At 42.6% G+C, this 57671-nt stretch carries 45 protein-coding genes (1 of these 45 running past the window's edge); 20 read left to right on the forward strand and 25 right to left on the reverse strand.

Annotated elements, in window-relative coordinates:
* Positions 1 to 197 precede the first annotated feature (197 nt).
* The 4 genes from EGM47_RS06055 to tgt all read right to left on the reverse strand — a co-directional run bounded on the left by EGM47_RS06055 (position 198) and on the right by tgt (position 4368).
* Positions 198 to 1151: an acetyl-CoA carboxylase carboxyltransferase subunit alpha gene (locus EGM47_RS06055; RefSeq protein ID WP_124979889.1), complete on the reverse strand. Its 954-nt coding sequence runs from the start codon at positions 1149 to 1151 to the stop codon at positions 198 to 200.
* A 106-nt stretch (positions 1152 to 1257) separates the two neighbouring features.
* Positions 1258 to 2181 (reverse strand): DMT family transporter, encoded by a 924-nt coding sequence (locus EGM47_RS06060; RefSeq protein WP_124979890.1) that lies wholly within the window; start codon positions 2179 to 2181, stop codon positions 1258 to 1260.
* Positions 2168 to 3238 carry an LptF/LptG family permease gene (locus tag EGM47_RS06065; protein ID WP_124979891.1) on the reverse strand — a complete coding sequence of 357 codons (1071 nt, stop codon included), beginning with the start codon at positions 3236 to 3238 and terminating at the stop codon, positions 2168 to 2170. The genes EGM47_RS06060 and EGM47_RS06065 overlap by 14 nt, the downstream gene beginning before the upstream one ends.
* Positions 3238 to 4368, reverse strand: a complete 1131-nt coding sequence (tgt, locus tag EGM47_RS06070; RefSeq protein ID WP_124979892.1) for a tRNA guanosine(34) transglycosylase Tgt — start codon at positions 4366 to 4368, stop codon at positions 3238 to 3240. Before tgt ends, EGM47_RS06065 begins: the two co-directional genes overlap by 1 nt.
* A 244-nt stretch (positions 4369 to 4612) precedes the next feature.
* On the opposite strand from tgt, the gene EGM47_RS06075 reads away from it, so the two are divergent.
* The gene (locus EGM47_RS06075; RefSeq protein ID WP_262707060.1) at positions 4613 to 5464 is read left to right on the forward strand and encodes a transketolase; all 852 of its coding nucleotides are present in this window, start codon (positions 4613 to 4615) and stop codon (positions 5462 to 5464) included.
* A gap of 31 nt (positions 5465 to 5495) precedes the next feature.
* Positions 5496 to 6449, forward strand: coding sequence for a transketolase family protein (locus tag EGM47_RS06080; protein WP_124979894.1), 954 nt, complete (start codon positions 5496 to 5498; stop codon positions 6447 to 6449).
* A 92-nt stretch (positions 6450 to 6541) separates the two neighbouring features.
* On the opposite strand, the gene EGM47_RS06085 is transcribed toward EGM47_RS06080, so the two are convergent.
* Positions 6542 to 7207 (reverse strand): hypothetical protein, encoded by a 666-nt coding sequence (locus tag EGM47_RS06085; RefSeq protein WP_124979895.1) that lies wholly within the window; start codon positions 7205 to 7207, stop codon positions 6542 to 6544.
* Positions 7208 to 7616: 409 nt separating this feature from the next.
* On the opposite strand from EGM47_RS06085, the gene EGM47_RS06090 reads away from it, so the two are divergent.
* From EGM47_RS06090 to EGM47_RS06115, 6 genes are all read left to right on the forward strand, one after another.
* Positions 7617 to 8027, forward strand: coding sequence for an HYC_CC_PP family protein (locus EGM47_RS06090; RefSeq protein WP_124979896.1), 411 nt, complete (start codon positions 7617 to 7619; stop codon positions 8025 to 8027).
* Between the two features lie 64 nt (positions 8028 to 8091).
* On the forward strand, positions 8092 to 8856 hold the full coding sequence (locus tag EGM47_RS06095; RefSeq protein WP_124979897.1) for a hypothetical protein: 765 nt from the start codon (positions 8092 to 8094) through the stop codon (positions 8854 to 8856).
* 42 nt (positions 8857 to 8898) lie between these two features.
* Positions 8899 to 9528 (forward strand): heavy-metal-associated domain-containing protein, encoded by a 630-nt coding sequence (locus EGM47_RS06100; protein ID WP_124979898.1) that lies wholly within the window; start codon positions 8899 to 8901, stop codon positions 9526 to 9528.
* On the forward strand, positions 9528 to 10418 hold the full coding sequence (locus EGM47_RS06105; protein WP_240642303.1) for an NHL repeat-containing protein: 891 nt from the start codon (positions 9528 to 9530) through the stop codon (positions 10416 to 10418). The genes EGM47_RS06100 and EGM47_RS06105 overlap by 1 nt, the downstream gene beginning before the upstream one ends.
* Before the next feature lie 3 nt (positions 10419 to 10421).
* A complete protein-coding gene (locus EGM47_RS06110) occupies positions 10422 to 11651 on the forward strand; it encodes a permease (protein WP_124979899.1) in 1230 nt (409 codons plus the stop codon).
* Positions 11652 to 11656: 5 nt separating this feature from the next.
* Positions 11657 to 12394, forward strand: a complete 738-nt coding sequence (locus EGM47_RS06115) for a heavy-metal-associated domain-containing protein (protein WP_124979900.1) — start codon at positions 11657 to 11659, stop codon at positions 12392 to 12394.
* 19 nt (positions 12395 to 12413) lie between these two features.
* Here the strand turns inward: EGM47_RS06115 and EGM47_RS06120 are convergent, their stop codons facing one another.
* Genes EGM47_RS06120 through EGM47_RS06130 form a run of 3 tightly spaced genes read right to left on the reverse strand, consistent with a single transcriptional unit; the run spans position 12414 to position 15679 of the window.
* Positions 12414 to 13214 carry a sulfite exporter TauE/SafE family protein gene (locus EGM47_RS06120; protein ID WP_124979901.1) on the reverse strand — a complete coding sequence of 267 codons (801 nt, stop codon included), beginning with the start codon at positions 13212 to 13214 and terminating at the stop codon, positions 12414 to 12416.
* Positions 13215 to 13274: 60 nt separating this feature from the next.
* Positions 13275 to 13901 carry a Crp/Fnr family transcriptional regulator gene (locus EGM47_RS06125; RefSeq protein ID WP_124979902.1) on the reverse strand — a complete coding sequence of 209 codons (627 nt, stop codon included), beginning with the start codon at positions 13899 to 13901 and terminating at the stop codon, positions 13275 to 13277.
* Positions 13902 to 13906: 5 nt separating this feature from the next.
* Positions 13907 to 15679, reverse strand: coding sequence for a mechanosensitive ion channel family protein (locus EGM47_RS06130; protein ID WP_240642304.1), 1773 nt, complete (start codon positions 15677 to 15679; stop codon positions 13907 to 13909).
* A 148-nt stretch (positions 15680 to 15827) separates the two neighbouring features.
* On the opposite strand from EGM47_RS06130, the gene EGM47_RS06135 reads away from it, so the two are divergent.
* Entirely contained in the window at positions 15828 to 16781 is a 954-nt protein-coding gene (locus tag EGM47_RS06135; protein WP_124979903.1) for an aldo/keto reductase, read from the forward strand.
* A 32-nt stretch (positions 16782 to 16813) separates the two neighbouring features.
* On the opposite strand, the gene EGM47_RS06140 is transcribed toward EGM47_RS06135, so the two are convergent.
* The 3 genes from EGM47_RS06140 to EGM47_RS06150 form a co-directional block, all read right to left on the reverse strand.
* Positions 16814 to 20305 (reverse strand): TraB/GumN family protein, encoded by a 3492-nt coding sequence (locus EGM47_RS06140; RefSeq protein ID WP_164510829.1) that lies wholly within the window; start codon positions 20303 to 20305, stop codon positions 16814 to 16816.
* A gap of 442 nt (positions 20306 to 20747) precedes the next feature.
* A complete protein-coding gene (locus tag EGM47_RS06145) occupies positions 20748 to 21281 on the reverse strand; it encodes a CopD family protein (RefSeq protein ID WP_124979905.1) in 534 nt (177 codons plus the stop codon).
* Positions 21282 to 21426: 145 nt separating this feature from the next.
* A complete protein-coding gene (locus EGM47_RS06150) occupies positions 21427 to 23472 on the reverse strand; it encodes a glucan 1,4-alpha-maltotetraohydrolase domain-containing protein (RefSeq protein WP_124979906.1) in 2046 nt (681 codons plus the stop codon).
* A gap of 213 nt (positions 23473 to 23685) precedes the next feature.
* Between EGM47_RS06150 and EGM47_RS06155 the strand changes: the two genes are divergently transcribed.
* Together EGM47_RS06155 and EGM47_RS06160 are read left to right on the forward strand one after the other, a co-directional pair.
* The gene (locus tag EGM47_RS06155; RefSeq protein WP_124979907.1) at positions 23686 to 23952 is read left to right on the forward strand and encodes a uroporphyrinogen decarboxylase; all 267 of its coding nucleotides are present in this window, start codon (positions 23686 to 23688) and stop codon (positions 23950 to 23952) included.
* Positions 23949 to 24710, forward strand: a complete 762-nt coding sequence (locus tag EGM47_RS06160; protein WP_124979908.1) for a patatin-like phospholipase family protein — start codon at positions 23949 to 23951, stop codon at positions 24708 to 24710. Before EGM47_RS06155 ends, EGM47_RS06160 begins: the two co-directional genes overlap by 4 nt.
* A 184-nt stretch (positions 24711 to 24894) precedes the next feature.
* On the opposite strand, the gene hemL is transcribed toward EGM47_RS06160, so the two are convergent.
* Genes hemL through EGM47_RS06175 form a run of 3 tightly spaced genes read right to left on the reverse strand, consistent with a single transcriptional unit; the run spans position 24895 to position 27968 of the window.
* Complete coding sequence (hemL, locus tag EGM47_RS06165; protein ID WP_124979909.1) at positions 24895 to 26187, reverse strand: glutamate-1-semialdehyde 2,1-aminomutase; 1293 nt, start codon at positions 26185 to 26187, stop codon at positions 24895 to 24897.
* A 10-nt stretch (positions 26188 to 26197) separates the two neighbouring features.
* Complete coding sequence (locus EGM47_RS06170) at positions 26198 to 27040, reverse strand: glucosaminidase domain-containing protein (RefSeq protein ID WP_124979910.1); 843 nt, start codon at positions 27038 to 27040, stop codon at positions 26198 to 26200.
* Positions 27024 to 27968 (reverse strand): 1-aminocyclopropane-1-carboxylate deaminase/D-cysteine desulfhydrase, encoded by a 945-nt coding sequence (locus EGM47_RS06175; protein ID WP_124979911.1) that lies wholly within the window; start codon positions 27966 to 27968, stop codon positions 27024 to 27026. The genes EGM47_RS06170 and EGM47_RS06175 overlap by 17 nt, the downstream gene beginning before the upstream one ends.
* A gap of 115 nt (positions 27969 to 28083) precedes the next feature.
* Here EGM47_RS06175 and EGM47_RS06180 point away from each other — a divergent pair, with 115 nt between their 5' ends.
* Positions 28084 to 29214, forward strand: a complete 1131-nt coding sequence (locus EGM47_RS06180) for a hypothetical protein (protein WP_124979912.1) — start codon at positions 28084 to 28086, stop codon at positions 29212 to 29214.
* A gap of 83 nt (positions 29215 to 29297) precedes the next feature.
* Here EGM47_RS06180 and EGM47_RS06185 read toward each other — a convergent pair whose 3' ends face one another.
* Positions 29298 to 29615 carry a hypothetical protein gene (locus EGM47_RS06185; protein WP_124979913.1) on the reverse strand — a complete coding sequence of 106 codons (318 nt, stop codon included), beginning with the start codon at positions 29613 to 29615 and terminating at the stop codon, positions 29298 to 29300.
* Positions 29616 to 29701: 86 nt separating this feature from the next.
* Between EGM47_RS06185 and EGM47_RS16290 the strand changes: the two genes are divergently transcribed.
* The 7 genes from EGM47_RS16290 (at position 29702) to EGM47_RS06215 (ending at position 40503) form a co-directional block, all read left to right on the forward strand.
* The gene (locus tag EGM47_RS16290; protein ID WP_164510830.1) at positions 29702 to 29875 is read left to right on the forward strand and encodes a DUF5522 domain-containing protein; all 174 of its coding nucleotides are present in this window, start codon (positions 29702 to 29704) and stop codon (positions 29873 to 29875) included.
* Positions 29872 to 31878 (forward strand): urocanate hydratase, encoded by a 2007-nt coding sequence (locus tag EGM47_RS06190; protein ID WP_124979914.1) that lies wholly within the window; start codon positions 29872 to 29874, stop codon positions 31876 to 31878. Before EGM47_RS16290 ends, EGM47_RS06190 begins: the two co-directional genes overlap by 4 nt.
* Positions 31879 to 31943: 65 nt before the next feature.
* A complete protein-coding gene (locus EGM47_RS06195) occupies positions 31944 to 32477 on the forward strand; it encodes a DUF4136 domain-containing protein (protein ID WP_124979915.1) in 534 nt (177 codons plus the stop codon).
* A gap of 166 nt (positions 32478 to 32643) precedes the next feature.
* A complete protein-coding gene (locus tag EGM47_RS06200) occupies positions 32644 to 33075 on the forward strand; it encodes an META domain-containing protein (protein ID WP_164510831.1) in 432 nt (143 codons plus the stop codon).
* A gap of 1534 nt (positions 33076 to 34609) precedes the next feature.
* Positions 34610 to 36796, forward strand: a complete 2187-nt coding sequence (locus EGM47_RS06205) for a T9SS type A sorting domain-containing protein (RefSeq protein WP_124979917.1) — start codon at positions 34610 to 34612, stop codon at positions 36794 to 36796.
* Between the two features lie 64 nt (positions 36797 to 36860).
* Positions 36861 to 39767, forward strand: coding sequence for a sensor histidine kinase (locus EGM47_RS06210; protein WP_124979918.1), 2907 nt, complete (start codon positions 36861 to 36863; stop codon positions 39765 to 39767).
* Positions 39748 to 40503: a LytR/AlgR family response regulator transcription factor gene (locus EGM47_RS06215; protein ID WP_124979919.1), complete on the forward strand. Its 756-nt coding sequence runs from the start codon at positions 39748 to 39750 to the stop codon at positions 40501 to 40503. Before EGM47_RS06210 ends, EGM47_RS06215 begins: the two co-directional genes overlap by 20 nt.
* 1 nt (position 40504) lies before the next feature.
* Here the strand turns inward: EGM47_RS06215 and EGM47_RS06220 are convergent, their stop codons facing one another.
* From EGM47_RS06220 to paaZ, 8 genes are all read right to left on the reverse strand, one after another.
* Positions 40505 to 42007: a hypothetical protein gene (locus EGM47_RS06220; RefSeq protein ID WP_124979920.1), complete on the reverse strand. Its 1503-nt coding sequence runs from the start codon at positions 42005 to 42007 to the stop codon at positions 40505 to 40507.
* A gap of 54 nt (positions 42008 to 42061) precedes the next feature.
* The gene (locus tag EGM47_RS06225) at positions 42062 to 44125 is read right to left on the reverse strand and encodes an alpha-ketoacid dehydrogenase subunit alpha/beta (RefSeq protein WP_124979921.1); all 2064 of its coding nucleotides are present in this window, start codon (positions 44123 to 44125) and stop codon (positions 42062 to 42064) included.
* A gap of 150 nt (positions 44126 to 44275) precedes the next feature.
* Positions 44276 to 45625, reverse strand: coding sequence for a dihydrolipoamide acetyltransferase family protein (locus EGM47_RS06230; protein WP_124979922.1), 1350 nt, complete (start codon positions 45623 to 45625; stop codon positions 44276 to 44278).
* A 176-nt stretch (positions 45626 to 45801) separates the two neighbouring features.
* On the reverse strand, positions 45802 to 46401 hold the full coding sequence (locus EGM47_RS06235; RefSeq protein WP_124979923.1) for an acyltransferase: 600 nt from the start codon (positions 46399 to 46401) through the stop codon (positions 45802 to 45804).
* Positions 46402 to 46406: 5 nt separating this feature from the next.
* Positions 46407 to 49361 carry a T9SS type A sorting domain-containing protein gene (locus tag EGM47_RS06240; protein ID WP_124979924.1) on the reverse strand — a complete coding sequence of 985 codons (2955 nt, stop codon included), beginning with the start codon at positions 49359 to 49361 and terminating at the stop codon, positions 46407 to 46409.
* 360 nt (positions 49362 to 49721) lie between these two features.
* Positions 49722 to 50945, reverse strand: a complete 1224-nt coding sequence (locus tag EGM47_RS06245) for a S41 family peptidase (protein ID WP_124979925.1) — start codon at positions 50943 to 50945, stop codon at positions 49722 to 49724.
* A gap of 11 nt (positions 50946 to 50956) precedes the next feature.
* Positions 50957 to 51709, reverse strand: a complete 753-nt coding sequence (locus EGM47_RS06250) for an enoyl-CoA hydratase/isomerase family protein (RefSeq protein ID WP_124979926.1) — start codon at positions 51707 to 51709, stop codon at positions 50957 to 50959.
* Between the two features lie 45 nt (positions 51710 to 51754).
* Positions 51755 to 54301, reverse strand: coding sequence for a phenylacetic acid degradation bifunctional protein PaaZ (gene paaZ, locus EGM47_RS06255; protein WP_124979927.1), 2547 nt, complete (start codon positions 54299 to 54301; stop codon positions 51755 to 51757).
* Positions 54302 to 54789: 488 nt separating this feature from the next.
* Between paaZ and EGM47_RS06260 the strand changes: the two genes are divergently transcribed.
* On the forward strand, positions 54790 to 55002 hold the full coding sequence (locus EGM47_RS06260) for a hypothetical protein (protein WP_124979928.1): 213 nt from the start codon (positions 54790 to 54792) through the stop codon (positions 55000 to 55002).
* A gap of 72 nt (positions 55003 to 55074) precedes the next feature.
* Here the strand turns inward: EGM47_RS06260 and pcaF are convergent, their stop codons facing one another.
* Together pcaF and EGM47_RS06270 are read right to left on the reverse strand one after the other, a co-directional pair.
* Complete coding sequence (pcaF, locus tag EGM47_RS06265; protein ID WP_124979929.1) at positions 55075 to 56286, reverse strand: 3-oxoadipyl-CoA thiolase; 1212 nt, start codon at positions 56284 to 56286, stop codon at positions 55075 to 55077.
* Between the two features lie 28 nt (positions 56287 to 56314).
* Positions 56315 to 57671, reverse strand: partial view of a DUF389 domain-containing protein gene (locus tag EGM47_RS06270; protein ID WP_124979930.1) — the 3' portion only. It continues 98 nt past the right edge of the window; the window shows 1357 of its 1455 coding nt (coding positions 99-1455); its start codon lies beyond the right edge, outside the window; its stop codon occupies positions 56315 to 56317.

Below are 57671 nucleotides of genomic sequence, written 5' to 3' on the forward strand. Positions count from 1 at the left end.
CTATAAAAAACCTCAATTCACCTGGCTTAATCATAAACGTTGATAAATTGATTTAAGTGTGACATTCTGGCAAAGAACGAATTCGTTGCGACAAAACCTGAACCACTTTAACGCAGGCATTTGGTGGAGAAGGACAGGTCAAAAAAAATACCGCAAGACGTTGCGTCTTGCGGTATCTTATGAATATCGTTAACGAATTAGCTCTTAAAGGTTCCCATTCGAGAATACTTGTCCATGCGCTGTTCCACCAACTCGTCGGCAGAAAGTTCCTTGAGATCATCATAATGTCTCAAAATACAGTCGGAGACGTATTGAAAAGTAGCTTCACGATCTTTGTGTGCACCTCCTTCTGGCTCGCGCAGGATTTCATCAACCAATTTAAGTTTCTTCATATCGGCTGCGGTAAGTTTCAGGGCTTCGGCGGCTTGTTCTTTGTACTCCCAGCTTCTCCAAAGGATGGACGAACATGATTCTGGTGAAATAACAGAATACCAGGTATTTTCCAGCATGACCACCCGATCTCCAACACCAATTCCCAAAGCACCACCACTGGCTCCTTCACCAATGATCATGACAATGATAGGTACCTTGAGCCTGGTCATTTCTAAAATATTGCGGGCGATAGCTTCACCTTGGCCGCGCTCCTCGGCCTCTAATCCCGGGTATGCACCTGGCGTATCGATTAGAGTAACTACAGGAATACCAAACTTCTCGGCACTTTTCATCAATCTCAGCGCTTTGCGATAGCCTTCTGGATTGGCCATACCAAAATTGCGATACTGACGCGTCTTGGTGTTGTAACCTTTTTGTTGACCAATGAACATAAAGCTCTGATCACCTATTTTTCCTAAACCACCAATCATAGCCTTATCGTCTTTGACATTGCGGTCACCGTGCAACTCCAGCCAGGTATCGCCACAAATGGCTTTGATGTAGTCTAAAGTATACGGACGATTAGGATGACGGGACATCTGAACCCGCTGCCATGCTGTAAGATTTTTGTAGATATCCTTTCGGGTAGCTTTTAGCTTTTTTTCAATCTGTTTGATGGTCGCGCTTACATCAACATCACTTTCAGCGCCTATTTTTAAGGTTTGCTGGTATTTTTCCTCCAGTTCCTTGATCGGTAATTCAAAATCTAAATATTCCATAGAGGGAATCTGTTTTTGGGTGCACAAATATAAGCATATGCCTTCAACCCAAATAAGACATTTCTTTTCTATTTGCTCATGAAAATAGCAAATTGAAAATAATCACCTACTCTTTCTCCAATTCACTTTGCGATTTTTTTCGACGTCTGTTTTTTAAAATACCATTGGTAAGTATGACCGTCAGTATAACTCCGGCACCCACATAAAACTGAGGCGTCATTTGTTCGACATCTCCCAGAATCAAAAAAGCCAGAATAATTCCGTAGACCGGCTCAAGGTTGATGGTAAGCATGACAGTGTAGGCACTCAAAAATTTCATGACTTTAACACTGGCAATAAATGCATAAGCCGTGCAAACCGAGGCCAGCACGCCTAACCAAACCCAGTCCATCACCAACAATTTTGCCGGCAGCACAAACTCACCTGGTTGAAACAAAAAGTAGATACTGAGCAAGCCTACACCGCCCAATAGTTCGTAGAAAGAAATCACTGAGGGAGGGTGTGCTTTGGCCCAACTTACATTCATGATGGAAAATATTGCACTGAGCAATGCACTGACCAGTCCTAAAATCATTCCCATCAGGTAATCGCCCTCTACATGAAAAATATAGTAAAGCGCTGCAATGATTACCAACCCAAAAATCAGTTCATAACCCACGAATTTTTTAGGGGTAAATAACGGCTCGAGAACCGCCGTAAAAAAGGCTCCGGTACTCATCATGGCCAGGGTGATAGAAACATTGGACACCTTAATGGCGCCAAAAAAGGTTACCCAATGTAAGGCGATGACAAACCCTGCCAATACAAAAGAAAGTATGCGCTTTCGCGAAAGCGATACATCCCGCTTAGGTCCAATAGGAATGGCTTTCCATTTTAAATACAACAGAATCAGCACCACCGCCATGGACATGCGCCACCAAACGAGTGGAACGGATCCAATACTGATTAAGGCTCCCAACACTGCGGTAAAACCCCAAATAAATACTATAAAATGTAAGTGTAGATAATTGAGTAGTCTATCGTCTCGCATTGCGGATCAGGAAAAAGGCCACGACGGCAAAAAACATATTGGGAAACCAAACTGCAATCCATGGGTTAAAAGTGCTCTTCTCTGCTATCGTTCCAAAAACCTTGTCCAGGAAAACATAAGTCATGGCGATAACAATACCTATAGCGAGGTTGACGCCCATCCCACCGCGTTTTTTAACCGAGGACACCGCTACTGCAATGAGAGTAAAAATAAAAGCACTGACAGGAATGGAAGTACGTTTGTATTTTTCGACATAGTACAGGTTCATGTTGGAGTTTCCACGTTTTTCCTCCAGAGCGATAAATTCGTTCAGTTCTGAAAACTGCAAGGTCTCGGCAATGTAATCAGAGGGTGTGAGTTCGTCGATATCAAAATCAAATAAGGTATCCTTCTTGGCTTCTGTTTCTAATCTTTCACCACTCTCCTGGATGATTCTTTTTTTATACCCACTTAGAATATAAGTACTGTCCTGGAATTCGATACGGCGTGCATAGATCTTGAACTTCATCTCGTTGCCTTCAAAATGCTCTAGGGTAAAATCAAAACCCGTTTGCCTGCTGGGCTGATAATTACTCACATACACAAAATCATTGTCGTTAATCTGCCGGAATACATTAGTGGTTTGTTTATCTGTTCCTCGCTTAAAATACTTGTATTGGAACTCGTTAAAACCAGAAGCTGCATTCGGCACAAATACCGCACTAAACACCAGGGCCAAAGCACAAACAAGGGTCGCGCCTATCACATAAGGCCTTAAGAATCTATTGAAAGAAACCCCTGAACTCAAGAACGCGATGACTTCTGTATTCATGGCCAGTTTTGAGGTGAAAAACATGGTAGAAATAAACAGAAAGAGCGGAAACAAAAAGTTGGAAAAATACACCGTGAAATCCACCAGATACAGCAGCACTTCATTGGTCGGGACGTCTTTGCTCAGTATTTTTCCAATTTTTTCGGCAATATGAACCGTCACCATGATAGGCAGGAACAACATGAGTAATAGGAAAAACGATCCCAGATAGCGTTTTAATATGTATTTATCAAGAATGCTGAGCACTAGAGTCGATTATCCATTTGTTTGACCATTTTATCCTTCCAAGTTCGGAAGTCTCCTGCAAGTATATGTTTCCTTGCTTCTCTCATTAACCACAAATAGAAGGAAAGATTGTGTATCGTGCAAATTTGTCTTCCCAGCATTTCATTGACGGTGAACAAATGTCTAACATATGCTTTGGAATAGGCTGTATCCACCCAGGCATAAGCTGCCGGATCCAGCGGACTAAAGTCGGCTTCCCATTTTTTATTCTTGATATTGATGGAACCTTCGGCAGTAAATATCATTCCATTGCGTCCGTTTCTGGTAGGCATCACACAATCAAACATATCCACACCCAGCGCGACGTTTTCCAATAAATTGATGGGCGTGCCCACTCCCATTAAGTAACGCGGTTTTTCTTTGGGCAATACTTCCGTCACTACCTCGGTCATGGCATACATTTCTTCTGCTGGCTCACCGACCGAGAGTCCGCCGATGGCATTTGCCTTTTGGTCCGTTCCCGCAATAAATTCAGCACTCTGGCGTCTTAGGTCCTTATATGTACTTCCCTGAATAATTGGAAAAAGGGTTTGCTGATAGCCGTATTTATCTGGGGTATTATCAAAATGTTCAATGCAGCGCTTTAACCATCTATGGGTCATGTGCATGCTGCGTTTCGCATACTTATAATCACAGGGATAAGGCGTACATTCATCAAAGGCCATAATGATATCGGCTCCTATACTACGTTGGATATCCATGGCACGTTCAGGCGTAAAGAAATGGTAGGAGCCATCAATATGGGACTTAAATTTCACCCCTTCTTCCTTGATCTTGCGGTTAGAACTTAATGAATATACCTGATAGCCTCCAGAATCCGTGAGTATAGGGCGGTCCCAATTCATGAATTGATGTAAACCACCGGCTTTCTCCAGGATTTCAGTACCTGGCCTAAGGTACAAGTGATAGGTATTCCCGAGAATGATATCCGGATTTACCTCTTCTTTGAGTTCGCGTTGATGCACACCTTTGACCGTACCAATGGTACCTACCGGCATAAATATGGGAGTCTCGATGCTACCGTGATCTGTATGTATGGTCCCTGCCCTGGCTTGGCTCTGGGCGTCAGTTTGTAATAAATCAAATTTCATCTGCGGCAAAGATACTTATTATGCTGATGATGCCTAGCTAATAGGTCGTGAGGTTGAAATTAACATCCTGCTTCTTGTATTGGACGTTTTAATTGCAGGTGTTCACCTTAGGTACTTGAACGATATCAGATGTAAGTCGCAAGAAAAACTGTTCACAAAAGTGGGTCAATCGTTGATAACTGCCTTTTTGAAATTCATGTGATCCGTTGCAATAGCCTTATTTTTGAAACCATCATCAAAAAAAATCAAAATGGCTGACAAACAGCACTTAAAAGATTTGGTCTCGCAGGTAAGACGGGACATTGTAAGGCAGGTACATGCCGTCAACAGTGGGCACCCAGGTGGCTCCCTAGGATGTACAGAATTCCTTGTGGCGCTCTACAACGAAATCATGGACCACAATCCTTCCTTCAATATGGATGGAACAAATGAAGATTTGTTTTTCCTTTCCAACGGCCATATCTCCCCTGTGATTTACAGCGTGCTCGCAAGATCTGGTTACTTTCCAGTAGAAGAGCTAAACACCTTTAGAAAATTGGACAGTAGACTACAGGGACACCCTACTACCCATGAAGGTTTGCCTGGTATACGCATTGCCAGCGGTTCATTAGGTCAAGGTATGAGTGTGGCCATCGGTGCCGCAGCTACCAAAAAACTTAATGGCGATAGCAAACTAGTATTTTCTCTACACGGTGATGGCGAACTTCAAGAGGGACAGATTTGGGAAGCCGCCATGTATGCCGCTGCCAATAAAGTAGACAATCTGATAGCCACCATTGACCTGAACGGACAACAAATCGATGGTAGTACAGATGAAGTGCTTGACCTGGGTGATTTGGGTAAAAAGTTTGATGCCTTTGGCTGGCAAGTCTTACGTGTCAAAAAAGGAAATGATCTGGATGCCGTAATCAGCGGACTTCAAGAAGCGGTGGAATTGACTGGGAATGGTAAGCCAGTTTGTATCCTGCTCCATACAGAGATGGGACATGGCGTGGACTTTATGATGGGTTCACATGCCTGGCATGGTATTGCTCCCAATGATGAGCAACTGGCCGATGCCCTTAGCCAAAATCCGGAAACCCTAGGCGATTACTAATTTAATGACCTGCTTTTCAGCAGTACTACACATGAAAACATATACCAATACAGGAAATAAGGACACGAGATCTGGTTTTGGCGCAGGCCTTACAGAATTGGGCCAAAAAAACGAGAACGTCGTAGCGCTTTGTGCCGACTTGACTGGCTCTCTTAAAATGAACGAATTTGCCAAGAATCACCCCAACCGATTCTTCCAAGTTGGAATTGCCGAAGCCAATATGATGGGAATGGCCGCAGGAATGACCATCGGTGGAAAAATTCCATTTACAGGAACCTTTGCCAATTTCTCTACAGGTCGCGTGTATGACCAAATCCGACAAAGTATCGCCTATTCTGATAAAAATGTAAAAATTTGTGCCTCTCATTCTGGGTTGACGCTGGGAGAGGATGGCGCAACCCACCAAATCCTGGAAGACATCGGACTGATGAAGATGTTGCCTGGAATGACGGTGATTAACACTTGTGATTATAATCAGACCAAAGCTGCCACCCTGGCCGTTGCCCAGCATCATGGACCAGTTTATTTGAGATTCGGTCGTCCCAAGGTAGCCAACTTTACGCCCGAAAATGGTGAATTCCAGATCGGTAAAGCTGTCCACTTACAAGAAGGAAAAGATGTGACTATCGTGGCCACCGGACACTTGGTGTGGGAAGCCCTTGAGGCCGCCAAAGAGTTGCATGAAAAGGGTATCAGCGCCGAGGTGATCAACATCCACACGATCAAACCGCTGGACGAACAAGCCATCATCAAATCCGTACAAAAAACAGGTGCCATCGTCACCGCTGAAGAACACAACTACTTGGGAGGTTTAGGAGAAAGTGTAGCCAGAACCCTGGCGCTGCACCAGCCAACTCCACAGGAATTTGTCGCTACCAACGACACCTTTGGTGAAAGTGGTACACCGGCTCAACTGTTGGAAAAATACGGACTGAATGCCAAGAATATAGCGCTTAAAGCCCAAAAGGTGATTGCAAGAAAGTAATCGGCCTTTATTCATACCTCAACCCAAACTATCACTGACGGAATTTATCAGTGCTGGTTTGGGTTTTTATTTGAACCGAATGGAAGATTGAACTAAAAACGATAGCTCACTTTAGGGATCACCGCCATACTTCCAATTTCAGAGATCGGCGAGCCTTCTAGTTGGTATGGACTATACTGCAAGTCAATGCCTAATATAAGCTTGGATTCATCCTCAAATTCATAGAGGTATGCCAGCCCTGGAATAAAGAGGATGGTATTGGTATTTTCATCTTCCAGAATATCTTCATCCTGGACATCCACCGTATCAAGAAATATGGAAGAGATTCCTATGCCAGCCCCCATTTCAAAATGGGCTTTACTTGATTTGAACATGTATTTCTTGAACCTCATAAATCCATTCATCATCAAAGTTCCGCGAACCCCAAACGGTCCATCGGTAGTGTTGATTGTATAGTTGCGCTGCTGGTTCAAGGGGATAAATTGAATACCAAATTCAAAAGACCTCTTTTTGGTCTCCGACGGAAATTCCAGGCTCAATTCAAATTCGAATGCGGTTTCTTGAAAGTCGGCCATTTTGCCTTGGGGTAACCAGGTGCCTACTCCTATTTTGATATACGGCCATGCTAGATCTTCTGCATATAGATGTTCAGGTCTTGTTGTTATACTATCCTGGACGACTGTATCGGCAGATAAATCTTGGGTTTGTGCGTTGATGGAAACACAAGACATGAAAAATAAAAGAACAGCGTACTTCATTGGTGTAAGTATTAATATTGACTTCAAAAGTAAATAGGCCTAGCTCGCCTTTGCCTTGAATTTTCGCGTATTTCAACATCTAAAACTTGTGAAAATTGAAAAAATATAGCCGCTTGTAGTGCAGGGTTGCGAAATTCAAAATCAATACTTTATGACTTAGGAATATCCTAAAGATCTTTTAGCGACAATGAGCTTGAGCAATCAATAGATAGTTATCCTATCTTAGTATGATCGATCGAGAATACGTCAGCAGACTCGTAAAAAACGACTTAATTCATATATCCTGGCTTGAAATTTGCCATTGTTGTAGCATTGTTTACTCTGGAAAGGCATTTGAATCCGACGAACAACCTAAATTAATAGTCGTTGCATATAAAAATCTGTATATTGTCTTAATTTTGCAGGAGTTATGAAAGCATTTAAAAGTGGTATCGCTGTTGTATTGTGCTTGTTGGTCTTACTGTCCACCAGCTCATTCAGTGTGCACAAACATTTCTGCGGTGCCTTCTTACAAGATGTTTCCATCGTTCTTCCATCATCTGGCTGTCAGATGGAAATGATGAACACTGCGCATGGATGTGATCAAATGGCTGCCCAAGATTGTTGTAACGACGAGGCCGAATTGATACAAGGTCAGGACGAGCTACAATTGTCCTGGCAACAGCTGGACCTTGAGCATCAGGATTTTATTCAGGCTTTGGCCTGGAGTTTTTATTCATTCAAAGAATATAAGACCGATGCGCCTGAACTTGAGATCCCGGATGACCCGCCTCTCCCACCCGATGATTTATTTATTCTACATGAGGCTCTACTGATCTAGATTGAGTTCCCTTTTTTGAAGTCCGCTGGACTGATTCATCAATACAGGAACTTAATATTATATCATGAAATATTACATTTTTTTGGTTGTTGTGGTATTCGCTTTCGCGAAAGCGACACCTCAAGGACCCCCCATCACCAGCGATAAACCTATCATGCTGGGCGGGAAAAGCTTTACTGCCAAAACCTTAACAGAAATAAGAAATACCGAACGTGGAACCTCAGTATATGTTCCAGTGATGCTACACTACCTACCAACTTCAAACAGTCTTGTTGCGCTGCACCTACCCTATATAAGTTATGATTTATCTGATAACCAGGGTAATGCACTGGCAGACATCAAGCTGCTGGGCAAGTATCAATTCTATCGCAAAGATGGAACTGGTAAAACTTTTCGTATGGTAGCCAAGACGCTACAGAGTTTGCCTACAGGAAAAGAATTGGATCTGATGGAACTAAGTACTGGCAAGTATGCTGGCTATTACGGTGTGGTTGCTGGATTGGAAACGCTTAAATACGGAATTTCATCTGAAATCGGCTATAACCATATGCCAGACGGCACATTGGACGAGTTACGTACAAAGCTAGGGTTTGGACTACCGTTGCTCAAGCCGCAATACCCTAACAAACAAATCAACCTTTATTTTGAATATACCAGTTCATGGTTGCACGAGCGCAACTGGTATCAATTACTTTATGCTCAAGGTATTCAATACGCTCGGAAAAATATAACGTTTGACTTGGCTTTGCAATTACCTTTGGTACAGGATATTCCTGTGACCAGAGCATTAAACTATTCCGTTTTTCTGGGCACACGGTACACTTTTTAAAAATATAGAAATTGCCCTCATTATTCATTTGAAATCAATATCATGAAAAATATAATCATTTTAATTACCATAGCTATAGGATTGACCGCTTTCGCGAAAGCGGACGCACAAAACAATAATCTAGACCACTTTGAAATCCAGGTAGACGGATTAGGCTGCCCTTTTTGTGCCTACGGACTCGAAAAGAAATTCAAGGAATTTAAAGGCATCAAAAATGTCGAAATTCAAATCGAATCTGGAGACTTCTCCTTTGATTACCCCAGTGAAAAAAACCTAAAAATGGAAGCTGTATTAACCCAGGTAGAAAAGGCGGGTTACACCCCTAATGAAGCGACAATCACCAGAGCTGACGGATCTGTAGAAACTAACGCCGTTGATAAAGCCATGGTCAATAAAGACAATTTGGCCCATTCGACGCTTTTTGTCAATGGTAAATGTGGTATGTGTAAAGCACGTATAGAAAAAGCTGTCAGCGATCTTCCAGGTGTACAACAAGTATCTTGGGATGTGGACAGCAAGATGTTGAAAGTTACACATGATGCCGATGTGACAAGTGAAAAGCAAGTAGCTGCCGCTACCGCTAATGTTGGACACGATACCAAAACTGTCCGTGCAGATGAGTCGGTATACGATGCACTTCCTGCTTGTTGTCATTATAAAAGAACCAAGTAATGAATATGCCATTAAGATATTTGAGTCTGGTAGTCCTCTTTTTTATGGGGATGGTTGCTTGTGAGGAAAAAGAGGAAGTAGCTACAGTATGGGAACATCAGGAAAACATAGAGCTGAAAGGCATCAACCCCATCGGAATCGCCCTGGATGGGAACGATATTTTCCTGAGTGATGGTGATCACAATCGGATCGTAAAGCTAAGCAGTGAGGGAGAGATCCTGATGGAAATGGAAGGCTACGATCGACCTATGCACATTGATTTTGGAGAGGCCAACATGGAGATTTCTGAAAACATGAGCATTTCTCTACTAAAAGAGAGAGCACTATTTATTCCAGAATACGGTAAGGATTCCATTGCCGTGACCAGGGACAATCGCAAATCCTATTTGGTTCTTCAAGATTCTTTGGATGCGCCTGCAGGTGTAAGTGTATATAATGATGAACTGGCCATAGCCGACTTCTACACCAATAGGATATTGTATTATAATGGAAATGAATGGACAAGTTTTGGAAAAGAAGGTAAAGCCATGGGTGATTTTTATTATCCTACCGACGTACAAATAACAGATGAGTATATTTATGTCGCTGATGCCTACAATAATCGCGGACAAGTATTTGACAAAACTGGAAAACCATTGGCTGCATTTGGGGAGGATCAAAACATGAACGCAGCTACAGGAATATACGTGACCGACGAGGAGATCTTTATGACTGATTTTGAAAATGATCGGATCATGGTGTTTGGGATGGATTACCAACTCAAGCAGGTCTTGGAAACTGGTGTGGACAAACCCACGGACATGATCGCTTCCGGTGACCAACTTCTCATCACCAACTATCGCAAAGGAGAATTGGTGCGATATAAAAGAAAGCCTTTGGAAAAAGAATAAAAGATGGAAGGTTTTCTGGAACAATGGGGCCAGGCGGCCTACACAACAGCAGGTTTTTTCTGGATGGCCCTATGGGCATTTGTTCTGGGCTATGTCGTGAGTAGCATGATTCAGGTATTTGTGACCCAAAAACGCATGCGAAAATACATGGACGGAGATACCAAAAAAGGCGTCTTGCTGGGTACTTTTTTTGGCTTTATCAGTAGTTCGTGCAGCTTTGCAGCTTTAGCCTCCACCAAGTCATTATTTAAAAAAGGAGCCAGTTTTGTGGCCTCCATTGCCTTCCTATTAGCATCCACTAATCTTGTGATTGAATTGGGGATTGTAATTTCTATTTTTCTTGGATGGCAGTTTGTGGTAGGGGAATACGTTGGAGGAATCCTCCTGATCTTAATCAGCTGGTTGCTCATCAAAATATTGAATCCAAGAAAAATGATTCAAGCGGCCAGGGAAACTTTAAACGATGAAGAAAAGCAAGAAGGCAGTGATAAGGAGGAAAATTGGCAGGAAAAAATAAGCAGTGAGGAACACTGGGTCAAAGTAGCCCGTCAATACAAGATGGAATGGCAAATGGTATGGAAAGATGTGGTGGTAGGTTTTGTTATCGCTGGGATCATCTCTTCCTTTGTACCAGACGCATTTTTTGAAACCTTATTTATCAATACGGGAGAAGGAAGTGAGGATTTTAGTTTTGCTGAAACCCTACAGCACGTGGTGATTGGCCCGGTGGCCGCTTTTCTCACCTTTATTGGAAGTATGGGTAACATTCCGTTGGCGGCCTTGTTGTTTGGTAAGGGAGTAAGTTTTGCCGGAGTTATGGCATTTATCTTTAGTGATCTGGTTGTATTCCCAGTATTGCGGATCAATGCGAGATATTACGGCTGGAAGATGTCCTTGTTTATCCTGTTCCTATTGTTCAGTGCACTGATTGTTGCGTCACTGAGCCTGCATTATTCATTGAATTGGTTAGAGATGTTACCCGATCCAGGTCAAGTCAACATCTCCGAACGTTCATTCTTTAAGATCGATTACACTTTCTATTTAAATCTGGTCTTTTTGGCTATCTCAGGTTATTTGATCTATCTGGGATTTTGGAAAAAAACCGAAGTCAAACATTCAATGGCAGCCATGGCGCCTAAAAGTCGGCTTCTGGAGCGTATAATGTCCGTATTGGCAATATTGGGGTTGGTTTGGATTTCCAGCGGACTGATCGTCCAATTTTTAATCTTATAACTCAAATGACACATATTTATCAAATCAAAGGCATGACCTGTAATGGTTGTCGCAGCGGAGTCGAGAACATTTTAAATGCTTTGCCTGCGGTGACCAAAGCCAGTGTTGATCTAGAAAAAGAAGAAGCTGTGCTCAAAATGACCGAGCATATTCCCCTTGATCTTTTACAAAAAGCGCTGCCAGAAAAGTATAGTATTACAGAAAAAGAACAACAATCAGAGGTCAAAAATGTGTTTACCTCATCCAATGAGATCACAGATGAGCCTATCAGCAAACTCAAGGCACTTAGACCCTTGTTTTTGATTTTAGGCTATATCAGTGTGGCCTCTGCGCTAATGCATAGAGAGAACTGGGATGTCGGCGAATTCATGCTTGATTTTATGGGCTTATTTTTTATTGTCTTTGCCTTTTTCAAGTTATTAGATCTGAAAGGCTTTCCCGCCAGTTTTAAAATGTATGATCCATTGGCCAAGCTCCTGCCTATTTATGGCTGGATATACCCCTTTTTGGAAACAGCATTGGGGTTGATGTTTTTAATGCGTTTTGAAGTTCAGATTGCCTTGATCATTACCTTATTGATACTGAGCATTACTACCGCTGGGGTGGCTTATACCCTGTTCAAGAAAAGAGCGATCAAATGTGCTTGCTTGGGAACAGCTCTACAACTTCCAATGACGGAAGCCACGCTGATTGAAAACATGATCATGCTGGGCATGGCGGTGTTTATGTTGTGGAGCGCCTAGTCAAATGACCGCAGCTTCATCACATGAACAACTCCTTATAGCAAACATATATACCCATTAGCAGGACAAAATAGCCGAATACGCTTTTGAGTTTACGGCCATCAAAAAATTTGTTGAGCCAAATACCGATAAAGATCCCAATGATGGACAGTCCGCTGAAACTGAGCAGGAAGAGCCAATCGATATCTAAGTTCTGAATATCCCCTGTAAACCCTAAGAGGGAATTGACAGAAATAATAAACAAGGAAGTAGCGACCGCCCTTTTCATGGATAGTCCTGCGATCAATACCAGAGCAGGAACGATAAGGAATCCGCCGCCAGCACCTACAAAGCCTGTGAGTAATCCGGTAGCAAAACCTTGAATTCCCAATCTAATGAAATTAGGTTCCAGATCATCTCGACCATCAATTTTAGACACGCCACTTCTGATCATAGCGATTGCTGCTGCCAACATCACTATCGCAAACACCATCATAATGGCAACAGACTTGGTGACCATGAATCCGCTTACCTCAAAAAGCTCTTCCGGAATCGCTGGAATCACATAGCGTCGCATCAGGAAAACGGAGAAAAGTGAAGGTATAGCGAAGATTAAGGCCGTCTTAAAATCAACGGTTTTGTTTTTGAGATTTTTTACGGTTCCAAAGAGTGAAGTACTACCTACCACAAAAAGAGAATAGGCCGTTCCCAACACAGGATGCAAACCGATAACATATACCATGATTGGAACGGTAAGAATAGATCCTCCTCCACCGAGTACTCCCAACACCAGTCCAACTAATAAAGCGCCGGCATATCCAGCGACAGTTATCATATCCATATCGTCATTTTATTCTCCGACAAAAATAGATATACTAATTGATGCATTCTGTAACCAATGTTACAGCATCTCAATACAATTACGGTGCATCTTAATAAGTTGATTGGATTCCATTTTTTTAAGCAGTCTGGAAACCACTACCCTACTGGTATGCAAGTCGTTGGCTATTTCCTGATGGGTTATTTCCAATCTAGAATTTTCTGTTTTGGCAGCTTTGTTTGTTAAATAAGAGGACAAACGTTGATCCATGTTTTGGAAAGCTATGCTATCAATACTTTCCAAGAGTTCTGTCATGCGTTGCTGGTAACTATTGAACACAAAATTCCTCCATGACTTGAATCGGCCGTTCCAGTATTCCAGCTGCTGGACAGGCAGCATGATCAGCTCCACGTCTGTTTCGGCAACAGCCACAATTTCACTGGTTGATTTTCCTGTACAGCAGTTCAATGACATGGCACAGGTACTACCAGGTTCCAGATGGTATAGCAACAAACCATCCCCTTGATCATCTGGGCGCATGATTTTAAGACTCCCTTTTAATAACAAAGGAGTTGATGTAATGACTTGACCAGGTTTGATCAAGACTTCTCCGGCCTGGGCTTTGCGATAGGTTCCTAGTCGCTGAATTTCTTCCAGTAATTCTGGTTCAAACGGCAATTGCAGTTTTTCTGTCAGGGCTAATAGCATAATCCTTATTCTAGTTGTTCGATGGATTGATTTTTTTCTCGAACTTCAATTCTGGTTTTGGCAAGATAAAGTCCTTTTTCGAGATCTGCTATAAATGCTACCAATTGTTCTCTTAACTCACAGTGCAAGGCCCAAGTTGTACTCGCATCCTTACCAGAACATAGCGCTCTGATCTGAATGGTTTTTTCACCAGCCTCTACCACTTGAACCACAGGATCATGCTCCCCATCCCATAATTCGTTGTCCTTAAGAATGGTATGGAAATGATCCCGAACCTTTTCTACATCAATACGGTAATCGGCATGCACGATGATTGGACGCACCTGATGCGCATTGGTCATCGACCAATTTTCAAATATATTGCTGATCACATATTTGAGCGGAACAACCAGGCGACGCTCATCCCAGGTACGTACCACCATATAAGTAAATTTAATATCCTCAACATACCCCCAATCATCTTTAATGATCACCGTATCTCCTATTTTGGCTGGGCTTGTAATTGCAATTTGCAGTCCGGCAATAATATTACCCAGGGTACTCTGTGCAGCAATTCCCATCACTACTGTCAGGATTCCAGCCGATGCCAATAAAGAAATCCCCAATCGTTCTAGCGATTTGAATTGTGAGATAATGATCCCTATCCCGATGGAAATTACCACAAAGGTGACCACTCTTCTGGCTACAGAGACATAGGTCAACATTTGTCTTGCTTCACTATTTTCCTCGGGATTGGTGTCCCCTATTCTATTCTCGGCTACATAGATCATAAAACTGTCTATGAATTTAGACACCAACCAGGTGATGGAAATAATCACCACTATCAATAAAAAGGAGTATAACCAGGTCGCTAGGGTACCACTAAAACTGATCAAGGTATTTAAGCTGATATAGAAAAACAAAACGCCGATGGTAAAACCAGCAGGACGGGAAAAGTTTTTGGCAATTACATTGAGCCAAACCAAGTCTGTGGCTTGACAAGCCTTGCGTACCAGCACAGCTCCTAATGCACCGATTCCCCAAGCCAGGAAAATCAGAATAATGGTACCGAGCAATTTCCATAGAGGAATACCCCATATGGCAAATCTGGCCCATTCTGGCATCATACGATCCAGCTTGCGCGGGCCGTAAATGGCATACATTTCGTCAATATTTTCTACCGTATCTGCACTGATCAGCCAGAAAGCACCATAATCCTTGTGTTTAATACGCTGAAGTCTAAGGCTGGCATCCCGACCCTCCAGATCTACTTCACCAAAATAAACACTGCGCCTGGGTTCTCCCGCAATCGCCTTGTTGGTAGAGGTCTGTATATCAATTTGACCGTCTGGCCTATCCGAGATGCTTCCCCAATCAATCGCCACGCGCTGGTTGATGACAAAATACAGTTTCTCGGCCAGGATGGCTGCCTCTTCCTTGTTCAGGGACAACGGCATCCTGTTAAAATTCAAGGCATAGCTGGCTGCTGCAAAATCACTATCCCGGGCAGAAAGCATGAAATGTTCGAGGGTGGCTTGTGGCGTCCTGAAATTGTATTCATTAGGTGGTAAACCAATGTTCTCATTGATCCTGGAGACAATGTAGTAGGATTCATTATACTCCTTGATAGGATTCACCCCAAAATCACCATTCTGATTGACCGGTTTGGAACGTGGATGTTCCAATTGTGTGGTATCCTGCTGTTGTAATTCCGCTTTCGCGAAAAGCGACATGAGCAGCATACATAAGAAATAATAGGTCAGGTGTACCGATCGGTTCATAAAAAGGGCTTTTCTCAAAAATAAAGGATATGTCCGTGCATGATGCCCGGTTTGTCATAGCTTTAAGAATAATGCGTGCATGTTTTGGTTATTTTTAAACACAAGTTAATTTATTCCTAGCCATCTTTGATTTTGGCAAGAACAAACAAACTTTAAAAAGCACCCAATGAAATACGCAACACTAGGAAACACCGAGATCAAGATCCCACCCATCGCTTTTGGCGGAAATGTCTTTGGCTGGACGGCCGATGAAAAAACCTCATTTGAATTGTTGGATTGGCTGCTGGATCACGGGTTTAATTACATGGATACCGCCAATGTGTACTCACGTTGGGTTGACGGGAATCAAGGCGGAGAAAGTGAAACAATCATCGGCAAATGGATGAAGGAACGAGGCGTAAGGGATCAGGTGACCATAGCTACAAAAGTGGGCATGGACGTTGGCCAAGGACATATAGATCTTTCTGCAAATCATATCAGAGAACAAATTGACCTCAGCCTGAAACGACTACAAACCGACTATGTAGATGTTTATTTTGCCCACAAATACGATGAGAACACCGAGTCCTTGGAAACGCTGGCTACCTTTGATGATTTGATACACCAGGGAAAGGTGCGTTGTTTGGGGGCCTCTAATTTTCCTTTGGCTCGCTTTCGCGAAAGCGAATCCATCGCTACCGACCAGGGCTTGAATAGATACGAGGTTTTTCAACCCGAATATAATTTGATGCGTCGTAACGAATTTGAAGACGACCTGCAGCAGTATTGTCTAGAACAGAACATTGGGGTCACCAGTTATTTTACGCTGGCCAGTGGATTTCTTACTGGAAAATATGACGTAGAGGCAGACGCCAGCGGAAGAGCCCGGGAGTCTTATGTCTCTCAATTTTTCAATGATAAAGGGAAGCGTGTTCTCAACGCGCTGGAACAGATTGCTGCTCATCAAAATGTAAGTCAGGCCGCGGTAACTTTGGCCTGGACAATACAACAACCTGGCATCACTGCTCCTATTGCCAGTGCGACCAGCTTGGATCAACTGAAAGCCTTTCAAGAGGCAGTAGAATTAAACTTATCACCAGCGGAGTTAGAATCATTGCGCCAAGCCAGCAGAGTGGATTGATTGTTCTCAGTTATGCGCCTATATTTTCCTGATCATTCCGTTGATTGGGACAATAATTCATTGATGTAGGATTTTGCCATTGGCTTCCAATCCATGTCTCCAATTATTTTTCCAGACAGCATGACTTGAAATTGTTCAGGATTTTTGGGATCAACTTCAGCCACCTCGACCACCGCTAGATATTTATTTTCTGATTCGCCGTCAAAGTGGTATTGATAAGCCAGATATTCTGCTCCATCAATTTTAATTTCACCAAGAAACTCATGTAGCTGTCCAGAATTGTAGTCGTAGTCATACAGGGCATTAAACATGGACAAACGCCCCATTTCTCGTGGTTGATAGTAAGACCTTGGCGTAAGGTGGTAAAGCTTTCGTTCTACCAGTGCTTCCATTGCTTCAAACCTGTACATCAAAGGTTTCATAAAAGATCTTATGGCATCGGTATCATATTCTCCTCCTTGATCCAAATAGTAGTTGAAGGCTTGAAAATGATCGTACGTCTTCTCATGTGGATCCAAAAATATCTTCTTCGCGTTCGATTTTAGGAACGGACTTTTGACGTCCAGTGCATCAAACATTTCCATATAAAGATTCAAATGGGAATCCACATAGCCGTCGAGAGATACGTTGTTCTGTTCGTCCAGAAATATAGCCACATCCTGAGCAAACTGTTCCTGTAATGCTTCCAGCTTTTGCATCAAAAACTTGCGACCGAAAATACTATCATTGGCTCGCCTAGTAAGGTAAGCCAGCGTGTAGGGTCTTAATTCTAGCTTATTTTTTTGAATTTCCAAGATCCGATCACCATAATGGTTTAAGTCAAACAAGCTATCATGTTCCACCTCCAAGAAGGGGAAATCCATTTCGTCGATACTCTCAGGGAGTTTTGTCATTGCCAAGTCGAAGTACAAATCATTCATCCTTGAGGATTCAAAGTAAGGCAGACTTTGCATGATCATGGCTTGATTATAATCAGAAGCATTTTCCAGATAGAAACTTTTTAATTCGTTCAGATACTGATCATCTTTCAATTCAGCCAAGCTTAGAATCAACATATTGGTTGTGCCGTAATAAAGAGAGTCATTAGGAAAATCTGACTTGATCATTTCCATCAATCGTCTTCCATCCTTTTTATCAAATAAGTAGTACTCCAAAGCGTCATGCGCTTTTTGATATGTGGCAGGATCTTCAGAAGTCAGATCGGTGAGTAGCTCCTCAGATGTTGATACATTAAAGTCAGGTTTTTGGTCAGAATTGGATTGGAAACTGTCCCAGAATCTGTCAAATCTCCCGTCATCAAAACTTTGTGCATCTGCATGCTTAAACTGATTTATCAGATAATTCTCTGCAAAAAATACTCTGCTTGTTTTCACCACAGTACTTTTGGGATAGCGTATTAGGTATTCCATTCCTTGAATATTTCCATGTTGAAAATCTCGCAAGTTTTCAATCCTCACCTCACTTCCTTCCATTTCTTCAATGGTGTCTTTCAAGAATTGGGCGATGTCTTTGGTATGGAAATAGTCTCCCATTGCGGTAACCGAGATGCCAAATGAATCCCCAGAAAATTTCTCATGTCCCATATAAGACTTAGTCTCTAAAAAAATGGCATGATTCATTTCAGTGGTATCCGTCTCAGTACGGAACGGACCTGGCAGATCGACGGTAAAATGATCCATCTGGTGATGCTTGTATTCGGGTGCGAGATAGTCTTTAAACTTGAATGAATTAAAAAAACTGTTCGAGGTATTGGTATTAGACTTTACCCCAGCATCCTTATAAAGCAAAATATAATTTCGGTTCCCACGATATATAACTCGGACCAACATTTCTATGTTCAAGGCCGACTTTACCAGAAAATCATAGGCGACATAGCCATTCCAATCAATCCTATCTTGTGATAGCACCGTAGTATTTTTTTGTGCCCAGGACTGAATAACCTCTTCCACCGCAAGATCTTGGTCCTCGATATAATAACCCATAGGTTTATCTGCATGCAAGAGCATAGACATACTATTGGTAGACCTGTCAACATTATAGTATTGATGAAAAATCAAGCTGTGCTCAAGCCCATCCAGTTCAAGGCTACGTGTTACCGTTTTATTTTGGTATGGCAGTGGAAATTCAACAATGAATGCGCCATTCTCACTGTGGAGTTCTTCAACCTCCTGTTTCTTTTCCTTAGGTTTGAATATTTTGATGTTCTTAAAGTACTCGTCCAACACTTGTTGATTGGCTATCAGTGGGTCGTAACTGGCTCCAAATACATAAATCTGGTTGTGTTCACAATAGAAATCCAAGCGAGAATGCAAGGTCGAATCTACATCCACCAAGCTTGTATAATTTTTGCTGGACTTTTCCAGCGGATTGATGCGATATTTTTTGGATCTATCTTCCTCTATTATGCGCTTGCTCAGTGTGGCCAGCAAGGTGTCATTACCTATCGAATTATGGTTTGGGATAGGCAATGCGTAATGAAATACTGAAATTGCATTAGTTGGATCAGTGGTCATTTCTGTATCACCTGCTTCGAAAGTTATTTCATACTGCAAGGCGCCAGGAATTTTAACCTCGTAACCAAGTTCTTCGTATCGCTTCACAGACCACTGAGCAAGTCCATATTCTTTGAGAAGCTCCATATTAGGCTTTTCAAAAGTTGCCTCTGCCTTGCGGACCTTGAACTTTTTTTTACGTAAAAGTTCAAGTACACCAGATTTACCCGGAAGATGCGCGGCGCCTACGGCAGCGAATAAGGTTTGGCCCTGCGTCAAAAGGGCAAACCTGTCGGCCATAACTTGATTTCTTCGCACGATCAGGCTATCTTCAAATTGATCGTTTGCATACACTTCTTCAAAGATCTTCTGAATATCCCCTTGATAGTACAAATCAACCATTCGCTGTATTTCCTTTTCCATGGCTCCGTCTTCAATCAACATCAGTTCCTCTAACAATTCCTGCAATTCCTCATCTGAATATTCCTCAGCGGTCAATTCCCTTCCTTCAAATTCTTCCAGACCGTAGATATCCTTCTGAGCGTTAGAAGCTAAGCTGAATAGGTATTGATCTAAAACCTCAACAGGCTCACCAGGCTTACGTTCATTAGGAACAATCATGGACTGTAGCATTGATGGTGATGAATATTCCATACTATCCAGATAAATCTTATATCGATCGACCAAGAGTGTTTTGAATTCATTGTAGCCTTGATCCCCAAGTACCTCTTGATAGCGTTGGAGATAGGAATTTATATCGCCTCCACGTAGAGAACCTGCAATCGCAGAGTCAGGATGGATTTCTAAGGCAAATGCATCCACACTTTTAAAGGCCGGCAAAAAGGCATCACTGAACTGAAACACTTTTGCATTATGCAAGTGCATTGTTCCGAAAATGTAAGATTTGGCTCCTGTTTCAGGGTGTACAACTTCCCAAAGCAGTGAGTAATTCTCTCGGTTTTGGGCATTGACTCCATGAGCAAAAAGCAAACAGGAAATAAGAAAAATAAAATAGTGAAGTCTCTTGGTCATAGGATTGGTGGTTGAAGCGCCTAAAATAAGAAACATTAATCATAGCCTAATTAAAAATTCAATACGGCTGCATTTAGTCGTAGATATAGGCATGGATCATATTTTTGAAAAAAAATAAATGGCAAGTTCAAACAAGTCTGCTCTAGTCTATAAAATCCATCATGAAGAAGTTCAGGTGTAGCAGACATTTATGATACAGAGATAAAAGGGCAGATAGTTTCATAGCTGCAAACTAGTTTATCGAAAAAAGCCCTCCTGAGACGTCTTTCCTCCACAATGACATCCGCAATACCCCGATGAGGATAAATGCGGCTTCATCTTTGTCATTACAGCCGCCATATGATCGACAAAAGGGATACCTTTCATCTAGAGTAAGAAAAACAACGCATCATCGAGAAGAACCTCTCCCAAATCATCAAACTCCAAGCAGTAGACTGGTTTATCACTTTTCGCGAAAGTGTTGATATACCTTAAATAGCAACATCAATATAACGGCAAATACAACCAATCCCACTACCCCATAGATCCAGTTCATGGCATTTTTTAAGATCACCAAAAAGACCACTGAAAACAAGATCAAAGTTGCCCCTTCATTATAGATACGCATCCCACTTGATGTCCAGCGCACCTCATCACGTGCCAATTGCAAGTGGATAAAATGGGTCTTCAAATGGTAAATGATCAGCAGGACTACAAAAACTAACTTTACGTGCATCCATGCCTGATCCAGCCAACTGGGTTGAAGGATCAGCAGCCATACCGCAAAACCTATGGCCAGAGCGGCACTGGGCCAAGTAATGATGAACCACAATCTCTTTGTCATCAATTTTAATTGTGGTAGCAAAATGTCGCGCTCCATTTTTGGTCTGGCATGTGCCTCGATTTGATACACAAACAATCTCGGGATATAAAATAGACCTGCAAACCAGGTGATGACAAAGATCAGGTGTAATGACTTGATATAAAGATATTCCATTAGGATCGCGTTAGTCCGTAGTACAAAAATACAGCAGTCAATCGGGAATCTACGTAAAATACGACTGCCGGTGGTAATTAAATAAAAAAGCCACCTTGAACAGGTGGCTTTACTGGCTTTATAGCCTTCAAACTAAACGAAAAAATTAATTCTTCATGACTTTTACTACGCCATCGGCAATTCCAGCGTAACGACATAGATAGAAACCTGCGTCTAAATTGCCGCTGAGTTCTTCCAGGCTCACCTGCTGAGTTCCTGGCTCTAATTTGAATTCTTTGATGGCAACCTGTTGACCACTGATATTGAGTAACTCTACCTTCAAGACTCCGGCTTGAGAGATATCGATCAACAACTTACTTTCTGCCGTCAAAGGGTTGGGGTAAATGGTATTCACCATTGAAGTTTCACTGATTAAACTTTTGCCCTCAGGACCCGCATGCCATGAATTATTATAGTAATAAGGCGTATTGCTACAAGTGGACAAGTCGGCTGTTTGACTTGACCCGTTGTAGCTGAAAATCACATTGGAACAGCTTCCATTAATGCTAATGGTTTTATATCCATTGCCCGCATCACTCAAACTACCACCTGGCCAAGAACCGTTGGTAGCATTTAGATTATCATCCCAAGTATAAGCATGGGTAAAGTTCTTTACATATACCTGGAAACTAGAAGGGCTTGAACCAGCGGTAGGGTCTGTCGCATACCAATTTCCTTGATAATAATAAGGCTGGTCGCTGCAGGTGTATAAGTCTGGGGTCTGTGAAGATCCGTTATTACTAAAAATAATATTGGAACAATTTCCGGATACGGTCGCTCCTACCCAACCGTTTCCTTGGTCAGTAAGCGATACACCAGGCCATGATCCATTGGTAGCATTTTGGTTATCATCCCAAGTATACATGCTTGAAAAGTTCTTGGTGTACACTGTAAAGCTGTTGTTGCTTTGCCCTGTGCTCTTGGTCCAGACCGCATAATTATTCCCAGATGTCGCCAGATTCCAACCCGACCCTGACGGACTCCAGTTGTTAGGACCCATTTTCATGGCTACCTGATAATTATCACCATCAATCACCGCAGCATATAAACCATTTTGCGCTGCCTGGATACTCAGGTTGCTCTGGCTGTGTATACCGGCATCCTTTCTCACAGAGATCAAGTCCTTGATTTGGGTTTTGACGGTGGCTCCCCAATCCATTAAGTGCGGCCAGTAGATACAAGGCACACCCGGATGTGTCAACAAATAAGCGTATGTCTGCCCGACATTGTTTCCATTCAACACATTGTTGGGCGTATCATAGCGCGGTGTATCGTGATTTTCTACAAAAGTCACATAGTTCTTGGGGTCCCATCCTATTCCTCCAGAAGCTTGACCGTTATTAGATAAATAGGAATAATTGTTATCACGCACAACAGACTTTAATGTGAAATAAGAAGGGAAATCAAAAGCACCAGAACCTGAGTTGTCGATCCAATCCTGCACCACTTGCTTATTACTGTTGTAATTCTCTCCAACGCTGATGGTAGGGTTTGTAGCATTATTGTATAAGGTAAAATAATAAGGATCAAAACCATGTACAAAGTCATATCGCCATCCACTGTATCCCAAGGCTTTGAGATTGTTTAAGAATTGAATTATACTGTTCTGTACGTAAGGTTTCGTATGATCAATATCTCTGGCGGCCTCATAAGATGTTCCGGTGTCATAAGCACCTCTGGGATAAGTGTTGTAATAAGCAGGTACTTGCCAGACCTCGTCGTTGGAAGTAATGGCATCTGTGCCCCAGGCCGGATTTGCAAAGTCTACATAGTTGGTATTCCCTACCCGATGGTTAATGACAATATCAGCAATAGCCTCTATACCTTTAGAGTTTAAGGCATTAAGCATGGCTTGATGTTCAGAAAGGTTTCCATAACTGGTGGAAAAGTTGTTCAGCTCTCTGGGCAAATATCCTTCCAATGATCCAGCATCACTAGGCGGTGGTAACCAGATCAAATCTATGCCCATATCTGCCAACTCCTGACTTGTGGAGTTGATGATATTGTACCAGTTTCCAGGATTATTTTGGGCACTTTCCCAATAAAAACCTTGGAGCATGATCCGGTCATCATTGGGTACTTGTGCTGTAATCAACGAAAAGTTGAGTAGAACAGCGACGAAAAATAGATGGAAAAAGTTGAGTTTTTTCATGAGTTTAAGGGGTTTATTATGGTTTACTTTGTTAATCGGTGTAAATATTATCAAAACAGCACATAAAATCCCTATTTTTTACTGTATTATCACGAAAACGTTATCGTTGTTGGTTTTTTCGCTTAAAGCGAAATACCCATTTCAATTTGCTAATTTTAAACAGCACTCGAGTGCCTGAATTGCTATAAGTTTGTATTTTAAAATCTAGTATCTATGGAATTGGGAACAGAATTGTTGGACCTCATTGGCTATGCCGCAAGTTTGGTGGTATTGTTGTCTTTTTTTATGAAAAACATCAATACCCTACGCATTGTCAATTCGGTAGGCTGTGCACTATTTGTTTTGTACGGTTTTCTTTTTGAGCAGCCCAATCTTCCCATTATCATCACTAACGTTGGTATTCTTTTGGTGAATGCGTTTTACCTGACGCTTAAAAAAGAAAAACTAGTAGTCGAAGTAACTGATGACCCTAAGGCATGAAGATAGGACTGGCACTTTCGGGTGGTGGTGCCCGTGGTATAGCACACGCAGGAGTTATCAAGGCGTTGCAGGAACACGATATCAAGGTGGACCATGTTGCTGGAACTAGTGCAGGTGCTTTGGTAGGGGCGCTTTTTGCCGGCGGGATTGATATAGAGACGATTTTCCATTTTTTTGAAAAGTCTAACCTTTTTCATCCTAAAAAGTTTGCTTTTCGGCAGGCTGGTTTTATCAATTCGTCTGTGTTTATTGATCATATTTCTGCCTATATCCCCAAAGATGATTTTGCTTCCTTACCCTTACAACTTTCTGTAACTGCAACCGATCTGAATACAGCAAGGCTTAAAGTATTCAAGGACGGCTCTTTATATCTTCCGATTCTGGCAAGCGCGGCTTTTCCAGGTATTTTCACCCCAGTAGAAATTGATGAGAATGTGTATGTGGATGGCGGTGTTCTAAATAACTTCCCCATCGATTTATTAGACGACTGCGATATCAAGATCGGTAGCTATGTCAATAAAATTGAACTCAAAAATAAACGACTCAAACACTCGTATGATGTGGCAGGACGCGCTTATGCCATCAACCAATATCAACAAGACAAACTTAAATTTGCCCAGTGCGATCTACTCATAGAACCAGAAGGAATGTACAAATATGGACTCTTCAGCTTTAAATCACTACCGGAGATTTTTGACATCGGGTATCAGCACGCTATGGAGGAATTAAGTAAAAATGGTCATAATTTGTATCTCTAACAGTGTGGAAAACGCTGAGATAATTATGCTTTTTTTCATTTTAAAAACCATGTCAATCGAACGCCCTACATTAGAGAATACAATCATGATCATCAAGCATATCATTCAGTAAAGTAACCTATTTCAATTTACTATCAACTGTGTAGTTGAATTGAAAATATAGGAAGAATAAAAGAACGACCTCCTACCAAGTTCTCACTACTTCTCTACTTGCTTGAATCGTCTTGTCCAAATCAGCATACGTCAAGGCATCATTTAGAAAATAGGATTCAAAAGCACTGGGCGGCAAATAAATACCGCGTTCTAACAAGCCGTGGAAGAACTTTTTGAACCACTGGTTATTTCCTTTGGCAGCCGAAGCAAAATCCGTTACCGGCGTATCCGTAAAATGAACCGAAATCATAGACCCATACCTGTTGATCTGGTGATCGATTCCTTTTTCTGACAAGACATCAGCCAGTCCTTTGTGCAAATGCTCAGTTTTGGCCTTCAAACTTTCAAACACTTCCGGGTGCTTATTCAAATGATCCAACATTGCCAGACCAGCGCTCATGGCCAGCGGATTCCCACTTAAAGTTCCGGCTTGGTAAACAGGTCCGAGTGGAGCCAGGTGATTCATAATTTCCTGCCTGGCAGCAAAGGCACCAACGGGCAAACCTCCACCAATCACCTTTCCATAAGTGACAATATCTGCCGATACGCCTGTAGTTTCTTGAGCACCACCTGCTGCAAGTCTGAAGCCTGTCATGACCTCGTCAAATATAAATAGTGCGCCATGCTGGTCACAAAGCTCTCTAATACCTTCCAAAAAACCCTTCTGTGGAACTATACATCCCATATTCCCAGCGATAGGCTCAATAATCACGCAAGCTATTTGATCTTTGTTTTGTTCAAAGATTTCTTGTACCTGGCCGAGATTGTTATAATCGGCCAGCAAAGTATCTCTAGCTGTGCCCTGAGTTACCCCTGGACTGTTAGGGCTTCCAAAAGTTACAGCTCCACTACCCGCTTGGATTAAAAAAGAGTCGCTGTGTCCGTGGTAACAACCGGCAAATTTGATGATCTTATCTCTACCCGTAAATCCTCTGGCCAACCTTACCGCACTCATACAAGCTTCAGTACCCGAATTCACCATGCGGATTTGGTCAATATTGGGAGCCATGGAAACAGCCAGTGCTGCGATTTTAGTTTCTAGTTCAGTGGGCATTCCATAGGAGGTTCCATTTTTGGCAGCAGCTACAACTGCTTGCGTAACAGGTTCAAACGCATGACCTAGAATCATAGGCCCCCAAGAGGCAATAAAATCGATGATTTGGTGTCCGTCCTCGGTATGCAAATAGGCGCCCTTGGCACTTTTCACATAGACCGGGTCACCTCCCACTGCATTAAAGGCGCGCACAGGAGAATTGACTCCGCCAGGAATATATTGTTTAGCCTCATTAAACAAGGCACTGCTTCTTTGATAGGTAAAAGACATGAAGTCGGTTTTATTTGATTTTCAGCTTCTGGCCAATGCTCAGATCATTACTGTTGAGATTATTCAATCTTTTCAGCTCATCAACACTCAGGTTATATTTCTTGGAGAGTCGGTAAAGTGTATCGCCTTTGACTACAACATGATGAGTAGTACCATCGTTGACCACCTGCTCAAAATCAGGGCGAACACGTGCCTCCTCAGGTTTTTTCCCTAACCCCATTGCATCATATTTGTAGAGTTCATAGCGTTCAATCAGACTGATCAGCTTCTGCGGATAGCGCTTATCTGTGGCATAACCAGCAGCGCGCAAGCCTTTGGCCCAAGCTTCATAATCATCCCGATCCAGCTTGAACAATCCAGCATATCTTTTCCTATCTCTCAAAAATAAAGAATGATCTCTGTAGGAGAACTTGGCATCATTATAGGTCCTAAAACATTCCTGATCTTCATCGTCATCATGGTAAATACGACCACCAGTCCAACCGCGATGGCATTTGATTCCAAAATGATTATTGGCTTCGGTAGCTAGTCGTCCTCTTCCAGATCCACTTTCTAAAATTCCCTGGGCAAGGGTAATGCTCGCAGGGATCCCATAAAGTTTCATTTCTTGGACGGCGATGTCCTTGAAATCATAGATATAGTTTGCTACAGCATCAGTACTTCTAGGGGCAGTGGTCTCGGTGACTTTATCTTCCTCGGTAGGCACCACTGGCGAATCGGGTGTCGCTGGTCGAGTGGTGGTATTTTGTCGTGGTTGTCTTTTTGTCGTCACTACCCTTTTCTTCCCCCCACAAGAGACCAATATAAAGGTGGTCATGAGTAAGATAAGAATGCCTTTAAAGCTTGTCTTCATAATTAATTCTAAGTCTTCCTTTTTGTGCCAGCATTTGGTTGTAACCAGCAATTCCTTGTAAACCCCCAGTATGAATCGCTAAAATACGGGTTTTCGCTGGGATAACGCCTTCGCGCAGCATTTGTTCTATACCGTACATCATTTTTCCTGTGTAAATTGGGTCTAGTGGTATTCCGCTTTCGCGAAAGCGGGCATTCATATAGCCAATCAATCGATCATCAGACTTGGCGTATCCACCAAATTGATCGTCTTGGATCACTTTAAAATCAGTTCGCTCACAGTATTGCTGAATCTCATTTCTCATAAAATCACCCTTTAGGGCCGAAAAAACCATGATCTTTTGCTGTGCACCCGCTGTGTTGATAATACCAGCAGCCGTACCGCCAGTTCCTGCTGCCACACAAATCAGATCATATTGCTGCAGGTCAGACGCTGACAATATCTCTTCACAACCTTGAACAGCCAGCTGATTGGTTCCTCCTTCCGGAATCAGGTAATGTGGACCGAACAATTCTTCCCATTGCAATTGATATTTGGGGAGCATTTTATCTCTATAAGTTGTCCGGTCGATAAAATGCAATTCCATCCCAAAACGATGAGCAAGTCTTAACGTTGGATTTTTTCTCAAGGTGGTCTGTAGATCTACCGCCAATTCCTCTCCCCTGATCACGCCAATACTTTTCATTCCTACCATCGCACAGGCCGCAGCCGTGGCGGCAATATGGTTACTATAAGCCCCACCGAAAGTCACTATCTTAGACCGACCAGCATCAAGCGCATGTTGTAAATTGTACTTTAGCTTGCGTAATTTGTTTCCTGCAACCTCTGGATGCAGCAAGTCCTCCCTTTTAATACTGATCTGATCAGACACCTCACAGATATAGGGTTGATTTTGGGATTGGTGCGCTTGTTTGAACAACTTCTCCATCAAAAATCCGACATTACTTCAACAAAATGATAAAGTTTTGCTTATCAAGGGTTAAACACTTTTTTTAATAACGCTACAATCATTACATTGCGGCGAATTTAATTAGATTTTAAGGATGTGTAAAAGTACATTGATCGTTTTTTTGCTGGGTGTAATGTGTATCAAAGCTCAAGTAGGAATAGGAACTACTGACCCAGCAGCTGGAACCCTGCTCCATGTGGATGACGGTAATGGAGACAAGGGCTTCTTACCTCCAGTTGTGGATATAGCAGATCTTTCTACTGCGGCTCCATTGCCTAATACGTTGACTGCTGGTACGGTCGTATTTAACCAGAGTGCCACCACAGAAGACGGATATTATTTCTGGAATGGGACCCAATGGAATCGATTAACGACATCATTAGATCAAGCTAATAACATTTATACCCAAGACGGAACATTGACTGAAACGCGTAATGTGGACACCAATGGTTTTGAATTACACTTTGAAGCTGAGGATGCAGGAAGAAGATTGAGACTAATCCCTGCTGCAACAGGCAATAACAACAATCCATTTACCCTAGAAACCAATAATTCATTACGTTTTGATATTGACGATCAGCGAGGTCTCGAGATTCAATTCAACCGACAATTGCGATTAGGTCAATACGGATCAGGAATTTTTACTGGTAATCCTGCCTATTCAATATACACTGACGCCAACGGTAGACTCATAGAAGAAGCCTATGTAGCTCCTTATAGCGCTAAATTTTCTATTAATCCACAATATACTGCCACAGGTGCAGAACAGATGAACGTGAACCAAGCCTTTGTAGCAGGTAGTAACGATATAGAAGTACCAATTTTTGGAAATGTCATTTGGAATGATGACGTCACCGTGACTGATCGAACAGTTGCCGTACCTCAAAACGATGATCTAACGATTCATGTGGGCGGACGATACAGGTTTACTGTCAACCTATCTTTTGAAAGTGCGACTGAACGGGTAAATCTAGATGCATTTATTGAAGTGACCAGAGGCGGAACAGATTTATTCCCTGGGGCCAAGCATTCAACTGCTTATATTCGCAGCCTTACAGCACATAACCATTCTTCGATATCTTTTACAGAAGTACTGGAACTAGAAGCTGGCGACGACATCTCAATTATTGTGGTACAGGAAGCTGCACCAGGTACCGTCTACTTCCGAAACGGTACAGAAACTCCAGGCGTGGTGTCCAATGTTTTTATAGAGCGGTTGAGATAAATAATTCTTGATCCTCCCTTCTTGTCGCAGATGGCTTTTATTGCTTGCGAGATTGATGAACATCTAAGTCTAGATGACGCCGATCAAAACTTTCGAAAATCATATAATTTTCGTTGTTGAAGGTATTCAGCATCACTTTCTTTAGAGTAAGCCTCCCGTTCAAAGATAATATTGCGATAGGCCTTTCTGTGATTGCGATATTTCGCAAGTTGTCTCAAGTAATCTAGTCCATACCAGATATAGAATGGTATGACCAGCAATTCCTTCTGTTGGGCGGCATGAATGCTTTCGTGGGTGATGAACCGCTGATCATTTCGAGATCCAGGGTGTTTGATCAATAAGAATGGCCAGAGACACATTCCATTGTATCGTTTCAGTAATCTGGTTCTGACATGAATCATGAGATAAAGATAAAAAATCCTAAAAGGATCAACACTTATTTATTACCACAGACGTCAATCCCTGATATCATTCGTATTTTTATACAATGAAAAAGATCATTCCCGTAGAGGATGGTGATTACTATCTCACTGAAGATGGCTACCGTTGTTTTACAGAGCAATACCATTTAAAACGAGGCTATTGTTGCAAGAGCGGTTGCCGACACTGTCCTTATGGATATGATAAAGCCACAGACACGTTTATAAGACCAACGCCATGACTTCAGCGCAAAAATCCTATTCTCTGTCCCGCTTTCGCAAAAGCATCAGCCAAGGCATACCAGATTCGTTGCCGGAACCATATGCATACGACGACCTCATTAATCACGCTCCTAAACGCAAAAAAATCCTAAATAATCAAGAGGAAGAACTAGCGCTACGGAACGCACTCAGGTATTTTGATCCGCAACATCACGAGGTACTGCTGCCTGAATTTAGAGATGAATTAGAGCGCCACGGCAGGATTTATATGTATCGCTTCATGCCCAAATATGAAATCAAAGCACGTCATATTGAGGACTATCCCGCCCAATCCAGACAGGCAGCGGCAATCATGTTGATGATACAAAACAACTTGGACCACAGGGTTGCCCAACACCCACACGAATTAATCACTTACGGTGGGAATGGCGCTGTTTTTCAAAATTGGGCGCAATACCTGCTGACTATGAAATACCTGAGCCAGATGACTGATGAGCAAACCCTGGTCATGTATTCAGGTCATCCGTTAGGTCTTTTTCCCTCACATAAAAAAGCGCCCAGATGTGTGGTCACCAATGGAATGATGATTCCTAATTATTCTCAACCAGACGACTGGGAAAAATTTAATGCGTTAGGCGTGACCCAATACGGTCAGATGACTGCAGGATCTTATATGTATATAGGTCCGCAGGGGATTGTTCATGGCACCACCATCACAGTATTAAATGCTTTTAGAAAAATCAATCAACCACCCAAAGGAAACATCTTTGTCACCAGTGGTCTGGGTGGTATGAGTGGAGCACAACCTAAAGCAGGAAATATTGCCGGCTGTATAACTATCTGTGCCGAAGTCAACCCAAAAGCTGTACATACCCGTCATTCTCAAGGCTGGGTGGATGTTGTTATTGACAATACAGTGGATTTAATCCAGCGGGTAAAAAATGCTCAAGAAAACAAGGAAACCTTATCCATTGCCTATTTGGGTAATGTGGTAGAGGTTTGGGAATCATTAGATGAAGCCAATATTGAGGTTGCGATTGGTAGTGATCAGACCAGTTTACACAATCCATGGGCCGGCGGTTACTATCCAGCTGAAATGAGCTTTGATGAAGCCAACACCTTAATGAGTGAAGATCCGGAATCTTTTAAAAAAGCTGTTCAGGAATCGCTTATAAGACAAGTACGTGCCATTGAGAAACATACCACCAAGGGCACCTATTTCTTTGATTACGGTAATGCCTTTTTACTGGAAGCCAGTCGAGCTGGTGCTGACCTGAAGGGAACCGATCGCGAATTCAAATATCCATCCTATGTACAGGATATTATGGGCCCGATGTGTTTTGATTATGGTTTTGGTCCTTTCAGATGGGTTTGTGCATCCAATGATCCAGAAGATCTTAAGAAAACAGATCTTTTAGCGACTAAGGTGTTGAAACGACTTTCCCAAGAAGCTCCGGATCGTATCCAGCAGCAAATGCAAGATAACATACAGTGGATTGAAGGTGCTCAAGAAAACAAATTGGTCGTCGGCTCCCAAGCCAGAATCCTATATGCAGACGCGTTGGGAAGGATAGAAATCGCCAAGGCTTTTAATCAAGCCATTGCTTTAGGGGACATTGGCCCGGTTATTTTGGGAAGGGATCATCACGATGTGTCGGGTACCGACTCCCCTTATCGGGAAACCTCCAATATTTATGATGGCTCTAGGTTTACCGCTGATATGGCCATACAGAATGTGATCGGCGATAGTTTCAGGGGAGCGACTTGGGTTTCTATTCATAATGGTGGTGGCGTAGGCTGGGGAGAAGTTATCAACGGCGGATTTGGTATGCTTCTTGATGGTAGTAGGGAGTCGGATCAGAAGCTGGAATCCATGTTATTTTGGGATGTAAACAATGGCATTGCCAGACGTAACTGGGCTAGAAATCCGAATGCTACCTTTGCCATCAAAAGAGCCATGGAGGAGCATCCAGGACTCAAAGTTACATTACCGAACGCGGTTCGGGATGATTTGTTTGAATAAGAATTAATAATCTGTGAGTAGGGAATGCGCTAGGTCGCTTTCGCGAAAGCAAAAACACTATAGCTATGAAAAAATTACTTCCTTTTATTGCCATGATGGTGATCCTGGTGGGATGCCAAAGTGTGCGGGTGTCCCAGGATTATGCGATTGGCACTGACTTCTCCCAGTATAAGACCTATGCCTATTTTAAACAAGGTATAGATGAGGCAGAGATTTCAGAATTGGACAAAAAGCGTATCCTGCGTGCCATTGACAACGAAATGTCGGCCAAAGGATTTATCAAATCTGAAAATCCAGATCTTATGGTCAGCATTTTTACGGATTCCAAAGAAAGGGTCGATGTCTTCAACAACTGGGGCTGGGGCGCTGGCTGGGGTTGGGGCTGGGGAGGCTTCTGGGGTCCTGGATGGGGCAACAATGTTTCCCGCACCACCGAAGGTATACTCTATATAGATTTAATTGATGCCAAAAATAAAGAATTGATCTGGCAGGGAATAGGACAGGCTTCCTTAAGAACTACTCCAGAGGCAAAGGTTGAACGTACCAATGAAATAGTACAACAGATTTTGGAGCAATTCCCTCCACAGCCTAATAGATAATCTATTTGTGGAACGAAATAGTTTAAGGTTTCGCTTTTGCGAAAGCCTTTTTAAGCTTACATCCATTTATGCTTTTTATTAAAACACTCTTAAAGGAGTGTTTTTTTATATCTGATTTAAGGTTTTTCCCTTCCTGTACAATTTAATTTTGGATAAAATGTGGAAGATGAAAAACTATTTATATGGAATTGCATTGCTAGGAATATGCTTTATAAGCACCCAATGTGATTCGGCTGGCCAAGTTTTAAATACAGGAAGTCGGGTTCAATTGGATGGCATGTATAGGATTCAGAGCATTGAAGGAGAGAATGCCTTAAACGCACAAACTATTAGATTCAGTGGTTTATCCAGAACCGTCACCGGCAATGGAGGCTGCAATACGTACAATGCCTCCTTTACGGTAGATAATCTCGTTCTTAATATTGGAGAAATCGCCAGCACCAGAAAAACTTGTCCGGATATTGACGCCGAAAACAAGCTGTTTGAGGCGTTAAGAAAAGTACGATACTACAGCAGCCGTGATAATCAGCTCACGCTATATGCAGCCGACAATGAAACTATTTTGGTCAGAGCTACTGAACGGGAGAATACAGAATGATCAGAAATACATGTTGTAGAGGCTTTCTAAAAAGCTCGTAACTAACAACAGATGTCATGCTGAGCCTGTCGAAGCAGTGTCGAAAACTTACAAGCCGGTCCTTGTGATAACCGCCTTCGACGGGCTCAGGCTGACAAAGGGCTCAGGCTGAAAAAATACTCAGATTGACAACAGATGTCATGCTGAGCTCGTCGAAGCAGGGTCGAAACCTTATAAGCCGGTCCTTGCGATAACCGCCTTCGAGGTAGCCTGTACTGAGCTAGACGAAGTACTCAGGCTGACAACAGATGTCATGCTGAGCTTGTCGAAGCAGTGTCGAAACCTCACAAGCCTGTCCTTGCGATAACCGCCTTCGACGGAGCCTGTACTGAGCTAGACGAAGTACTCAGGCTGACAATCCGATCAGGCTGAAAAAGTACTCAGATTGACAACAGATGTCATGCTGAGCTCGTCGAAGCAGGGTCGAAACCTCAAAAGCGTATTTCTTCGTTTCTCGCCTTCGACGGAGCCTGTACTGAGCTAGACGAAGTACTCAGGCTTACAACAGATGTCATGCTGAGCTTGTCGAAGCAGTGTCGAAAACTTACAAGCGTGTCCTTGCGATAACCGCCTTCGACGGGCTCAGGCTGACAAAGGGCTCAGGTTGACAATCGGGTCAGGCTGAAAAAATACTCAGATTGACAGCAGATGTCATGCTGAGATTGTCGAAGCAGGGTCGAAACCTCACAAGCGTGTTTCTTCGTATCTCGCCTTCGACGGGCTCAGGCTGACAAAGGGCTCAGGTTGACAATCGGGTCAGGCTGAAAAAATACTCAGATTGACAGCAGATGTCATGCTGAGATTGTCGAAGCAGGGTCGAAACCTTACAAGCCGGTCCTTGTGATAACCGCCTTCGACGGAGCCTGTACTGAGCTAGACGAAGTACTCAGGCTGACAACAGATGTCATGCTGAGCTTGTCGAAGCAGGGTCGAAACCTTACAAGCGTGTTTCTTCGTTTCTCGCCTTCGACGGAGCCTGTACTGAGCTAGACGAAGTACTCAGGCTTACAACAGATGTCAGGCTGAAAAAGTACTCAGATTGACAACAGATGTCATGCTGAGCTCGTCGAAGCAGGGTCGAAACCTTACAAGCGTGTTTCTTCGTTTCTCGCCTTCGACGGGCTCAGGCTGACAAAGGGCTCAGGCTGAAAAAATACTCAGATTGACAACAGATGTCATGCTGAGCTCGTCGAAGCAGGGTCGAAAACTTACAAGCGTGTTTCTTCGTTTCTCGCCTTTGACGGGCTCAGGCTAACAATAGACTTAGGCTAACATTAAGTACTCGTCATTTTTACGCTCTAAATAGATCTTCATGGGTTTTCATATTTGTGAGACCTAAAGATAGGGTTGTTTAAATATCCAATAATTGCAACGCACCTGGTGTATACATAAAATAAATAACCTGCATTTGAGAAAGGTCTACATGTCGTCTGGAAAGTTAAGCTATACCATATAACAGCAATTTTTGAGTTTTGGGCTTATAAAATTAAACGTCATGAAAAAAATTTTATTATTGCTTCATCTTTTTAGTCTAGGTTATATGATAGCTCAAATACCTTCTGGAGCCGATGCTGTATATAAATTTACCGGTGGTTCATTGGTGAATACCATTAGTCCAGGCATAGGTGATTTACAACCCAGAGCTAATGGTCATTTATTTACTTCTGACCGGGATGGAAACCCAAATGCTGCATTGCGAAATCGGCAGGAAACTTTTGATGGTATCAGTTTAAATGCAACCGCTTCCCAACCAATCAACAATCTGACTTTCAGTTTTTGGTACCTTTTTGAAAATGCAAACGTAGGTACCAATACCGAAGCGGTCATGCAGTTATTTGACAACCAAGGCCATGGGGTGAGGATTAATAAAATCAGTTCAACCCAAATGGATGTGGAGATCCAGACAGCAACCACATCTCATACCGTACAATTTTCAGATTCCCGATTTGCTCAGACACAATGGCAACATATAGCCGTGGTGGTAGCAAGGCGAACAGGAAACTATGCCGTAAATATGATAGTGAACGGCCAGTCCATTTCAAGTACCAATGTAAACACGCTGTCTAATAACGCCAATATCCTTGATTCCGCTGCCGATTTTGTACTTTCTCCCGTTATAAGTCAGTTTGGTTTGCGCAGTGCCACAGACGATATCTATCTATATTCAAGAGAGCTCAGCTTAGCTGATATTACAGGCTTATATAATGAGCCAGGGATTGTTCCACTTACTAAAGTTTATGCCTCCACCACTGGTTCAGGTTCATTTAGTGGTGATTCATGGGCAAACTCCACCACCCTTGGTGCGGCTTTAAGTATGGTTACTCAAAATGGTGAAATCTGGGTTAAAAGCGGGACCTATAAGCCTACTAGCGGTACAAATCGTATGGTTCCCTTAGATGTGGATAAGAGCGTATCCTTATATGGAGGTTTCGCTGGAAATGAAACTAATATCAACCAGCGAGTACTAGGTGCAAATCCTACCATTTTGGATGGTGACTTAATGGGCAACGATGATAATAGAATTATAGATGGTAATGTTACCTACAATGACAATTCTGTCACAATCGTGGAAATAGGTGCTAGTAATGTCAATATGGATGGTTTCACGATTACAAGTGCTTATGCAAGCGACGCCACCGCTGGAACAAGAACTGGGTATGGAGCACTTTATATAGACAACAACGTAAAGAATTTTACCCTGAAAAACATGTTATTTACAAGAAATGTGGCGAGAGGTGGAGGCGCTGGAATTTATTATGCACCGCTCAACCAAAATTCAGCTAGCCTACGCATAGAAAATTCAGTCTTTAAGGATAATTTTTCTCGCATAGGTACAGGTATATATTTGGAAACCAGAGCCAACACCAACATGGACGTTAAAATTATCAACTCTTTGTTTTACGACAATGCAACTGGGGATATGGCTTCAGGTCAAGGAGTGGGAGCAAGTTCAGCCTTAATCCGTGCAACTGAAGTCAACAATAGTATCAATGTGGATCTGGTACATTGTGCTTTCATTGATAACGAAGAAAGGAGCACAGGTAGTTCAACCTTTGTTTATGGAAGACAGAACGTCAATGCTGGTCCCGTCACCTGTCGTATTTTCAACAGTATCTTTGACACCAATACCAATGCAAATAGCACCGAACCCTCACCTATCTCTCCAGCCAATGCGACACCTGTAAGCACTTTGGTAAGAAATATACTCACCTCCACTTCTACCGCTACGGCAGGTGGAAATCAACTTCTTATTACCGTCGGCCAGCCTACTTATGTAGACGAGACAAATGATAATTTTAGATTTGCTTCAAATTCATTGGGAATTGATGACGGTAATGCTAACAACACTACCGGATTCAACATTACCGAAGATCTTGACGGCAACACACGTATAGTAGGGAATGAAGTTGATTTAGGACCTTATGAGTTTGGAGCTACCGCGAGTTTGATAGACGTGGGTCACGAAAAAATCGCCATATATCCAAATCCAGCCACTACGCTCATCAGCGTCACCAGTGATGTCGCTTTCGCGAAAGCGACCATCTATAATCTGCAAGGACAAATAGTAAAGGAAACTACTACAAGCGATATCACGATCGCTGAATTAAATAGCGGAGTATATCTGCTAGAAATTATCACAGCATCAGGCTTTAGGGATGTTTTGAAGTTTGTCAAAAAATAATTTTGAAAACCTAAAAACGCAAGGGCTGGTTATATTTACCAGCCCTTATATTTTTACCCATACTATGCGATTGAACTTGATTAACATATGTATTCTCTTCTACTCCATGCTTTGCCTGGGCCAGGATTTGCGTCCCTATGGTTTACATCTAGATGATCAAATGGAAGTGCCAGCTGGCGAGATCTATGATGTGGTCGAGGATCTAGAGCATCAAAAATGGATCGCCAGCGGATCTGGTCTATACAAAATTGGAATGAACCAATTTGAATTATACAGATCAGACAAACAATTCGGACAAAGTGTTTTTAATCCTATCGTCGACAGTCGCAACAGGGTTTGGTTTACTAATCTTAAAGGGCAGGTTTTCTGTGTTGAAGACGAAAAGGTGAATCTAAAATATGCAACCAAGGATTATGAAAACGGTTTCATGCCATTGCTGAGCAGTAACGACCAAGCGGTACAGGTCGTAACTAGAAAGGAAATCCTCAGCTTTCCATATAAGCAAAAAGGTTACATCTCACACCCTATTGTCTACGATGGATTTCCCGTTACAAAAATCACTGAATTGAATGAGGGGCAATTTCTACTTCATGGGCGCAGACTATTAAAATATGATTCCTTAAAGGGCTATGAATTCGTACAAAAAGCCCCCTACTTCCCTTCTTTGGGTGGTACTATCCTTTTTCAGATGGGGACACGTCTCATTTATTTTTATCAGGATTCAATAGGTTTTCATTTTGTTGACCTCTACAGAAATCAAGAAAGTACCGAGATTTTTAATGAATTAAAAGGTTTATCAATTGTTCAAATAACCAACCATAAAAATCAGATTTGGTTTTGTACCAGTGCAGGACTCTTTATATATGAGATGATAGACGGTTTGCCAGTATTTCAAAAGCGATTGATGGAATCACGGGTAGTAACCAGTGCTATTATAGATTTCAAAGGTGATTTCTGGATCACCACTTACAGGAATGGGATTTACATCTTCCGGCCCAGGACAATTGAAGAGTTTGTTATAAACGACCCAAATTATTTTATCAATGATTTTATTCCTGATGCCAATGGTGGCTTATATGCCATTCAAAATGAAGCTATTTTTCATCATTACAACCCTTTGGAATCTACGAAGCCTATTGACTTAAAACGGCGCAACAACAATCAACGCTTATTTCACGATTCTGACTCGGATCGTTTTTTCCTTCAAAATACCAGCCTATACGAAATAAAAGACGATGCCCTGAAGAAACGTTTTGATCAACCAGGCTTAAAAGATTTTGATATCATAAATGACCGCTATCTTATTTCTAATTATGCTAATATTTACTTGTTGGACAAAGATTTCAAAACTGAACATGCTGTCAAAGGACGCACGCAATTCAGTGTACCAGGTGAAAATGTTATTCTGTCTTTGCATCAAGGAAGTATGGTATTATTTGATTTTGATTTACATCGCATCAAGCAAATTCTTTATCAAAATAAGCCATTAATACTTACTACTGCCGTACATCTTCAGCACGATACTTTTTTAGGAATCAATGAGGATAAAGAGTTACTACGTATAAAGTTGGACAACGATATCCTAAGTGTTGCCAAGGTAGAGAACCCAAATATAGAAGAATTACAAACGGAGCTTGTAGATATAGTTCATGATTCTCCCTTTGTGTATGGATTGACCAGGTCAGGCATATTTCGTTGGCAGCCCGCTACCGATGAGCTCATAATCACGAGGTTAGACAATTTGCTCAATTGGAAAGGTATGTATAAACTAAAAAAAGGGCCTGATGCCCTTTGGGTACAAGATCGTAAACGAATATACAAACTCACTGGAGCGTTTATACCAGAAACTCTACCGCAACTTCACTTGAGCTTGAACAGTATTTCTACCTTAAAGGAACAATTTCCTATGGATCAAGCGACAAGTTTGCCTCATTCGTACGGCGGATTATTGATCAAATCCAGCATAAAAGGTTTGGCTTTTGATCACGGATATGCACTTGAATACAAATGGAGTCCTGAGGAAGCTTGGCAGCCTGCTCTAAGTCAACCTTCAGGTTTTGTAATCCCACAGGTAAAAAGCGGTAATTACACATTGCACCTCAGAAAGCACGATCCATTAACAGGCGCATTTACTTTGCCTTTAAGTATACCTTTGATGGTGGACATTGCTTTTTATCAGAGCGCATGGTTCTGGCTTTGCACCCTCATCATGCTTTTAATTTTTGGATTTGTTGTTTATACCTGGCGTTCCCGCTATTTGGAAAAGCAACTGGAAAAAAAATTAACTGAAGCCAGAGTGGATAATCAATTGACCATGTTGAAATTGGAAAACTTAAGATCCCAGATGAATCCTCATTTTATCTTTAATTCGCTAAATAGCATTCAAGACTATATTCTTTCTAACGATAAGAAATTAGCCGCAAAATTTTTGGTGAGATTCTCAAGACTCATGCGGGTGTATTTAAATCACAGTCAACAAACCAGCATTACACTCCAGCAGGAAATTGACACATTGGACCTTTACTTATCCTTGGAGCAAGACCGGTTTGATAAATCATTTGATTATGAAATTAAAGTTGATGATACCATTGAACCTCGCAACTTTATGGTACCCTCCTTATTTTTACAGCCCTATGTCGAAAATAGTGTCAATCACGGATTGCATCATAAGCATGGTCCCAAAGAAATAAAAGTGCACGTGGAGGAAAAGCCATCAGGCTATCTTCAAATTCACATTGAAGACAACGGTATCGGAAGGGAGAGTTCACGCCAACTGAATGCTCACCTACAGCATGAATCATTCAGTACTCGTGCCAATGACACCCGTATCTCATTAATGAAACAATACCACGGCGACCAATTAGATATACACATTACTGATTTGAGGGATCGGGATAACCAACCTCTGGGAACACGGGTAAGCATTACCCTCCCACTAATACATAAACGTCATGCAGTACTTAATAATTGAGGATGAAGGCAGGGCCAGACACCTGTTACACAATTTAATTCAAGAAGAATTTCCTGGTGCTCAAGGAGAGGAAGCGTCTACCCTCTTGGCTGGTGTGAACCAAATCAAAAAAATGAAGCCTCAAGTCGTCTATTTGGATATCAAACTTCCAGGTGCAAGCGGGCTAGACATTGGTAATTATTTTACTCCAGATCAAATGGATTTTGAAATAATCTTTACAACCGCATATAATGAATTTGCTATTGACGCATTTAAAACCAGTGCGGTAGATTTTCTTTTAAAACCCATCGATCCAGACGAACTCGCAGAGGCTACGCAAAGAGCGTTGAACAAGAATGAGAAAAAAAACCTCTCTCAACGATTAGGAATTTTAGAAAAATCATTACGTCAACTGTCCATCAAGAAGATTGCGTTGGAAGTGCCACACGGAACTCTATTCATCCCCCATGACGACATCGTTTTGTTTGAAGCTGATGGCATGTATACCAAGGTACACCTGGCTGATGCTAAAAAGGAACTAATTTCTAAACCTCTGAAACACTTTGTAGAGCAATTAGAAAACAACCAGTTCTTTTTTAAAACTCATAGGTCTTACCTCATCAATTTAAAATATATCAAAGAAGTTAAACGTACAGACGGCTATTACATCATAATGGACAATGGAAAATTAGTACCAGTGTCGAGGGAAAATAAGTCGGCTTTTCAACATATTATAGAACTGACTTTTAAACCTTAATCTAATCTTCGAGCTCACCAACTTTGTGGCTAGATAACAGAAAATAATGATCGCTCAAAACGACTTCCTTTTGCACTTGATAGGTACGCTCAATTTGCCATATCTCCGCTCGCTTTAATAGAACATCCTCATGATCAGCGGTAAACTCGTCCAATTTTAACCGCAACCATTGAGCTTTGGAGGATTCAGGAAAGCGGTGGTGATAAAACTTAAAATACACCCCAAAGATAAATTCGGCTCCCTGATAATTATTGTCAGGAAGATAAGTCCAGTGGCCAGCTTTATTTACGGCATCGCTGATCACACTTCCGCTGGCCAGGTCATACATTCGTCCGTTTTCATCATGACCTACAAACATAAAATCTCCCAAATCTGCATAGATGTTGTGGGCAAAAAATCGCCAGGATTGGTGCCAGAATCCGGTGAAGATACCAGGATCAGGAATCTGCTTTTCCAACACCGGATCACTAAAAGGCAAACTGGTCAATACAGGGCTGATATACGTGTCTTTTGTCCAGCTATGCAAATTGGACCTCAACACACAAAGCATGGCGAGTAGCAGACCCAACGTCAACCAATTGTTCTTCTTGGATTTTGAAAAATTAGATGCTATAATATCAGTAGGTATAAAAACCCAGCTCTTTCCAATAAATTTCCAGAAATGATCGGGCAATAGGACTATCGCAAACCCAACACCTACGATGATAAAAGTCCCCACATCCAGTAATGCCGTCATGCTGAAGTGCAACAGAACTATGCTTAATGCGGCGTAAATGCGCCATGTTTTTTTCCATATCCCTACCAGTAGGAACAGTGATATCAGAATTTCCAGTCCAAAACCGATATAGGTCATGACTTGCAAAATGGAAGGATACTCGCTCAACCATTCTAGCAAAGTGTCGGCATGAATCAAATCCTGAGCAACGATCTCCAGCACCCGGCCTTCCTTCCAAACTGCCCCATTTTTAAATAACCAACTTGAAAAATAGATCAAGAACAACTGTAAGAGCAACCCAAAACTCGCGATTCCTTCTAAACGGTCAAAATTTTTGTGGTGAGCTGTGCGCAAAGACCAGCACCGATCCATCGGTAAAAAAAAACTCCAAAATAAGGCTGTTTCCTCCAAGTATTCTACACCGTGAGACAGATAGGGATTGGTAGTGGTCAAGCTGCCCATCAATACAAAGAGTATACCCACCATCCATCTGGTTTTCCATCCTACGATCATGCTGCTAGCCGCCATGACCATCACTCCCATCAATAAGTAATACCACAGATCACTATCGGTTAATGAAAAAATAGGAAGCGGCGGACCATAATAATCGGCTATGGTCTCATCAGGTACAAGTAATGGGTTATTGTAATACTTCCCTACTGCGGGAATTCTGTATATGATAAGATTCCACAAGATGGATGCACCCAAAATCATGCGGAATCCAGCCAGAGATCGTGCATCCAGCTCTGAAAATCGCTGATTAAAAAACAGAACTATCTTGTTAAGCATGACGGTCACCTGGATGATTTCAATGGGCTGAACCTCAGTTTACCGCCAAGATAATCAATATCCCAACACCTCTTCTATTTTTGCCTTGACCTTTGCAGTACTTGGGATCATGGCTTCCTCGAGCGTACTATTTAAAGGTATGGCTGGCATGTTCTCTGAACCAATCAGCATCACTGGTGCATCCAATTGCTGGAAGCACTCTTCTTGAATGCGACCTTGCAAACCTCTGGAGAATCCATTGTCTGAAGGTTCTTCAGTTACAATAAGACATTTGCCGCATTTATTGACGCTGTCAAAGACTGTCTCATAATCCAACGGATGTAAAGTTCGCAAATCCACGACCTCCACCCTATCCTGCAGCCCTAGCTCGGCACTGGCATTCATGGCCCAGTGCACTCCCATTCCATAAGTAATGATACTCAAGGTTTCTTCCTCCTTTTTCCAGATTTCCTGCAATACCCAGGCCTTCCCAAATGGTAGAATGTAATCAGCATCTGGTTCAAGGCTTGTCGCTCCTTTGGTACCTGGCACTTTGGACCAGTACAAACCTTTGTGTTCAAAAATCACCACAGGATTGGGATCGTGATAAGCCGCCTTCATCAACCCCTTCAAATCCGCTCCATTCGACGGATATGCAATTTTGAGTCCGCGGATATTGGTTACCACACTTTCCACAGAGCTGGAATGGTAAGGACCGCCGCTTCCATAGGCACCAATCGGAACCCTGAGGATCATAGATACCGGCCATTTACCATTGCTTAGGTAACAAGATCTGGATACTTCGGTAAAAAGTTGGTTGAGTCCTGGCCAGATATAATCGGCAAATTGGACTTCCACAATAGGTTTAAGTCCTACTGCACTCATTCCTACCGTAGAGCCCACGATAAAGGCTTCTTGAATGGGAGTATTAAAGACTCTATTGTCCCCAAATTTTTGCGCCAAAGTCGCCGCTTCACGAAAAACGCCTCCCAGGCGTCCGCCCACATCCTGACCGTACAATAAACATTCTGGATGCTCTTTCATCAATTCTTCAATAGCAAACAACGCACAATCCACCATAACAACCTTTTCTGCCCCTTCTGGCGATCGGATGCCACGTTCTTCTGTGATTTCGGTAGGTGCAAAATCGTGGGTAAATAAGTCGCTAGGTGTAGGATCTGCAGCTTGAATGGCTTTGTCTAACGCTATTTTAGACTCCGCTTTCGCGAAAGCGTCCATCTGATCCAACTCGTCAGCACTGAAGCCATGTTCCAACAACAATTCTCTCAATAGCGGATATGGATCACGACTGCGCGCTTCTTCCAGATCATCCCTGTAGAATTCCATACGAACACCACTGGTATGATGATTGAGCAGTGGACAGGTGGCATGTACCAAAAATGGTCGCCGCTCCTCTCGCATGGTTTTTACTACACGTTGCAAGGTCTCATAGCTTTCCTTGAAATCAGTACCGTCGATGCTCACTGCTTCCAGGCCGTGGAAGCCAGCGGCGTATTCATAGGCGTTTTGGGCACGGGTTTCGGCAGCGTTGGCACTGATGTCCCATCCATTGTCTTGAACCAAATATAATATGGGCAACTGCTTGAGCGCTGCCATTTGTAGCGCCTCGGCAATTTCACCTTCGGTAACACTAGCATCTCCAAGAGAACAAACGACTATAGGCAAATCATCAGAAGCCGACGCGTCTAAAGGTGTCTCAAATCCAGCCATTTTTTCCTTATACCAAAAACCCATGGCTGCTCCGGTGGCAGGAATGGCCTGCATTCCCGTTGCACTGGATTGATGTGGGATTTTGGGTTTGTCGTCATCCTTCAACGATGGATGTGAATAATAGGTACGACCGGCAGAAAATGGATCATCCTTTTTGGCAAGCAATTGCAGCATCAAATCATAAGGCGTCATCCCCAAAGCCAATAACATAGCGTCATCTCGGTAATAGGGATAAACATAATCCTGTGGCTTCAATTGCATACCCACTGCGGTCTGGATCACCTCATGACCACGACTGGTGGCATGTACATATTTGGAGACCAGCTTAAAATTCTCTTCATAGAGCTCGGCCATGGATTTGGCCGTGGTAAGATTTTTATAGGCTTGCTCTAATAATTGCTTTTCCATGATTTGAATTATCTTGATACTGTTTGTCTTTGTTCTAATCTTATGATTAACTTCCTCATCCCATTTGGAAAGTTTAAACTAGATTGGCGATCAATAAACATTTTAAAAGTTAATGAGATCCAATTGATCCTAGGCATACGGAACCAACTTTTATTTATCCAGTAGGTCAGTAGGAACCGCTGACATCAAATCGGCCACCTTCTTTAAAAAACTACCGCCCAAATAGCCATCCACCACACGATGATCAAAAGACAGAGAGAGCATCATCATGCTGCGTATTTCGATGCGGTCTTCGTTGTTTTCAGTGATGACTTCGGCTCGTTTTTTAATGATTCCGGTAGCCAAAATGGCGACTTCGGGTTGATTAATGATAGGCGTTCCCATCAATGAGCCAAAAGTTCCGACGTTAGAAATAGTAAAGGTACTTCCTTTGATATCATCACCAGCCAACTTGTTTTCTCTAGCTAAAGCGGCCAGACGATTGACTTCGGCAGCAAGTTGGACCAAATCCAATTGGTCGGCCTTTTTTACCACCGGAACAATAAGATTACCTGAAGGCAGAGCAGTGGCCATCCCGATATTGATGTCTTCTTTAACGATGATGTTTTTTCCGTCCAAACTGCTATTGATCATCGGAAATTCCGTGATCGCACCTGCCACTGCACGTATAAAGAAAGGTGTAAATGTTAGTTTTTCACCGTGCTTTTCCTGGAATGATTTTTTGTTGCTTTCGCGAAAGCGTACCAACTCGGTCACATCACATTCTACATAGGCCGTGACATGCGGACTCGTATGTTTACTGTACACCATGTGATCTGCAATCATACGGCGCATACGATCCATCTCGACTATACGTCCTGTCCCCTTGTCCAACTTGAGTTGAGGAATACGGTAAGCTGTGGGATCTGACACTGTGGGCGCGGGTTGGGCAAATTGATATGGCCGTCCTTGATCGATATAGCTAAACAGGTCACTTTTGCGCAATCGGCCGTCCTTACCTGTACCTGGGATACGGGCCAGCTCCTCGTAGGAAATATGATTTTTCCTGGCGATTTGATCCACCAGCGGACTTACATACGGCGTTTTTTCTAGTAATACATACGATGTATTGTCTGTATGGGCAGCCGTCTTTGGTGGCGCCGGCTTTTGCAGACTGGTGGTGGGCTTTTTGGCGGGAGTTACTTGTTCTAGCCCTCCCAATTCTTTGGGATCGGATTTGACCTGATCAGGTTTTACCTGGTCCTTTGACGTCACTTCTCCTGGCTCTATTTGCGCAATACTGCTGCCAATTTCTACCACATCGCCGGCATCGGACAGGTGCTTGATCATTTTTCCCGAAACCGGAGCCGGAACCTCATTGTCTACTTTATCCGTTCCTACTTCAACCAAAATATCTCCTTCTTGAAAGGATTCCCCTTCCTCTACCAGCCAGTTGAGAATGGTTCCTTCAGTGATGGATTCTCCCATTCTTGGGAGGATAAAATCTGCAGTTTTAGACATGGTATAAAAATACGAAACTAACATTTGTTAGTACTAATAACCACGATGATTTATTGATGATGAAATTTCATCATAAGGCTATACGAAAGACAGTCCTGTGTTGCTCAACACAAGCTCATGAACCATTTTAAAGTTTTGCAAGCTTTTTTCTGACAGTGCTAATGCTTGTTGATGAATTAATACTGCTGTTTAATTTCATTAAGCGTCTTATAAAAGTCCTCTTGCACTGGTCGATTTTTAGGGATTTCCCTTAGTGGCTCTACTTCCAGCATAGTTTGATGACAGTCTGCAGGTAATTGTTGATAGAGCTTTGTTCCCGCCGTTTTCCACTGGATCATCTGGTCGCTGACTTCTTTAATTTTTTTCGCAGGATTGCCAACAATAAGGCTGCGTGGTTCAAAGATGGCTTCAGCTTTGACAAAACTCATGGCCCCCACGATACACTCATCGCCGATGATGGCATCATCCATGATCACGCTATTCATACCGATCAGACAATTACGACCCAGCTGAGCACCGTGAATCACCGCTCCATGACCGATATGTGCGCTTTCGCGAAAGCGGATACTCTTACCCGGAAACATATGTACCGTACAGTTTTCTTGCACATTGACACCATCTTCCAAGATGATTTCACCCCAATCGCCCCTGATTACTGCACTGGGACCTACATAACAATTTTTACCTATGATCACATTGCCGATCACACTGGCCTGTGGATGAATAAAACTGCTCTCGTGGATAACGGGAATGTGGGACTTAAAAGAGTATACCAAGACGATTAAAATTGATGAAGCAGCACCTTTCTGGTAGTAGAATGGTTCTGACTTTTCAAACTTAGTATATAATATCCTGACGCAACAGAAGAAGTATCAATTTCCCATGAGCCGTAGGCCGTTTCAGTTTTATTCCCTTTATCTTTCAAGATGTTCCTGCCATTGAGGTCATGCAATATACACTCATCCAGACTTACCTCAGCTTGATCGAATTGAATGACTAAAATATTCTGATTTTTTTTCTGAAATACTGTGAATTGCGGATCCTTGACCACATTCTCACCGATGGACAAGGTAGAATTTTGGAATTTCAATGAAAATCTTCCCAGATGATTTCCTGGTCGTAAATTGAGTATCACTGGGGCATGCATCAAATCGTGATAAGTCGCTGTTTCATCATCGTATAAATAGATAGGGAGACCGTTGTTCCAATGCTCCAAGTGGTCTATCATGAATTCAAAATCTCCAGCTACTGACACATCCACAACCAATGGGATAATGGTCGTATGATCAATTTGGGGAATACCTTGAATACCGTAATTTTTATTGTTGAGATCAAATGCAACATCATTAGAGAAATGATCAAATAATTCACCATCATAAAATTTATCTACACCATTAGTACTATTGGGATCTTCGGTTAAGAGGAGTTGACGATGACCTTGTTGAGGTGTAGTCATACCTAATCTCAACTTGGTTCTGGTATCTACGAGGCGATGATTGTTATTTTGGGAAGAGGCTGATTTAATAAAAACACTGGTGCCATTTATTTCAGGTGCATGCACACGCATATCATTGCTAAAATTGAGATTACCTGTGGTCGTCGAACTCACAAAAAACCCTTGACCTACTGGGATGTAACGCGCTGGGAGCTTTGTCGCCACACCGAGGTTGGAAACGCCATTTAACGCAACAGCCAATGAGGGAGCACCAATGCCTCCAGAAAGGTTGTATAAAGCATATCCACCTTGATAATCGGAAAAAATGTGGGTATCACCGCCATAGTGCTCCCAGAAATAAAGCGTCCCGTCCAGGTGCGGATTGTTCAATAGGAATTGATGGGCATCCAAGGCACTAGGATAAGGATTACTGATCAAGTAACTGTTTCCCGAAGTCATCGGTAGAACTATATCTCCATTGTTGGGTGTTCCTTCAAAGATATAAGCTTGTGATGTAGCGTTGGTACCCGTTCCTTTCATTGTATACCCTTGTCCTGTGAGCAGTTGATCGGTAGCATTTAAAGACTCCCAATTGGCGTACGAACTGTTCAGATCACGGAAGGCATATAACCATCGACTAGCAATTGTAGCAGGGACAGTGGCATTACCTGGTGCACCATTAGTTGTGGTTCCAGATGTAAAAGTTAAAGGTCGTGCTACCGTGGTCGTTCCATCCTTCATGACACCACCTATTGTAAATCCGCTATTGCTGGAGGAAGAAGGGTTGGACACTGGTGAACCCCAATACGTATATCTATGAATGCTAGGGTTACCGTAGCGAATGACTTGAATTTTACCCGCGCTGCCGAGGCTAACTGTGGAGTTATTGGGCTGTACCAATTGTCCTTGACCGTTAAGATTTAGAGTTCCGTTCAGGTTAAGCGAATTATGGACCTCAACACTTGTTGTACCCATCATATGAGCCGTCACACCAGCGTCAATGGTCAAATTTCCAGCGACGAAACTTGAGCTTTGATTTAAGTTTGCCCTGATGTACACATTATCTGCGGAGTTGGAAGGGTTCAACAAATCACTGGGATCATTAGGACACCAGGTGCCATCATGCACAAATTCCCTTATTTTGGATTTTATAACCGTATTTGAATAGCCAGTAAAACCACATCCATCAAAAACTCTTCTTCTGAAATAGGTTGTACTGGGTAAATTTACAGGGGGGTCATAATCCACCCCAGTGGCACCCACAATGTTCGTCCAGAATACGTTGTTTGTACTGGATTGCCATTGGTAGTTCAATGTGTTTGAATATGCCTGTGCAGGCGCCGTGCTACTTATTATGGATGGATCCACATTACATCCCACGCTTTCATTTCCAGTGATGGTGCCCGCAATAACAGAACTGGATGCAGTAAAAGAAATATTATCCACAAACCCCCTATCCAAACCGCTGGAAAGACTTCCATCCTTTGAGTACCTCCATTCAATTGTATTCTCCCCTACATCCAGATTCAAGGTCACATTGGTCCAGCCAGTAAGCCCACTTATAAAGTCTCTTCTCGTGCCGTTGACATAGACCTCCAGAAAATCATGATTTGCCTCGCTGTCGACCCTCCACCTAAATGAAACTTGGCGTTGACATCTTACCGTCGTAGAAAATGAGGAGGACCCGCCATGCCCAATTGTTCCAGAAGCGGCACAATCAATTCCATCCGAAGCCCAAGAACCTCGACAGCCCCAAAAAGGTCTATTGCCAGCTGTGGTATAATTAGAAGCCGCATATTCTGTTGCTGCTGGTAGGCTTACTGTAGTATAACGATATCTGCTGAAAACTATCATGTTCATGGTAGGCTCACCTACAAGTAAGTTTCCGTTAGTCCATTGGTATTCTAATGGATTATTGAAATTCAAGGAACCATTAGCTTGTACATAGCAATCATCCCCTAGAAATCCGCCTGAGCTGTATGTGCAACGACCTCCCCCATCATCCTCCCAAGCCTCAATTCTGGCACGTAAAGAGGTAGCTGGTATATTATACCTATTTCTGACGGCATAGGCTCCAGATTGTACAACATACCCAGGAGCGTCTCTGGTCACACAATATGAATAAGTTTCTACGCCTGTCGTGTTGTCGCCCAACCAACCCATCCATGTATATTCCTCATCACCTGCCTCGTTATCACAATTACCAGAAAAGCTTGTGATCCGAGATTCATAATCAATATTTTGAGCAAAGATAAAGGGGGGCAATAGCAGCAAGCTGCAGATAAGAATAGAATTTTTCAATTGGCTTAAGTTAGTTGAGTGCTGTAAAACTGCTAAATATCTATATAACAATAAAATAGATTCGACAAACCGCTCTAAAAATAGTCCAGAGCACTGTCACACCTACGAAGGTTTTCACAAATATTACTTTTCCCCAAGCCACTTGCTATCAAAGGTTTAAAAATCAGATGTATACCTATTCTCAATCTAGATATAGGTGAGCCATGTCCCATAACATCATAGACATAGATACAAGTACCCAAACTCATCTACAGCCTGACTCGCAGCGAAGTTTAAATAATGAAAATTGAAATCTTTGGCGATGATTAAGGGAGAAATCACATTCCCTTATTGTTCTCAACAATCAATCACATTCCATATTTATGGACGCATCAATTGAAGCGCCAAATCAATCCAATCTTCTTGCGGAGATAGATGTATATCAATTGGCACCCCTTTACGCTCGTAATCCAGTAAATGAGAATAATCCATATCGGTAATAGACATGCGATAGTCAGTGTCACCTATCCTATCCCAACCCGAATAATTCTTACCATAAGATAGAATACCCAAGCTAGGCTCGCCCATAACTATAATATTGGGGTTCTTTTCTTTCAAATAGACCGTTGTGATCTCGGCATTGCTTCCCGTGTAATTATTAACCAAAACCACAACTTTACCATCTTTAGCTTTATCCAGAGCAAGTTTGCGATAGGCTTTACTGACTTTATCGGCGCCACCACCATTTTGACGTAGGTCCAGAATTAAATGTGTACTAGCCTTGATCGGCTTGGCATTCTCTTTAAGGAATCTCTTGCTTTCTTTTTGCGTATTATCAAAAGCATTGAAGGAACCCACACGTATGTAGGCCGTATTATTATCCAAAGGCTTAAATACAAACTTATCCACGTCAATCAGTAAACTGTTATCCTGGGCCTTATCCATTTTATATAAGCCAGTAAATAACCAGCGATTGCCATTGAACTTTTCGGCATGTCTCACCTGCCAGGCAGATAGGTTTTTTTTTGCATAAATGCTGGTGTATGCCTCCTCGTTCTTTTTAAGATAAGCCATGACCATACCTGGCTGCCAGTGTTCCACCTCAGAACTCAGAATTATGGCTTCAAAATATTCTTCTGCCTCGCTAATGCCTATCTGCATCTCATCTCCCCAACGATAAACACCTTCAATATCCTCTTGGGACTTTTTCTCCAGCTCAATGCTTAAGCTATCCAAATCCAGGGAACGTTGCTCTACATCACGATAGATGGCTGAGCCTTTGATATCAACTGAAGTATTCTCATCAGTATCCATGTCGACACCCTTTAATTCAAGCAAGATATGCTCGTCCTTGACCAAATAACTCAATTCGGCCAATTTTAAAAGGCATGAAACGCGTCCAGTGTTGCAGTCAATAGTATTTCTTATCTCTACGGCTTGACGATCAAAGGTAGTCTGGGCTTCATTGTTCGGATATTGGGTCTTGAAGGAGATGGTTTTTTCTAGATTGTTCTTGAATAAATCAAAAGAACGCTGACATTCACATGACTGGCTATAGGCTAGACTTCCAATCACTAATAGGATTATTACCGCCCATGTCTTCATAACTACATACTTTATTTGAACCTTTTCAATGTTTCTTTGGTAAAGTCACTGAGTACCAATCTCCCAGAAATTTTGGCCCGTTCGGTCAATAATTGATCCCAATCCTCGCAGCCCGACCAAAACATTTTTTTCATTTCTGCCATGGCATCAGGATTATATTGAGCCAAGGCTTTTGCGCGTTCCATCACGGCTTTATCCATGTCTTCTGTGGTGTCAAAAACTTCGGCAAAAAGTCCGTTTTCCTTGGCCCATTCTGGCGTATAAAATTCATTGGCATTGATAGCAATTTGGCTCATACCGCTCAGTCCTAGCTTACGCTGTACAGCCGGTCCTACCACAAATGGCCCAATACCGATGTTGAGTTCGCTCAGTTTGATGGCTGCATACTTGGTAGCAAAACAATAATCTGTAGCACTGGCCACTCCTACTCCGCCGCCTACAGTTTTACCTTGCACTCGACCTATGATAAATTTAGGACATTTGCGCATTGCGTTGATCACATTGGCAAATCCAGAAAAGAATTCAAGCCCCTGCTCCTCGTTTTCGATGGCGACCAGTTCCTTGAAACTAGCACCAGCACAGAAGGTTCGTTCACCCCCAGATTTTAGGATAATGACTTTGGTATTCTCGTCCTGTCCTGCACTCTGGATCGCGTTGGCCAAATCAGCCAAGACATCACTGGGCAGCGAATTGTGCGCCGGATGGAAGAATTCGATCGTTGTAATTTGATGTTCTGTCGTTGTCTTTACGTAAGCTGCTGTCATAAATGAATATTGAAAAATGGATTGATCCAGTGATCTTTATGGTGTTTAAGTCAATTTAAATTGTTCAAAATGGTGCGAGACGTGTTTTCTTTCTAACAAACTCCACTCATAGGAAGTCAACTCCCCAAATACTGCATTTTTAGTCGTGGTTTTTGGGTGGCGTTTAAAGTAATCGAGGTATTGGTTCCGCGCTTCCAGCATGGCCATTTTGGCTGACTCCAGGTCTGGGTGCACCAAGTCTTCCAAACCCTCTCTTTTCATCAGAGGCATCCGGAAGTTTTTGGGCATTTTTTTATAATTCCAAAGCGTAGCCGCCACTTTCTCCAAATGTTCTTCAGGAGTTGCGATCTCAAAATCCTGCTTTTGCCCACTAGCTATTCTGTAGCCTTGTTCGAGATGTTCCACCATATGTTGCGGTGTCATGCTGCCCCATTCAGGTTGCATATCCTCTGATAAACCAGCCAATGCTGATTTGATATATGCTTCTGTGATCGTGGGGAATACGGTTTGTTTTTTCTCGACCATGGTCAGAATGGTTGCTACGGCTACCAGTGCCTCTGCTTCCTCATCGGTTTTACCATTTTCATAATCCACTGGTTCTGCATCAAAAACTTCCACATACCATTTGACAATCCCAGATGGGTGTTCCCTGCCGTTGACATCGCGCTCTCGTTTTTCTTTACAAGTCAAGCGTACATAAATAGTGTCGTTGTGGTACAGAGGTCTCAAAAAGCGAATATCTTCTAGTCCATAATTGGCTGACACCGGCCCTTTATTAGGATAAACAAAAAGTCCTGCCGCTGCGCTGATGATAAAATAGCCGTGGGCCGTACGTTTTTTAAATATGCTCCCCTCAAGACTGGTAATATCTGTATGAGCATAAAAATGATCCCAGGTCAAGTTGGCAAAATTTTGAATATCCGTATCGGTGATCGTGCGCTTGTGTGTTTCAAGTGACATTCCTGGTTGGATATCTTCATAGTGATAGGCAAACGGATGCTTATCGGTAGTTTTGTAAGCCGCATTGGGCTGATAAATTCCCGTGACTTCCGTAAGTGTTGTGGGACTACCTTGAACAGCACATCGTTGCATATAATGTTTGATCCCTCTGAGGCCTCCCATTTCCTCGCCTCCTCCTGCACGACCGGGTCCACCGTGCACTAACAAAGGTAAAGGCGAACCGTGACCCGTGGACTGGGCGGCACTTTCCTTATTCAATACCAAAATGCGTCCGTGGTGTGAAGCAGCTTCTACCGTGTACGCTTTCGCGAAAGCGTCATCTCCAGTCACCACACTACTCACCAAAGATCCTTTACCCATTTGTGCCAACTCAATGGCTTGGTCAATTCCATTATAGGGCATCAATGTACTCACTGGACCGAAAGCCTCTATTTCGTGGGCTTGGGTGTTGTTGAATGGATCATCTTCTCGCAAAAGAATTGGCGACATAAATGCACCTTTAGTCTGATCGAGTCCAACTGAATCTCCATTCAGTTGGACGCTATCTAAGTCACCATAAACCAATTGGGCAGTTTGGGTAAGTTTGTTGATCTGGTCGATCGTCACCTGGCGTTGATCCTTATTGATCAATGCGCCCATACGGGTAGATTTGGATCTCGGATCGCCGATAGCAGTACGATCCAGCTGTTTGCCTAGGGCAATTTGCACATCTTCCAATACAGGTTCAGGAACGATTATTCTTCGAATGGCAGTACATTTTTGACCGCATTTGACCGTCATTTCTTTGCGTACTTCTTTGATAAATAAATCAAATTCGGCGGTTCCAGGGACTGCATCCTCACCCAAAACACAGGCATTCAAACTATCAGCCTCCATGGTAAAAGGTACACTTTCCTGTAGAAGTTGAGGGTGATTTTTAAGCTTACGTCCAGTGGCCGCGCTTCCAGTAAAGGTTACTACATCCTGTGATTGAACGGTATCCAGAATATTGGTGGTCAATCCTGACAACAGTTGTAAGGCACCTGGCGGCAATATTCCGCTATTGATGATCTCGCGTACAACAGCTTCAGTCAGGAAGGCTGTTTGAGGTGCCGGCAACACCACGGCCGGCATACCTGCCATCCAGTTCACCGCACATTTTTCCAACATTCCCCACACTGGAAAATTGAAAGCATTGATGTGTACGGCCACTCCTTTTTTAGGAACCAAGAGATGGTGGGCCATGAAGCGACCACCGCGGGAAAGATCTATTGGCTCTCCTTCTACCGCATAGGTCTGGTCGGGAAAAAGTTTACGCAAACTGGCATTGGCAAACAGGTTTCCAAAACCTCCTTCGATATCTATCCAACTGTCCACCCTGGTAGCCCCAGTCCGATAACTAATATCGTAAAACTGTTCTTTGCGTTTAGTGAGATACAAAGCCAACTTTTTGATCATGTTCCCGCGTTGCTGGAAAGTCATATCCCTCAGTTTCTTTCCAGCATCCCTGCCGTATTGTAGCGCAGCGGGAATATCCAATCCTACTGTACTGGTGACTCCGATGACCTCACCACTCACTGCGTCATACATTTTTCTGGTGTCTTGATCGTCACCAGTTTGCCATTGGCCATTGATATAGGAAGGAAGAATCATAATTGTTTATTTAGAGCTGATTCCTTTAAAAAGGAATTAAAAATAATCATCAAAACACAAGGAATATCCTTAAAATACGAAAATAATAAAATGATAATTGCCAAACTAACAATCGTTAGTATGTTTCCAAACAGCTGTTTCTCCTATCTCTTGCATCCTATAGCTTAACAAGTTGATAAAATTTCAGTTCTTTCTACAAAATCGTAATCTTATTCCTACGATAATCATCGGACTCAAGCTAAGCCTCTTATTTTTTAATCGATATACGGCAACCATATTTCATCAAAACTCACTGATCAACGTTTTTAAACACTCGTTCATCTATTTGACCTCCTTCAGCTTTATTTTTTTATCACCCTGCCTAAAGAAGCTAGAATTTTGATTTATCAAATTGTTAACCTCAACATAGCTTCATCCACTGGCGGGACTGATGTAGAAGTTATGGATGGTGTGGTGTATACAATAAGAGCACTTTCTTATTTCTTCCAGTGGCTGATAGCAAGGGCCGATTCAATGCATGGCAACTGAACGAACAAGGTACTTTTGAAGTTACTGCCAACATAAGTTTAGAATTGGACGACAGGTTCTCTGGAACGGCTACGATGCAGGCACAGGTTAAAATCAACAAAACCCAAAATAACGGAACAGTTTATTTAAGGGATGCCCAAGGATCATCAGTATTTATTGAAAGATTGCGATAAGGACGCAGCGCAAAATCATTCTGTAGATTCAAGCCAAGGAGGTCAGGGCTTACCTACAACGAGTCAATCAACCTAGAGATGAGGATTTTCAATCACCATAGCATAACCTTGACCAACTCCCACACACATGGTGATCAGGGCATATCGCTTTCGCGAAAGCGATAATTCCAGCGCAGCCGTATAAGCCAGTCTAGCTCCAGTCATTCCCAATGGATGTCCGATGGCGATACTCCCGCCATTGGGATTGATACGTTTATCATCGTCGGCCAGCCCCCACTGTCTGGTACATGCCAATGCCTGCGAAGCAAACGCTTCATTGAGTTCGATAATATCCATGTCGGCCATCGTCAACCCAGCTTTTTCTAAAGCTTGATTACTGGCTTGAACCGGCCCTATACCCATAATGCGTGGTTCTACACCTACCACAGCACTAGAAAGAATTTTTGCCTTTGGTGTCAGTCCATATTGTTGAACGGCATCTTCACTGGCGACCAGAACAGCGGCTGCACCATCATTAAGTCCGCTGGAGTTTCCTGCGGTCACAGAGCCGTCTTTTTTAAACGCAGGACGTAATTTGGCCAGCACTTCTTTTGTGGTCGTAGGCTTAATGAATTCATCCTGATCAAAAATGATAGGGTCCTTTTTGCGTCTGGGTATTTCTACGGCTACGATCTCTTTGGCCAACCTTCCAGAGTTTTGGGCTGCGGTAGCCTTTTGTTGGGACCAGGCGGCAAATGCATCCTGATCTTCTCTAGAAATATCAAATTTTTCCACCAGATTCTCGGCCGTATTCCCCATACCGTCAGTTCCGTACATTTCGGCCATTTTGTGATTGACAAACCTCCAGCCAAAACTGCTGTCATACATCTTACTATCGTTTCCAAAAGCACTGCTAGGTTTTGCAATCACATACGGCCCACGTGTCATGTTCTCCACCCCTCCACAAACAAACAATTCTCCATCACCCGTCTGTATAGCTCTATGGGCATGGACGATAGCGCTCAATCCAGAACTACATAGTCTGTTGACGGTCTCACCAGGCACTGAATAAGGGAGCCCAGCCAGTAAACCAGCCATACGCGCTACATTGCGATTATCTTCCCCTGCCTGGTTGGCACATCCCATGATTACATCGGCATAAGCCTCTTGAGGAACCTCAGGATTTTTTTCTACCAAGGTTTTTATGACCAAGGCCGCCAGATCATCTGGACGAATGGTGGAAAGGCCTCCTTTGTAATTTCCGATCGGCGTTCTGATTCCGTCAACGATATAAGTGTTCTTCATAAGTGATGTACTAAATGGAAAAAAGCTTTTAAGATTTGGTCTGGTTTCCTTCTTTCAAGGCTTGTTCTTTTTCTTCGATTTTTAATCGGTCGGACTTCATTCTATATTGCAACCATCCAAACATGGTTGCTGACAATTCTTTTTTACGGGTATCAGGTAACAGGCTGTCCTTAAAAATAATGGTGAATACATCAGTAGTATCGTACTGTTGGGTGATAAAATCTTTGGAAACCACCGGAGCATAAGACATTTCTTTTAATTCTGGGTACAACAATGCAGCCTCCTCAGTAATCACTTCTAGCTCCTGGGATCGCTTACTCACGGCACGTAGTTCATCTTCTAATGCAGCAATACGTTGATCCTTGTTTTGGATTAGTTTGATATCATTGATTCGCTCCTCCTGTAATTTTTCGAATTCCTCATTGTTGTCGGCCATTATGGTGCGACTTCCTTGATAAAATTCAATGTTGGAATTCTCAAATCGTTCCATTCGATAAAACTTGGCTTCCCAATCTGTAATTACATGCTGGGGGACTTCCTGTCCTAAAAGTACCACATCCAATCTTTTGGTCTCTTGGTTCCATTCTGATTGTGCCCTTACTCCAGGATAGCTTACATTTTCTTCCACAAATTTTCTTGCCGCAATCTGATACTGTTGTTTTTGATAGAGCTGGACAAAGAAATAGATACTGGGAGCCAATACAACGATACCAACAAAAGCGGCAATTCTAGCTGTTCTTTTTCTTTTGGCTTCATTGGCATAGCGTACCATGGGGAATCTCAAAAACTTACATACCAGATAGGTGGACAAGGCAATAAAAACTGCATTGATACAAAACAAATACATCGCTCCACCTAATATACTTAGTTCACCGATGGCAATACCATAACCTGCCGTACATAAAGGTGGCATCAACGCCGTAGCGATGGCTACTCCTGCGATAGCATTGGAAATGGTTCCTTTTTTGGCTTTGGCAACAATCAGTGCCAAGCCACCAAAAATAGCCACCAATACATCCAGAATATTAGGTTCTGTACGCGCAGCTAATTCGTCATTGATCTCCTTGATCGGAGAAATAAAGAAATAAAGCGTAGCCGTTATCAGTGAAAGTCCCACCATTACCCCTAAATTGATCAGGGACCTCCTCAACATTTTGTTGTCGTTGATAGCCGTTCCCAATCCCATACCTACGATAGGACCCATGAGTGGAGAAATAAGCATCGCTCCTATGACTACTGCAGTAGAATCGGCGTTTAAACCTATCGAGGCTACCATTATGGAAAATATCAAGATCCAGGCATTGTGTCCTTGAAAGGAAATGTCTTTACGAACAGATTCAATGGTCTCATTGCGGTCAGAGTCTTGGCGTATATCCAGCAAATCC

It is taken from the genome of Nonlabens xiamenensis, from assembly GCF_003865345.1.
Lineage (GTDB): Bacteria > Bacteroidota > Bacteroidia > Flavobacteriales > Flavobacteriaceae > Nonlabens > Nonlabens xiamenensis.

Excerpts from the sequence above, each read along its gene's own strand:
- EGM47_RS06055 (WP_124979889.1), bottom strand. The coding sequence starts at position 1,151 with ATGGAATATTTAGATTTTGAATTACCGATCAAGGAACTGGAGGAAAAA.
- EGM47_RS06060 (WP_124979890.1), bottom strand. The coding sequence starts at position 2,181 with ATGCGAGACGATAGACTACTCAATTATCTACACTTACATTTTATAGTA.
- tgt (WP_124979892.1), bottom strand. The coding sequence starts at position 4,368 with ATGAAATTTGATTTATTACAAACTGACGCCCAGAGCCAAGCCAGGGCA.
- EGM47_RS06080 (WP_124979894.1), top strand. The coding sequence starts at position 5,496 with ATGAAAACATATACCAATACAGGAAATAAGGACACGAGATCTGGTTTT.
- EGM47_RS06085 (WP_124979895.1), bottom strand. The coding sequence starts at position 7,207 with ATGAAGTACGCTGTTCTTTTATTTTTCATGTCTTGTGTTTCCATCAAC.
- EGM47_RS06090 (WP_124979896.1), top strand. The coding sequence starts at position 7,617 with ATGAAAGCATTTAAAAGTGGTATCGCTGTTGTATTGTGCTTGTTGGTC.
- EGM47_RS06095 (WP_124979897.1), top strand. The coding sequence starts at position 8,092 with ATGAAATATTACATTTTTTTGGTTGTTGTGGTATTCGCTTTCGCGAAA.
- EGM47_RS06100 (WP_124979898.1), top strand. The coding sequence starts at position 8,899 with ATGAAAAATATAATCATTTTAATTACCATAGCTATAGGATTGACCGCT.
- EGM47_RS06105 (WP_240642303.1), top strand. The coding sequence starts at position 9,528 with ATGAATATGCCATTAAGATATTTGAGTCTGGTAGTCCTCTTTTTTATG.
- EGM47_RS06110 (WP_124979899.1), top strand. The coding sequence starts at position 10,422 with ATGGAAGGTTTTCTGGAACAATGGGGCCAGGCGGCCTACACAACAGCA.
- EGM47_RS06115 (WP_124979900.1), top strand. The coding sequence starts at position 11,657 with ATGACACATATTTATCAAATCAAAGGCATGACCTGTAATGGTTGTCGC.
- EGM47_RS06120 (WP_124979901.1), bottom strand. The coding sequence starts at position 13,214 with ATGGATATGATAACTGTCGCTGGATATGCCGGCGCTTTATTAGTTGGA.
- EGM47_RS06125 (WP_124979902.1), bottom strand. The coding sequence starts at position 13,901 with ATGCTATTAGCCCTGACAGAAAAACTGCAATTGCCGTTTGAACCAGAA.
- EGM47_RS06135 (WP_124979903.1), top strand. The coding sequence starts at position 15,828 with ATGAAATACGCAACACTAGGAAACACCGAGATCAAGATCCCACCCATC.
- EGM47_RS06140 (WP_164510829.1), bottom strand. The coding sequence starts at position 20,305 with ATGACCAAGAGACTTCACTATTTTATTTTTCTTATTTCCTGTTTGCTT.
- EGM47_RS06145 (WP_124979905.1), bottom strand. The coding sequence starts at position 21,281 with ATGGAATATCTTTATATCAAGTCATTACACCTGATCTTTGTCATCACC.
- EGM47_RS06150 (WP_124979906.1), bottom strand. The coding sequence starts at position 23,472 with ATGAAAAAACTCAACTTTTTCCATCTATTTTTCGTCGCTGTTCTACTC.
- EGM47_RS06155 (WP_124979907.1), top strand. The coding sequence starts at position 23,686 with ATGGAATTGGGAACAGAATTGTTGGACCTCATTGGCTATGCCGCAAGT.
- EGM47_RS06160 (WP_124979908.1), top strand. The coding sequence starts at position 23,949 with ATGAAGATAGGACTGGCACTTTCGGGTGGTGGTGCCCGTGGTATAGCA.
- hemL (WP_124979909.1), bottom strand. The coding sequence starts at position 26,187 with ATGTCTTTTACCTATCAAAGAAGCAGTGCCTTGTTTAATGAGGCTAAA.
- EGM47_RS06170 (WP_124979910.1), bottom strand. The coding sequence starts at position 27,040 with ATGAAGACAAGCTTTAAAGGCATTCTTATCTTACTCATGACCACCTTT.
- EGM47_RS06175 (WP_124979911.1), bottom strand. The coding sequence starts at position 27,968 with ATGGAGAAGTTGTTCAAACAAGCGCACCAATCCCAAAATCAACCCTAT.
- EGM47_RS06180 (WP_124979912.1), top strand. The coding sequence starts at position 28,084 with ATGTGTAAAAGTACATTGATCGTTTTTTTGCTGGGTGTAATGTGTATC.
- EGM47_RS06185 (WP_124979913.1), bottom strand. The coding sequence starts at position 29,615 with ATGATTCATGTCAGAACCAGATTACTGAAACGATACAATGGAATGTGT.
- EGM47_RS16290 (WP_164510830.1), top strand. The coding sequence starts at position 29,702 with ATGAAAAAGATCATTCCCGTAGAGGATGGTGATTACTATCTCACTGAA.
- EGM47_RS06190 (WP_124979914.1), top strand. The coding sequence starts at position 29,872 with ATGACTTCAGCGCAAAAATCCTATTCTCTGTCCCGCTTTCGCAAAAGC.
- EGM47_RS06195 (WP_124979915.1), top strand. The coding sequence starts at position 31,944 with ATGAAAAAATTACTTCCTTTTATTGCCATGATGGTGATCCTGGTGGGA.
- EGM47_RS06200 (WP_164510831.1), top strand. The coding sequence starts at position 32,644 with ATGAAAAACTATTTATATGGAATTGCATTGCTAGGAATATGCTTTATA.
- EGM47_RS06205 (WP_124979917.1), top strand. The coding sequence starts at position 34,610 with ATGAAAAAAATTTTATTATTGCTTCATCTTTTTAGTCTAGGTTATATG.
- EGM47_RS06210 (WP_124979918.1), top strand. The coding sequence starts at position 36,861 with ATGCGATTGAACTTGATTAACATATGTATTCTCTTCTACTCCATGCTT.
- EGM47_RS06215 (WP_124979919.1), top strand. The coding sequence starts at position 39,748 with ATGCAGTACTTAATAATTGAGGATGAAGGCAGGGCCAGACACCTGTTA.
- EGM47_RS06220 (WP_124979920.1), bottom strand. The coding sequence starts at position 42,007 with ATGCTTAACAAGATAGTTCTGTTTTTTAATCAGCGATTTTCAGAGCTG.
- EGM47_RS06225 (WP_124979921.1), bottom strand. The coding sequence starts at position 44,125 with ATGGAAAAGCAATTATTAGAGCAAGCCTATAAAAATCTTACCACGGCC.
- EGM47_RS06230 (WP_124979922.1), bottom strand. The coding sequence starts at position 45,625 with ATGTCTAAAACTGCAGATTTTATCCTCCCAAGAATGGGAGAATCCATC.
- EGM47_RS06245 (WP_124979925.1), bottom strand. The coding sequence starts at position 50,945 with ATGAAGACATGGGCGGTAATAATCCTATTAGTGATTGGAAGTCTAGCC.
- EGM47_RS06250 (WP_124979926.1), bottom strand. The coding sequence starts at position 51,709 with ATGACAGCAGCTTACGTAAAGACAACGACAGAACATCAAATTACAACG.
- paaZ (WP_124979927.1), bottom strand. The coding sequence starts at position 54,301 with ATGATTCTTCCTTCCTATATCAATGGCCAATGGCAAACTGGTGACGAT.
- pcaF (WP_124979929.1), bottom strand. The coding sequence starts at position 56,286 with ATGAAGAACACTTATATCGTTGACGGAATCAGAACGCCGATCGGAAAT.